Source organism: Ruegeria sp. G12, assembly GCF_056533565.1.
The window spans coordinates 111,008-168,225 of the sequence record NZ_JBQFOO010000010.1; the positions used below are offsets into that span (position 1 = coordinate 111,008).

Consider the following 57,218-nt stretch of genomic DNA (forward strand, 5'->3'; position numbering starts at 1 on the left):
CGTGCATGGCTCATTGGATGAGTGAGCCGAGAGCGGTGGTTCCAAAATCAGGGAACTGCTATTGCATCAAGAGCTTTGGATGCGGTTTTAACTGCATCGCTGTGACATCGGTGCAGTTCGGGTCAAGGCTATAGCCCAACATCTCAAAATCAGTGCGGAACACGCGCGCAACCAGATCAATCGTCTCGTCGTCATAATGCTTTAGGTAACTGCCACGCTTCGATTTGTTCAGGTGTGGCAACTCAGCGTTGATCCCCAGATGCCGCGTAATTTCCGCGAAGCTTTCCGAGACCGTTTCGACACGCCCGATTTTCTGAACAAGACTGCGCCCTTCATCGTCCACAAGATAACGCACCTGTCGGCTTTCGGGGCGATCGGGGTGATAGGTCTGCAGCACGTAATCCCGAAAACTCAGCCCCTGTACTTTTTGATGGTCTGGATGTTGCGGAGCCTGCTGCATGTAAAAGAAAAGCGAAACCATAAGGTCGTACGGGTTTCGCACGAAGCTGAAGCTTTTCATCGACCAGTAACGATCGCCGAAATGGGCAAGATACTCAGCCGCCGTAGCGTGGTTTGGCAACGGTTGGAACTGCGTGATCTCATATATTTTGCGACCCGACACGCGTTTCGAAATGCTGTTTATAAGGCGCTGTGCCCTGTTCTCGCGGTCAAAATCGTGCCGCAGGCAATACGTGACCGAACTACCGGCAGTCTTAGGAATGTGCACGAAGACAAAGTTCTTTTTGCTGCTGATCATCTTCTCTCCGAGAGCATTGCCTGTGGTGGTCGCGGGCCAGATAGCAATTTATCGGGCCACTCGCCAGAGATGAAGAGAAACGAATATTCAGATGTTGTCGAGAAACTTGCCAAACTGCCCGCGCTTGAAAATCAGGCCTTGCCCAGGTCGGTGCATGACCGTTTCGACCTGGCCGATCAGGATCAAATGATCTCCGGCCTCGTGGCGGGCATGCAGGCGGCAATCGAACCGCGCGAGACAATTGGCCAGACGCGGGCGGCCAGACGCGTCCGCGGCCCATTCGGCATGCGAGAAATCGGCTCCGTCGCGAGCAAACCGCAGCGCCTGATCCTGCTGTTCCTGCGCCATGATATGGATCGAGTAGTGCTGGCAGTCGCAGAACGCCCCGAAGCGGTTCGAGTCTTTGGCCAGACACCACAAGACCAGCGGCGGGTCCAGTGACACTGACGCGAAAGAGTTCACGGTGATCGCGCGCGGCCCTTGTTCCGTTTCCGTGGTGATGACGGTCACACCTGTGCCAAAAGCCCCCAAAGCCTCGCGAAAGGCGAGACTTTGATCCGGACTGGGGGTAAAGGTCTTTTCGGTCATCGCGCGTGTTCCTTGGCCGCGCATCAGGTGCCATGGCCTGCGGGGTTTGTCCATCGAAAGCTGACTTTGACCGGGATATTACGGCAGGTCAGTTCAGGTCTTCGAGCAGACGACCATGTTTACGCGTCTCGACAATGACAGCCCCGAAGGTGTTCATGCCGCGGGCCTGTAGCATCGGCAACATCTTAACCAGCGCCTCGGCTGTTGCTACTGCGTCCCCAAGGGCGGTGTGGCGCAGCGCCTCGGGGATTTCGATGTCCAGCCGGTCGCACAGCGCGTCCAGCGTGTGGGTGTCGCTGGCTCCGAACAGAACCGCCGACAGCAGGACCGTATCCAGAATCGGGTGATCCCATTCGACGTTCATGCGCTTGGCGTGGCGACGCAGAAAGGCCATGTCGAACGGTGCGTTATGGGCCACGATCACCGCATCGCGGGCAAACTGGTGAAAGAGCCGCCCGGCCTCGGCAATGTCCGGCGCGCCCCGAACCATCTGGTCGCTGACCTTGTGAACCCGGGTCGAGGCGGGCGGGATCGGAATGCCGGGATTGACCAGCGTGTCAATGCGCTCACCTTCGACAATCCGGCCATTAAGAACCCGAACCGCGCCGATCTGGACGATTTCGTCCTTGTGCGGCAGCAGGCCGGTGGTTTCGGTGTCGAAGACCACGAAGCACAGATCGGATAGCGAGAGGCTTTCAAATTCGCCTTCAGTGGCGGTTTTAAGCAGATCGAAATCATAGACCAGTGGGCGTTCGGCATCGGGCGAGATTTGCGCCGCGCTGTCGTCGAAAATCAGCATGTAGCCAGGCGCGTCGCCCAGCGGTTTCATCCGTGCCGAATAGGTCTGATTTCCGTCGACACTGCGCAACGTGCAGGTCACGTCCATGCCCGTCTTCGTCAGCTTCGCATAGGCTCCTTCCAAATGCGTCGGATCGAGGTATTCAAAAAGCGAGGCATTCAGTCGGGGATGGGCGATCTGGGCCAGAACCTCGGCCGCTTGCGCGTCATAGAGAACGATTTTATGCGTCGGCCCCGCCAGCAGCATGGCGACGGGGATTTCTGTCAGCAGCGCCGTCAGCCGCTGTTTTTCCGACGCGAGGTTTGCGGTTTCGGCGGCGATGGCCTCGGCAATGTTCATGGTTTTGTCGGACAATCGATCCGCAAGTCCGGCGGCGGCCGGGGCAAGATCGCCAAGGTACTTTGCAGCGTCCAGATCCATGTCCGTGCTGACGCCCGCATGTGCCCGCGCGCGCAATTCGGCAGACAGGCGCTCAATCGGTTTGGCGACATTGTCGTCGAACAGCAGCCAAATCCCGGCGATCATGGCGAGAAATCCGAAGGCAATCAGGATTTCGGCGAAGATGAACGAATCCAACAATTCCGGTTCGTTGGACCGTGCATAACTGACCCAAAGCGCAACCGCGCTGACAGCCAGCCCGCCCACAGCCAGGAGGCAGAAGAACAGAAAGACGCGCAGGCGCAGGCTCAGCTTGGTCAGCATGATCAGACTCCGCAGGTTGCCTCGATAATCGGGTCGTCGGAACCGGGGGTGACCCAGTCTGCGTTCAGCACACGGCCGTCATCTCCGAACTCGACCCCGTCGGCCAGGCTGGCGCGGCGGTTTTCGGCGCAGTTGACAGCGACCGGGAGTTTGGACACCGGGGCCCAGCGGCCAAAGAAATACAGATCGACAAGGCGCTGGTCCGGCACCTCGTTATTCTTGCGCACCGAGACTGTGTCGATGGCCGCGAAACGGTCGACAAAGGGCACCGCATAGGTCCAAGGGCGATAGAACGCGCGGCTTTCGACCACTTCGATAATCTCAAGACTGCCGGGCAGGGTATCGCGGGTGCGCTCATACCAGGAATACTCGCTGGCGATGGTCATGCCGATCATCCCCAGCCCGGCAGCAACAGGGGTCACCCAGCGAGGCAGACGCCCGCCTGTCAGCTTGTTCAGCACCATCACGACGCCCGCAAACGCAAAGCCCGCAAAAATCGTGCCGATCAATTCAAGAAACATATGTATCCTCCACCCTTCAGGCGTGAACCGCCTCTTCTTCTCGTTCCAAATACGGTCGCCGAAGGCGATCCCTGCGCTCTGTGTTGGCGCGCCCTTATCCTAACATCCCCTTACCGTGCCCCACTGCGGACTGCATTGTTTTTATCACCACAAACGCATCCCTAAGATGACTTCGCTCAAAGTCCGACAGATTTGAGGGGGGCAGGTAATTATCCGGTTTGTCGCCGGATTTCACCAGCCTGACCTGATGTTCGAGCCGGGTTTCGGCGATCAGGTCGTATGCGTCCAGCAAGTCCCGTGCGCCCGACGGGCTGAGCACGCCTGCGCCTTCGCCGGCTTTCAAGCGGGCGCGGGTGTTGGCCTCGGGCAGTTGGCCCTGCAGGCTGTAGATGCGCGCCAGATCGACCACCGGGACAACGCCGTTGTGTTTCAGATCCAGTGTGTTGCGATGCTCGCCTGACCGGATGGTCGCAAAGCCGCGCAGCAGGCCCAAGGGTGGGGTGTGTTTCAGCGAATTCGCGATCATGTGCGCGACAAAGATTGAATTGGCGCTGGCGGCTTTCAGGGTTTCCGCCTGTAGGTTGGCAAACAAGTCGAACGCGCCGCCAATCGGGCGCAGGTCGAACATGACCGAGGCCAGCATCTGCGCTTCGGGGTTCGGTTTTGCGATCCAGCCGCTGAAATACTCGCGCCAGACCTGCACCGGCTGACACCAGCGCGGATTGGTCGCCATCATATCGCCGGGGCAATAGAAATACCCGCAGACGTCCAGCCCGTCTGACACGAATTTCGCAAGCGCGGCGAAATAGGGCATGTCACCCTCGGTCACGCTGTCGTCCAGCATCAGGCAATTGTCCTGATCCGACACGCCTGTCTGTTCCTGCCGCCCCTGCGACCCGCAGGCCAGCCAAAGATAAGGCACCGGTGGCGGGCCAAGCTTTTCCTCGGCCAGCGCCAGAAGCCGCCGCGTGACCGTATCTGCAACGTCGGTAATCAGTCGGGTGACGATCTCATGCCGGTTGCCGCTGGCCACAAGCTGCACCAGAAGCTGCGGGATTTCTGCCGTGACCTGCGCCATATCCTCGGCCGAACTTGCGTTCGCAATCTGCCGCACCAGTTCGGCTGAGTTTACGGCCTGATAGTGGGTCAGGTCCGTTTGGGTGACGATACCGACCAGTTGCCCGCCTTCGCAGATCGGGATGTGGCCGATCCCACGCTCCATCATCACGTGCAGCACGTCCGATCCGATGTCGGAGGGTGACAGGGTGACAGGGTCAGGCGTCATGATCGCCGAGACCGGCGTATCCGGTGCCATCGCATCGGCTACGTATTTGCCCGAGATGTCCCGCAGGGTCGCAATGCCCAGAAGCTTGTTTTGATCACTGACACACAGCGACGAAATCCGCTTGTCGCGCATGATCTGCGCCGCGTCCCGAACCGATGTTGCCGGAGGGCAGGTGGCTGGATTGTGGGCCATCAGCACGTCGATAGCGCTGGTTGCCAGGCTTTGCGGACCGGAGCGTCCACCCCGTGTTCGGTTGAAGAATTTTGAAACGACGTCATGACCGTCGATCAGTTCGCGCACCAGATCGGGGGGCAGAACGATCAGGACCGAAGGCGAATTCGCTCGCGCCTTGGTCGTGGCTTTGCCGTCTTTGAGAAGCCCGCGTTCGCCAAATGAATTACGCAGACCCAGATGAGACACAACCTCGCCGTTCTCATCGGTGATTTCGACCTGTCCTTCATAGATCACGAAAACGCCGGGCAGGGTGTGGCCCAAATCGTAAACGCTGCCGTCCTCGTCAACTTCCCAAACCTCAATCTGCTTGGCGATGTCCTCAAGCACTGTTTCCGGCAGAGAGTCATAAGGGTGCACGGATTTCAGGAACCGGGTTATCTGGTCATGGGACAGGGGCATCATATGTCTCCGGTTGTCTGAAAGAAAAATCCCGCCCGGTGGTATGCCGGGCGGGACAAGTAAGTCGAAAGACGCGGCAGATGGAAGTTAACCATATGCCGCATCAGGCTCATTTATTCTGAGCTGCGCCCGCGCCACGGGGAATGCGAACGCTTTCGACCAGATCTTTGATCTCCTGCGGAGTCTCTTTGGTCATGCCTGCAACAATGTAGGCAGTCGCAAAGTTGATCATCGCACCGATTGCGCCGAACGAGGTCGACTTGATCGGACCCAGCAGCGGGTCAGCATCGGTGAACGAGTTGGTGCCCGGAATGAACAGCCAGCCCTTGTGCAGGAAGATGTAGACCAATGTGACGACCAGACCAGCCAGCATACCTGCAACCGCGCCGGTGTTGTTGATGCGGGTCGAGAAGATCCCCATCATCAGCGCCGGGAAGATCGAGGCAGCCGCCAGACCAAAGGCCAAGGCCACGGTTTGTGCCGCAAAGCCCGGTGGGTTCAGACCCAGATAGGTTGCAACCAGGATGGCTACGGCCATTGCGATACGCGCGGCCAGCAGTTCACCTTTTTCCGAGATCTGCGGATTGATCGCACCTTTGACAAGGTCGTGGGACACAGCCGACGAGATTGCCAACAACAGGCCCGCAGCGGTCGACAGAGCAGCCGCAAGACCACCGGCAGCGACCAGACCGATCACCCAACCCGGCAGGTTGGCAATCTCGGGGTTGGCCAGAACCAGGATGTCACGGTTGAACTTGGTCAGCTCGTTTCCAACCCAGCCTTTTTCTTCAGCGAGTGCCTGCATGTCTGCATTGGCATCGTTGTAGTACTGGATTTTGCCGTCGCCGTTCTTGTCTTCCCAATCCAACAGGCCGGTTTTCTGCCAAGTCTTCATCCAGTCATAGCGCGGATCGGAGTCGATTTCCTCAACAGAGACAGCGCCACCTTGGATGCCACCATTGGGCCACATCATGTCGGTGATGTTCAGGCGAGCCATTGCGCCAACCGCAGGGGCGGTCAGGTACAGCAGCGCGATGAAGACCAGCGTCCAGCCAGCCGACCAGCGGGCATCCGACACTCTCGGCACGGTGAAGAAGCGCATGATCACGTGCGGCAGACCGGCGGTACCGATCATCAGCGATAGCGTGAACAGAACCATGTTCAGCGTGTTCGAGTGGTGTGCTGTATAGTCGTTGAAGCCCAGCTCGGTCACGATCGCATCCAGCTTGGTCAGCAGGGGCTCACCGCTGGCGGTGTCACCGAACAGACCCAGTGCAGGGATCGGCGTGCCGGTCAGCTGCAGCGAGATGAAGATCGCCGGGATGGTGTAGGCGGTGATCAGCACGCAGTACTGAGCGACCTGAGTGTAGGTCACGCCCTTCATCCCACCAAACACCGCGTAGGCAAACACGACACAGGCACCGATCAGCAGACCGGATGTGTTCGACACCTCGAGGAAGCGACCAAAGGCCACGCCCACACCGGTCATCTGACCGATAACGTAGGTCACCGACGCGACGATCAGGCAGACAACTGCAACGATACGTGCGGTCTGGCTGTAGAAACGGTCGCCGATGAATTCCGAGACGGTGTATTTGCCGAACTTACGCAGGTAAGGCGCAAGCAGCAGAGCCAGCAGCACGTAGCCACCGGTCCAACCCATCAGGAAGGTCGAGTTGTCATAGCCGGTAAAGGCAATCAGGCCCGCCATCGAGATGAACGAGGCCGCAGACATCCAGTCCGCCGCTGTCGCCATACCGTTGGTGACCGGGTGAACGCCGCGACCGGCGGCGTAGAATTCCGATGTGGAACCCGCGCGGGCCCAGATCGCGATGCCGATGTATAGCGCGAAGGATGCGCCAACAAACAGCAGGTTGATGGTAAACTGATCCATTATCCCCGCTCTCCCTTACTCTTCGTCCACGCCGAACTCGGCGTCCAGCTTGTTCATGCGCCAGGCGTAGTTGAAGATCAGCACCAGAAAGACCAGAATTGATCCCTGCTGAGCGAACCAAAAGCCCAGATCGGTTCCGCCGACGGAGATGCCCGACAGCAGCGGACGCAGCAGAATGCCGAATCCAAATGACACCAGCGCCCAGATCGCGAGGCTGATGTAGATTAGACGCAGGTTGGCCTGCCAATAGCCCTTATCGGCCTCGGCAGTCTGCGCGGAGTTCGTAGATTGATCCGCCATGCGGGGTCCTCCTTCGCTTCCTCGTTGGGCGGCCCGTGCCCAACTCCTCCAGTGCCTCGGGCCGCTTCTCACATGTGCCGGACGACTCATGACGTCAGGCAAAACTTCTTGGTTCCGCCAGAGCGGGTCCTTGAAGTATTCTTTTTGGAATCAAAGCCTTGCGGCTTTCTATCCCCTCCTTAGTTCATCGTGTTGCCGACGATCGTCTCAAGATCGCTGGCAATGTTTTCGATCTTGCCCATGGCGTCCGTGCGCTGCAGGACACCATGAGTTTCGTAGTAGTTGATCAGCGGCGCGGTCTGCGCGTGATAGGCCTGCAGGCGCGAGGCCACGGTTTCAGCATTGTCATCCGCGCGGCGCTTGAACTCGGTATGGCCGCACTTGTCGCAGGTGCCTTCGACGGCGGGCTGCTTGAACGTGTCGTGGTAGCCCTCGCCGCAACCGGCGCAGGTGTAGCGACCCGAGATGCGGGTGACCATTTCCGCGTCCTCAACCTCAAGGCTGATTGCGGCGCTGATCTTCTGGCCGTTTTCCGACAACAGCCCGTCCAGCGCCTCGGCCTGAACCGTGGTGCGGGGAAAGCCGTCCAGAATTACACCCTTGGCGCAATCCGGCTCGGCCATGCGGTCGCGCAGGATGGCGATGACGATTTCATCGCTAACCAGATCGCCTGCATCCATGACGGCCTTTGCGGCTTTCCCTGCCTCGGTCCCGGCAGCAACCGCAGCACGCAACAAATCGCCGGTGCTGAGTTGCACGAGGCCAAACTTCTCTTCCAGCATACGGGCCTGAGTTCCCTTCCCGGCGCCCGGAGGGCCGAGAAGGATCAGAACAGCGGGGGGTGTGACCGTGTCAGCGTCCATCACACCCTCACTTGTTCGCGCGGTTCTGGATCAGATCATCGACAACCGACGGATCGGCCAGTGTCGAGGTATCGCCCAGCGAGCCGAAATCGTTCTCGGCAATCTTGCGCAGGATACGGCGCATGATCTTGCCCGAGCGGGTCTTGGGCAGGCCCGGCGACCACTGGATCACGTCCGGGCTGGCAATCGGCCCGATCTCGGTCCGAACCCAGGTGCGCAGCTCTTTCATAAGCTCGTCCGAGGGTTCACGATCATTCATCAGCGTGACGTAGCAATAGATGCCTTGCCCCTTGATTTCATGGGGATAGCCCACAACAGCGGCTTCAGCCACGGCCGCATGCGCCACCAGCGCGCTTTCCACTTCGGCGGTGCCCATGCGGTGGCCCGAGACGTTGATCACGTCATCGACGCGGCCGGTGATCCAGTAATCGCCATCCTCGTCGCGGCGGCAACCGTCACCGGTGAAATAGTAGCCTTTGTAGTCCGAGAAATAGGTTTTCTCGAACCGCTCATGGTCGCCCCAGACGGTGCGCATCTGGCCGGGCCAGCTGTCCTTGATGCACAGAACGCCCTCGACCCCGTTGCCGTTGATCTCGACCCCGGATTGCGGGTCCAGAACCACCGGTTGGATGCCGAAGAACGGTTTCATCGCCGAGCCGGGCTTCATCGAATGTGCGCCGGGCAGGGGGGTCATCAGGTGACCGCCGGTTTCGGTCTGCCACCAGGTGTCCACGATCGGGCATTTGCCCTTGCCGACAACGTCGTTGTACCAGTTCCAGGCCTCGGGGTTGATCGGTTCGCCCACGGTGCCGAGCGTCCGCAGATCGCTCAGGTCGTGCTTTTCGACCCACTCATTACCCTGGCCCATCAGCGCGCGGATCGCGGTGGGGGCGGTGTAGAACTGGTTCACCTTGTGTTTCGCGCAGACTTCCCAGAACCGACCCGCGTCGGGAAAGGTGGGTACGCCTTCGAACATCAGCGTGGTCGCGCCGTTGGCGAGCGGACCATAGACAATATAGCTGTGACCGGTGACCCAGCCTACGTCAGCGGTACACCAGTAGATGTCACCTTCGTGGTAATCAAAGGTGATCTCATGCGTCATCGAGGCATAGACCAGATAACCGCCGGTCGTGTGAACAACCCCTTTCGGTTGACCGGTCGAGCCTGAGGTATAGAGGATGAACAACGGGTCCTCGGCATTCATTTCAGCCGGGGCGCAGTAATCATCCGCTTCAAGCGCCATTTCGTTGTAATCAAAGTCGCGATCCGCGATCCATGTGGTCTGACCGCCGGTCCGCTTGACCACCAGACATTTGACCGTGTCCTTACAGTGCAGCAAGGCCGCATCCGCGTTCGATTTCAGCGGCGTTTTGCGACCACCACGCGGTGCCTCGTCCGCAGTGATCACAACTTTGGCGTCGCATCCGTTGACCCGGGCCGCGAGAGCATCGGGCGAGAAACCGGCGAATACGATCGAATGGATCGCGCCAATCCGTGCACAGGCCAGCATGGCATAGGCTGCTTCGGGGATCATCGGCAGGTAAATGACAACGCGTTCGCCTTTGCGAACGCCCAGCGATTCCAGGATGTTTGCCATCCGGCAGGTGCGGCGGTGCAGTTCCGCATAGGTGATGTGCTGGGCCGCGTCTTTTGGATCGTCAGGCTCCCAGATAATCGCCGTCTGATCGCCGCGGGTTTTCAGGTGGCGGTCCAGACAGTTTGCCGAAACGTTCAGCGTGCCATCGGCATACCAGTTGATTTTGACCGAACCGAAGTCGTAATTCGTGTCCTTGACCTGAGAAAAAGGCTTGATCCAGTCGACGCGCTTGCCCTGTTCACCCCAGAATGCGTCCGGATCATTGATCGAGGCTGCATACATCTCGGAGTATTTCGCGGCATCTACATGTGCACGCGCAACAGTTTCTGCGGATGGCGGATATGTCTTGGCATCTGCCTGGGCAGCGGTGGTCATATGAGGCTCCTCTCCTCTAAGACTGGAATGCGTAGGATCGTTTCTGCCAGTTGCCCTGGAAATGTCGACCCATTTCCTCCCCGCGCTGAATATTACCGATGCGTGAAAATAAATAAATAAATTGCCGAAATATCAGGATTAGTTTGTAAAGAAATTTTTGAACTTTCTGTGAGTTTGTAAATTTTGGGCGCAGAATTAGAAAAGTAACTTATTAAACAAATGGGTAAATGTAACATCCGTCAAGGCGGAAGCTGACCGAATAAAGCTTCCGGTTGGCCGAGCGTCCGGGTGCCGACAGGCTGGCTCTCCTGCATCCGACCGGCGGACTTGTCTTGTCTGTCTGCCGCATGGGGTTGGCACAACGTTATGTTGGCGCTAGCTTCTTTCCAAGCGCTCCGGCAAAGGGGCGCACCAACGGGAGAGATCATTATGAAAAGAATGCTGAGCGGCGCTGCCGTCGCCGCCTTGGGCGTTGCCTTCGTCACCGAAGCCGCAGCCACCGAATGGAATGCGTCCGTCTGGGGCAAGCGCCGCGCCTTTACTGAACATGTCGAAAAACTGGCCGAGCTTGTCAGCGAGAAAACCGGCGGAGACTTCACCATCAACGTCAGCTACGGCGGCCTGTCGAAACCGCGCGAGAATCTGGACGGGATTGAGATCGGCGCGTTCGAGATGGCCCAGTTCTGCGCCGGGTATCACCGGGACAAGAATCGCGCGATCACCGTTCTTGAACTGCCATTCCTCGGCGTGAACAATCTGGAAGAAGAGGTGGCTGTCAGCCACGCGGTCTATGACCATCCCGCCGTGAAGGATGAGATGGCGCAGTGGAACGCACGCATCATCATGACCTCGCCCATGCCGCAGTACAACATCGTGGGCACCGGCGAGCCGCGCGACGAACTGTCGGATTTTGACGGCATGCGGGTCCGCGCCACCGGTGGTCTTGGGCAGGCGTTTGAAGCCGTTGGCGGTGTGCCGACCTCGGTTCCCGCGACCGAAGCCTTCAACGCAATGGAATCCGGCGTGGTCGACACGGTCGCCTTTGCCCAGCACGCGCATCTGTCTTTCGGTACGATCAACGAGGCCGATTGGTGGACCGCAAACCTGAACCCCGGCACGGTAAACTGCCCGGTTGTGGTGAACATCGACGCCTACGAGGCGCTGTCACCCGAACATCGCGAGGCGCTGGACAGTTCCATCGACGAGGCCATCGACCACTACCTGGCCAACTATGGCGGGCTGCTCGAACAATGGGACAGCGTGCTTGAAGAGAAGGGCGTTAAGAAGGTCGAGATTGACGACGCGGTGATCGAAGAGTTCCGCACAACAGCGGCCGATCCGATCCGCGAGCAGTGGATCGCGGACATGTCCGCTCAGGGTCTGCCAGCGCAGGATCTGTACGATCTGGTGCAAGCGACACTGCAACAACAGCGCGGTGGTAACTGACCGCTATAGCCGGGTGCCTCTACGGGCACCCGGTTTCTTCTGGACATAGGGAATAAGCGGCATGGCAGGACAAGCCACCGTGCTGGAAGATGGCAGTCGCCTCAGCCAGTTGGACCAGCGTTTGCTGGGGTTGGAACGGTTTTTGGCGCTGATCAGCGGGCTGGCGGTGTTCAGCCTGATGGTGATGGCGGTGGTGTCCGTCAGCGGGCGCAACGCCTTTAATGCACCACTGCCGGGCTATGTCGACTGGATCGAACAGGCAATGCCGCTGATCGCGTTTCTGGGCATCTCTTACGTACAGCGCGATGGTGGGCATATCCGTATGGACATCGTGATTTCCCGGCTGCATGGCCGGGCGCTGTGGCTGTTCGAACTGACCTCGGTCATTCTAATCCTTGTGTTGATGCTGGCACTGGTTTGGGGCAGCTGGTCGCATTTCGACCGGTCTTTCGATTTTGGCGCGCCGCTGTGGAGCCGGGACAGTTCCATCGACATCGGCATCCCCCTTTGGCCCGCCAAATTGCTGGCGCCCGTCGCGTTTTCGGTCTTGTGCCTGCGGTTGCTGCTGCAGGTCTGGGGTTATGGGCGCGCGCTGTTTCTTGGGCTTGAGGCCCCAGTTGCCGTTCCGTTGATACAGGACGCAGCAGCACAGGCAGCGGCCGAGGCCGAGCAGTTCGAAGGGCAGGACTAGGCCATGGACACGATTGAAATCGGCCTGTGGGTGACCGGTGGTCTGCTGGTTCTGGTCGTCACCGGCATGCGCGTGGCATTTGCGGCGGGTCTTGCAGGCTTGTTCGGGCTGGTTTGGATCTTCTGGGCCAAGTTCGGATATGACCCCGACCGTTTCGGCAGAGCGGTGACCGTTGCCGTGAAAACAGCGGGGCAGGTGCCCCATTCCAAGGTTGCTGCCCACACGCTCAGCCTGATCCCCACCTTCATCCTGATCGGCTACCTTGCCTACTACGCTGGCCTGACCCGCGCCCTGTTCGAGGCCGCCAAGCGCTGGATCGCCTGGGTCCCCGGAGGGTTGGCGGTCTCCACCGTCTTCGCTACCGCCGGGTTCGCAGCGGTATCGGGCGCATCGGTGGCGACATCTGCGGTCTTCGCGCGCATCGCGATCCCCGAAATGCTGAGCGTCGGGTACAACAAGCGCTTCGCCGCTGGCGTTGTGGCTGCCGGGGGGACTTTGGCCTCGCTGATCCCTCCGTCGGCAATTCTCGTAATCTACGCCATCATCGTCGAGCAGGACGTGGGCAAACTGCTGCTGGCCGGGTTCATCCCCGGCGCATTCTCGGCGCTGGTCTATGGCCTGTTGATCGTCGGCATCGCGGTCGTGTTCAAATCCGTCGGCCCGCCGGTGACAGGGTTCAGCTGGAAGCAACGCTTCGCCGCACTGCCTGGGGCCATCCCTATCGTCGCGGTGATCCTGATCATCATCTGTTTTGTCTACAACCCGTTCGGGGACAAGGCCTGGGGCACACCGACCGAAGGCGGCGCAATTGGAGCCTTCATCGTGTTCTGCTTTGCCCTGTTCCACGGCATGCGGTGGGCCGAGTTCAAATCCGCACTGCTGGAAACCGCAAAACTGACCGCCATGATTTTCTCGATCATCTGGGGTGTCCTGATCTATGTGCGGTTCCTGGGCTTCGCGGACCTTCCGGGCGCGTTTTCGGACTGGATCACGTCGCTTGAAATGTCGCCGATGCTGATCCTGATCTGCATCCTTCTGGCCTATGCGGTGCTGGGCATGTTCATGGATGCCATCGGTATGCTGCTGCTGACATTGCCCGTCGTCTACCCGGCGGTGATGGCCCTGAACGGAGGAGAAACCGTTAGCGCCGCTGACAGCGCGTTCGGCATGTCCGGCCCCATGTGCGCGATCTGGTTCGGCATTCTGGTGGTGAAAATGGCCGAGTTCTGCCTGATCACGCCCCCCATCGGCCTGAACTGCTTTGTGGTCGCCGGTGTACGCCCGGACCTGAGCGTTCAGGACGTGTTCAAAGGCGTCACGCCGTTCTTTATTGCGGATGCGGTGACAATCGCGCTGCTGGTCGCTTTTCCGGGGATTGTGCTCTACCTGCCGTCATTGGCGGGGTAGCGAAGGGTTTTTGCGAGGCTCTGCCTCGCGCTCCGAAGTATTTTTAAACAGAAGAAGTGCGGATCCCCTGCTTCATCTGGCTAAAAATATCCCGGGGGAGGCGCCCGGCACGGGCGGCGGGGGCAGAGCCCCCATCGCCCAGCTTATCCGGCCCGCATCAACATCCCAAACAGGTCGCGCGGGTCGTCGGGGTCGGCCAGCATGTCGAGCGGTTCGAAGAAATCGGTGCCCTCAATGGCGCGCTTGACAAAGCGCAGGGCCGAGAAATCTTCGATGGCAAAGCCAACACTGTCGAACAGGGTGATCTGGCGATCATCCGTCCGGCCTTTGGCTTGGCCAGTCATGACCTGCCACATCTCCGTGACCGGGTGATCGGCGTCGAGCGCCTGAATTTCGCCCTCGATACGGGTCTGCTCGGGGTATTCGACGAAAATCTCGGAACGCAGCAGGATATCACGGTGCAGTTCGGTCTTGCCGGGGCAATCACCGCCGATCGCGTTGATATGGACACCGGGGCCGACCATGTTGTCGGTCAGGATCGTGGCGTATTTCTTGTCGGCCGTGCAAGTGGTGATGATCTGCGCGCCTTCGATGGCATCCTCGGGCGTCTTGCAGGGAATGACGGTCAGCCCTTTGCCCTGAAGGTTCGCCGCGCATTTGGCGGTGGCATTGGCATCGGTGTCGTAGAGGCGCACCGTATCGATCCCGCACATCGCCTTGAACGCAAGACACTGGAACTCGGACTGCGCGCCGTTGCCGATCATCGCCATTGTGGTTGCCGATTTCGGTGCCAAATAGCTGCCAACCAGCGCCGAGGTCGCCGCTGTTCGCAGAGCCGTCAGCATCGTCATCTCGGTCAGCAAAGTGGGGTAGCCTGTGTAAACATCCGCCAGCAAGCCAAAGGCCGTTACGGTCTGCAGCCCTTCGGATGTGTTCTTGGGGTGGCCATTCACGTATTTGAAGCCATAGGCTTCACCATCCGAAGTGGGCATCAGTTCGATCACGCCGTGGGGAGAGTGGGCCGGGATGCGTGGGGTTTTGTCGAAGCTTTCCCAACGCTTGAAATCGGCTTCGATCTGGGCGGCGATCTGTGTGATCATCTGCTCAAGACCAATATGGTGAACCAGCCGCATCATGTTGTCGACGGACACAAACGGCACGAGGGCTTTGTCAGAAGGTAGGGTCATCAGAAACTCCGGGTGGGGCGGTCAAAGATGCGGCGGCCCAGCAGTGAGGCGGCCAGATCGACCATGAGTTTTGCGGTGCGTCCGCGTTCATCCAGAAACGGGTTCAGTTCGACCAGATCGAGCGAACAAACCAGCTCGCTTTCGTGCAACAACTCCATCACCAGATGCGCCTCGCGTTCGGTCGCGCCACCGGGAACGGTGGTGCCGACAGCCGGTGCGATGGCGGGGTCCAGGAAATCCACATCCAGCGAGACGTGCAGGATGCCGTTTTCGGCCCGAACACGCTCTAGAAAGGCCAAAAGGGGCGCTTTGATGCCATGTTCGTCGATGCTGCGCATGTCGGCCAGCATCGCGCGGTCATCCTCAAGCCTGGCACGCTCAGCGAGATCGACGGACCGCAGTCCGATCATGCCAACCTGATCAGTCGGCACAGTAGCGGGCAGGGGCGGGAAGGCATCAAACCCGGGTTGGCCAGTGAAATAGGCGACCGGCGTTCCGTGCAGGTTGCCGCTGTCGGTGCTGTCCGGCGTGTGGAAATCGCTGTGGGCATCCAGCCAGAGCACGAACAGAGGGCGATTCAGCCGATCAGCATGCGCGGCCATCCCAGCGACAGTGCCCATCGACAGGGCGTGGTCCCCGCCCATGAAGATCGGCAGGCCTTGATCCGCGACGTCCTGCGCGGTCTGGCTCAGCGCTTCGGTCCAGCCCACGCATTCGGGTAGGGAAAACAGATGCGCGTGATCGGGCGTGTCGGTTGCCCGCGGGCGCACATCGCCGTAATCGGTGACTGTATGACCCAGATCGGTCAGCGCCTGCTGCAATCCGGCCACGCGATAGGCGTCAGGGCCCATGCGGCATCCCTGACGGCGCTTTCCGGCGTCCATGGGTGCGCCGACGAGTGTGATGTGTTTGGTTTCCATATGTCGATCTATCCTGTCATTGCGTCTTGCAGGAAGATGTCAAATTGTTCAAAAGGGAACCCAACAATCCAAAATGGAAATGAGTTATGGACGATTTGGACAACAGGCTGCTTAGCGCACTGTATCGGGATGCCCGTGCGTCCTTGTCTGAGCTGGCCGAAACACTGGGCGTCACCCGCACGACGGTACGCAGCCGGTTGCAGCGCCTGAAAGACTCGGGCGAGATTGTGGGCTTTACTGTCGTCACCCGCCGCGACGTGGCGCAAAGCCCGGTGCGCGGGCTTATGATGCTCGAGATCGAGGGGCGCGGAACCGGAAGAACCATGGCACGGATCGGGGCTATGCCGCAGGTGCAAGCGGTGCATTCGACCAACGGCGCTTGGGATCTGATCGCCGAGATCGGAACCGAAACACTGGCGGAGCTCGACGGGGTTCTGTTTCAGATCCGGCGCATGGACGGGATCACCCGGTCCGAGACAAACCTGCTGCTGTCCACGCGCAAGGGGCGACTTTAGATCTCCGCCACAACGCCGCCCCGTAGTGCTTTGACCTTTAACAAGATTGTGTCAATGTCTGCGGGCAGGCATCGCCGGTGCGTCCGGCGCAGAAAACAGGGACCTTCACAATGACCAGTCACGAGCAAGGCAAAGAACCCCGGGCCGTGCAATGGGCCGAGAAGGTCACGGCGACGCTTGAAAAGCCCTGGGTCCGGATCGCGATTCCCGTTCTGATCACGCTGATCGCGTTGATCGTTCTGCACGAACTGTCGGGCCATGTGAAATGGGCGGATGTGCAGACGGATATCCAGAACACCTCGTGGACGCTGATGTTTTTTGCGTTGTGCTGGACGGCATTCAGCTTTCTGTCTCTTTCGATGTACGACGTGTTTTCGGTGCGAAGCGTTGCGGATGGTGAGGTTCCTTTGCCGGTGGCGGGAATGGCCGGGGCGTGCGGATACGCAGTGTCGAATTGTTTGGGCTTCTCCTACATCACCGGCACGGCGATCCGATATCGGATCTACGCCTCGCTGGGCTTGGATCTTGCGCGTGTGGCCGGGGTGATCGCAACCTCGTGGATCGCGTTCTGGAGCGGGTTGGTACTGACGCTGGGAATGCTGCTGACCTTTCACCCCGATGGCGTGTCCAAGGTCGTCCCGATCAGTGAAACGACGGAAACCATCATCGGGCTGTGCCTTTTGGCTCTGCTAGTCTCGGTGTTTATCTGGCTGTCCAAGGGCGGGCGCAAGCTGTCCTTTGCAGGCGTTGGGTTCAACTTGCCCAGCGGTAAGTTGGCAGGGCTGCTGACGCTGGCGGCGCTTGGCGACTTGTTCGGCGCGTCCATGACGCTGTACATTCTGATGCCCGACGATCTGGGCGTCGGCTTTCCATTCTTCTTCACCGTTTACGTGGCTGCCATCGCGGTTGGTATCCTGAGCCACGCACCGGGTGGGATTGGCGCGTTCGAGGCCACTCTGATCGCGGGGCTTGGCGCATCCGGTCGCTCGGATGTCATTGCTGCATTGGTGCTGTACCGTGTTGTCTACACCTTCCTGCCGTTTGGGATTGCGAGCCTGTCCATTGCAGTGGCCTCGGCCCTGACGCAGCGGCATCGGATTGGTGGGGCGGCAACGTGGGTGTACCGGGTCGTCCGTCCGATCGTGCCGATGGTTGCAGCGGGTGTGGCTGCGGTGGCGGGCGTTATCCTTCTGGTTTCGGGCGCATTGCCGTCGGATAGCCAAAGCCTGGGCGTTTTGCGAGAGTTCCTGCCCCTGTCCTTTGTCGAGGCATCGCATCTGCTGGGCAGCGCCGTTGGGGTGCTGTTGTTGCTGGTCTCGCGCGGGTTGTTCCGCAAGCTCTATCGGGCGTGGGTGGTTGCAATGCTGTTGATGGTGGCGGGGTTTGTCGCCTCGCTCACCAAAGGGCTGGATACGCATGAGGCGATTGGCATTCTGGCAACGATTGCCCTGCTGGCAACGTTCCGCGGTGCGTTCTACCGGGTCAGCGGCGCGTCGATCTTCCGGCTCAACATTCCGTGGCTGGTCAGTGTTGTGGCGCTGCTGGCGGTGATCTTCTGGATCGGCCTGTTTGCCTATTCCCATGTGGAATACCAGAACGCCCTGTGGTGGGAGTTTGCGTGGAACGGCGACGCCTCACGTTTCCTGCGTTCCAGCCTCGTGGTGGCGGTGATCCTTGGGGTGGTTGCGGTGAACTCGCTGTTTGGGCGGGAAATTCCCACGCCGGTCCGCACGGAAATCCCCGAAGTTGTCGAGCGCCTTGTGATGGAATGCGAGGATACTGAGTCGCAGATCTCGCTGACCGGCGACAAACAATTCCTGATCTCGCCGGATGAGACCGCGTTCATCGCCTATGCCGATACAGGCAACGCCATCATCTCAAAAGGCGAGCCGGTCGGGGATGAGGCGGCGGGCAAGCAGTTGATCTGGCAAATGCGCGAAATGGCGGATCGCGAGGGCAAGCTATGCGCTTTCTACAGCGTCTCGACCAAGTATCTGCCGACCTTTCTGGACCTCGGCCTGTCGATCCTGAAGATTGGCGAGGTCGCGCGGGTCCCGCTAAAAGACTTCTCGCTGGACGGAAAATCGCGCAAGCGGTTCCGGCAGGCCAAGAACCGGGCCGAGCGCGAAGGCTATGTGTTCGAGATCATCCCGAAGGAAAACCTGGCCCCGGTGTTGCCGGAACTGCGCCAGATTTCAGATGACTGGCTGGCGCGGAAGGCGGGTGAAGAGAAAGGTTTTGCGCTGGGTGGGTTCGATGACGACTACCTGTCTTACTTCGACCATGCCGTCCTGCGGAATGAGGACGGCAAGATCATGGCCTTTGCCAACCTGTTTCAGGGCGGACACAAATCTGAACTATCGCTGGACCTGATGCGGTATGAGCCCGACAGCCCCAGCTTTGTGATGGACGCGCTGTTTGCGGAGATGATGGTGTGGGGGGCCGAGCAGGGCTTTCACTGGTTCTCACTCGGGGCCGCGCCGTTTTCGGGGATCGAGAACCGCCAGCTTGCCTCGCTTTGGAACCGGATCGGCGGGTTTGTCTATGAGCATGGCGAGCAGTTTTACCACTTCGAGGGCCTGCGCAGCTTCAAACAAAAGTTCGAACCCGAATGGAGCCCGAACTATCTGGCCAGCCCCGGTGGCTTCGCGGCCCCGCGCATTTTGTACGAGGTGAATATCCTGATCTCGGGCGGTCTGCGCGGGTTGACGAAGTAACCGTCAGTTCAGGCTGGCGCGCGTGGGGTCCTGTTGCAGCAGGTCGCCCCAATCGGTGCGATAGGCCATCTCGGCAAGCACGGTTTCGGGCAGGAATTCCTGATTTTGGCGAATTTGCCAGCCGCCGCCGAGGCCCTTGTAGACCGCGACCAGATTGCTCGACACCTCTTGCCGCGCCTGAATCAGATTGGCCTGGGACTGCAGCAGAGCTTCCTGCGTGTTCAGAATCCGCGAATAGCTGGCAATGCCGTCGGTGTACTGGCTGACGGCGATTTCCGCGGCCTTGCGCGAGGCTTCGACGCTTTGCTGATAGAACCCGACCTGCTTGCGCGCCTGCGCATAGGCGACCATGGCGCTTTCAACCTCGGAATAGGCGGTCAGGACGGTGTTCTGGTAGTTTGCGATCAACTCCTGATAGGCCGCATCCTGTGCGCGGACGTTGTTCTTGATGCGCCCATAGTTCAGCACGTTCCAGACAACGCCCGCACTGGCCAGCCCGGTGGTGCTGTTGGAACTGAACAGATCGCGCCCGCCCGAGGCCTGCAACCCGATCGAGCCCGACAGAATGAACTGCGGGTATAGATCGGCGATCGCAATCCCAACCTGCGCCGACTGGGTGGCTGCCGCGAGTTCCGCGGCACGCACATCCGGGCGGCGGCGCAACAATTCGGCCGGAACACCAACCGCGACGTTTGACCGGGCAGACGGAATTCGGCCCGAGCTACCAAGCAAGCTGGTCATGCGCGACGGCGTTGTGCCCAGCAGTACGGCCAACGCGTTTTTGGTCTGCTGCAGATCGCTTTCCAGTTCGGGTACCAGCGCCTTGGTGTTGTTCAGCAGTGCCTTGGATTCCTGCACGTCCAACTCGGTCGTGACGCCGTTGTTAAAGCGCAGTTGGGTCAGATCCGCCGATTGCTGCTGCAAAGCGATGTTTTCGCGCGCGACGATCAGCGATTCCTGCAGGGCGCGGATATTCACGTAAAGCGCCGCCACGTCCCCGGTCAACGTCACCAGTGCGTCGTCGTAATTGGCCACCTGCAACGCCAGATTTGACCGCGCCGCCTGAACCCCGCGCCGCTGTGCGCCCCAGACGTCCAGCTCCCACTGGGCATCGAACCCGACTTGCGAGGTTGAGAACTCGGTATCCAGCGGGATGATGCGGTTGACGTCCGCAATGGGGCCCAGATTTTCACTAATCTGGCGGCGCTCCAGCGACCCGCCGATGGCCTGCGATTGCGGGTACAACTCACCAAACGCGATGCCAAGCTGCGCGCGGGCTTGCAGCACGCGCGCGCCCGCAACCTGCAAGGTCAGGTTCTGAGCATAAGCCTCGGCGATCAGCCTGTTCAGGGTCGGGTCGTTGAACGTCTCCCACCATTTCACAACTGGTGCACTGCGCGAGGTCAGCCCGCTGCTCTGGCTGGCTTGGGGGCTGTTGGTCTCAATCCACTGCTTTACGACCGGAGAGTTCGGGCGCACGAAATCCGGCCCCACAGGGGTGCAGGCCGCCAGTACGGCGGCGCACAGGGCTGTTCCCATCAATCTGCGAAAGGATGTGGCCCGTGTCATGATATGCGTCCTCAAATATCCAGCGGTCGGATGAAGTTGGCGAAAGAGTAGAGACGGATGTTGATCCGCCGCAGGAACTCAAAGCTTTTGCCCTGACCGGTATAGATGGCCACGGCGGCGTGACCACCGGCGGGAAAGGTATGCCCCTCGGGCAGGTCAACGGTGATCTGAACCGCGATCCGGCCCGGCAGTTTGGGTGTTTCAAAACCGGGCAGGCGGCCCGAGGGCAGGTACTGGCCCTGACGGGTAGCCCACCAGATCGCCTCGACCTTGCCGGTCAGGATTTCGCCGGGATAGAGGTCCAACGCCACTTCAACCTCTTGACCCGGTTCGACAAATTTCAGGTTCTGCTGACGGAAGGTGGCCAGAATATAAGGGCTGTCCTCGGTGACGAAGCTGGCGATGGCGCCAAGGCGGATATCGCCGACGACAAGCCCGGGGCGGGCCTGTTGCGAGACGATCATGCCGTTTTCGGGCGCGTAGATCGTTGTATTGTCGAGAAAATATTGCGCCTCATCCAACTGCGCCTGCGCCTGGATGATACCGGTATTCACCCCGTCGATCTGCGACTCCAAAGCAAGTTCGGCTTTCTTCAGGTTCGCCTCAGCCTGCTTGATCGAAGCCTCATCCTCGGCCACTTGTTCGGTCCATCTGTCCAACTCGTCCTGCCGCGCGCCGCCAGCAGGGACAAGGTTTTCGTACCGTGCCTGTTCGGTCAGCGCATAGGCCAACTGCGCATTGGCGCGCTGGACCGCTTCGGTCTTGGCGATGACGTCCTGTTCCAGAATTTTGGCATTCTGCTCAGCTGCAACTAGCTGCGCCTTGGCGTTGTCGACCGCCAGCGAAAAAACCGTGTCATCAAAGCGGTACAGCGGATCGCCTTTGGTGACCTGCGTGTTGGGCTCGACCAAAACCTCGGTCAGGATGGTCGGCTGCGTCAGCTTCGGCACGATCTGAATGGTCGAACGCACCACGTGGCTGTCGACCGTGAAGGGCTGAAAAAACCGCAGGGCAACAAGGAAGATCAACAGCAGATGTGCGCCCACCCAGAAGGAGACAATCCCCCACATGATGTTGAATTTCAGCCATTGAGCCTTGAAGAAAATGAACCAGACGAAGATGAGATAGAAAAGCGTAATGCCAAGGGCGACGAACATAGTGAGTTGATTCCTTTGGCCTTAGCTCTTCTGCGTCTCGTCTGACGCCTGGTATTCTTCTTTGACCGTGCCGCCCAAACGCTCGATATCCTTGCGAATGGCGTCTTTTTCCTCGTCCGGGCCGCGTCGGATGTCGACGGTCACGCCGTCATGGAACGCCCACATAAAGGCATGGACCCACGGAACGACTGCCAAAAAGCCCATCCAGCCCATGATTTTGACCGCCTCGGCATGCGGATGGTTGCGTTTAATCGCGATCCGTCCGGGCAGGCCCATGAGGAACAGGAACAGTGCCATTACCGCTGCCAAAAGCAGGATCAAAGCAACAAATGTCAGATAGTCGTAGTAGCCGAGTGGCTGCCCCAGTAGTCCCATGCTCGCGCCTCCTTACGGGAAGGTTGCCCCATCCTCAGATGTTGGTCCGACCTCGTCAATCTATTTGTAGACGGTTGGGGATTTTGCGCAAATTGTGATCCGTATCGGTACGGGTCAAGGGCTGACCCGAACGGTGGTGTTCCAGTCCGCGCAGGCCCGGTTCAGACGGGCTGGCAGCGCTTGGTCCGTGAAAAACACGTCCACGTCGTTGAGCGAGGCGATCCGGGCGGGGGCAGAGCGCTGGAATTTGGAATGGTCGGCCACAAGGAAGGTCTGCCGCGCCTGAGCGATGATCGTCTGGCTGACCAGAACCTCCTGAAAATCGAAATCCAGAAGGTCGCCATCGGTGTCCAGCGCCGAACAACCGACCACCGCGTAGTCGAATTTGAACTGATTGATGGTCGAAACGGTCAGATTGCCGATCAGCCCGCCGTCTGAACGGCGCAGGATTCCTCCGGCGACGACGATCTCGCAGTCAGGGTTTTCGACCAGAATATTGGCGACGTTCATGTTGTTGGTCACGACCATCAGGTTTTTGTGGGCCAGCATCTGTCGCGCAACGGCCTCGGTCGAGGTGCCGATATTCATGAAAACCGACGCGCCATCGGGAATCGCGGCGGCGCAGGCGCTGGCAATCCCGGCTTTGGCGTCTTCGTTCAGGGCGCGGCGGTCCTCGTAGCCGATATTCGAGACACCGGATCGCAACACCGCTCCGCCATGAACCCGGTCCAGCTTGCCCATGTCCGACAGTTCGGACAGGTCGCGGCGGATGGTCTGAACCGTCACATCGAACCGCGCGGCCAGATCGTCGACGGCGACGCGGCCGTTCTGCTTTGCGATCTCCAGAATGTCGGACTGGCGGAAGGAGAGGGACATAGAGGCTCCGATTCTCGGGTGTGTATTCGTTTTTGTTCCTTTTTGGCGGGTTTGCAAGGATTTGATCTACCAAATGGGCAAAATCGGTCCTCATTGGGCCAGGTTCAGTTGTTAAAGCGAAAATAAACGAATAAAACAGTTGACGAACCGAGCGGTCGGCAGGCAAATGCGCCAAAGTTTCCAAGCATGGGGAATCATCCGGAAATGGATCAGCAGGACAATCAGATCACCGATCTGTTCATCATCGGCGGCGGGATCAACGGATGTGGCATCGCGCGCGATGCCGCCGGGCGCGGCTTGTCGGTGACGCTGGCCGAGATGAACGATCTGGCGTCGGCCACGTCCTCGGCTTCGACCAAGCTGTTTCACGGCGGGCTGCGGTATCTTGAGTTCTTCGAGGTCCGTCTGGTCCGCGAGGCGCTGATCGAGCGGGAAACCCTGTTGCGCGCGATGCCGCATATCAGCTGGCCGATGCGGTTCGTCCTGCCTTATCACCCGGACATGCGGTTTGACGCGGAAACGCCGACCTCGAAACTGCTAAGCACGGTCATGCCGTGGATGCGCGGGCGGCGTCCGGCGTGGCTGATCCGTCTGGGGTTGTTCCTGTACGATAACCTTGGTGGACGGAAGATTTTGCCGGGAACCTCGTCCTTGAACCTGCGTACCGCCCCCGAAGGCGCACCGCTGCAGGACAAGTTCGAAACGGCCTATGAATACTCCGACTGCTGGGTCGAGGATTCGCGGCTGGTCGTGCTGAACGCCCGAGATGCCGAGGCGCGTGGGGCGGAAATTCTGGTGCGGACCGAGGTGATCCGGGCTGAACGTGTCGATGACCTGTGGCAGATCACACTCACGGACCGAAACAGTGGCGAGACCCGCGAGGTTAAGGCACGGATGCTTGTAAATGCAGGCGGGCCGTGGGTTGGCGACATCATTCAAAGCAAAATCCACGTGAACTCGCGCGAGGGGGTTCGTCTGGTCCGGGGCAGCCACATCGTGACGCGCAGGCTCTATGACCACGACAAGTGCTATTTCTTTCAGGGCGAGGACGGGCGTATCATCTTTGCCATTCCCTATGAGCAGGATTTCACCCTGATCGGCACCACGGATCAGGATCATTCGGACACCTCGATCCCACCGATCTGCACCGAGGCCGAACAGGATTACCTGTGTGCCTTTGCGACGAAGTATTTCGCTAAACCCGTGACGCGAGACGAGATTGTCTGGACCTATTCGGGTGTGCGTCCGCTCTATGATGACGGGGCCAGCAGCGCGACGGCTGCGACGCGGGACTATACGCTGAAAGTGGACGCGCAGGGCGGGGCGCCGGTGCTGAACGTGTTCGGCGGCAAGATCACTACTTACCGGCGACTGGCCGAGAGTGCTTTGGAAAAAGTGGCCAAGCATTTCCCGAACCTGCCCGGGCCGTGGACCGCGGGCGTTGCCCTGCCGGGGGGAGACATTGCGGTGGACGGCGTGCCAGAGCTGATCGACGGCCTGATAGCGGACTACCCGTTCCTTGATAAACGATGGGCGGCGCGTTTGGTGCGCGCTTATGGAACCGAAGCGCGTTCGGTTCTGGGCGATGCAAAGGACGCCGCCGAATTGGGTGAGGATTTCGGGGCCACTCTGACCGGCCGCGAGGTGGCCTGGCTGATGGACAAGGAATTCGCCCGCGAGGCTGATGATGTGGTCTGGCGGCGCAACAAACTGGGGCTTCGTCTGGATACGGCCCAGGTCGACCGGCTGCAGGACTGGATGGAACAGCGCCAGCAACCGGAAAAGGTTGCCTAAAAAAGCCCCGCGTTTCGGCGGGGCTTTCTGATTCAGATATCGGCCTCAGGTGGTCCCTTCGGACGTATCGGGACCCTTCCTGTTGGTGCCCTTGATCCACTCGCGCAGGCCCTGCATCAGCGCGTAAAGCACCGGCACAAGGATTACACCCACCAGCGTTGCCGCCAGCATGCCGCCAAACACGGCAACCCCGATGGCCTTCTGGCTGGCCGCGCCCGCGCCGCTGGCGGCCAGCAGCGGTACAACACCCAGCAGGAAGGACAGGGCGGTCATCATCACCGCGCGGAAACGCTGATAGGCGGCCTCGGCAGCGGCGTCCTTGATCGACAGACCCTTGGCGCGCTGCTCCATCGCGAATTCGACGATCAGAATGCCGTTCTTTGAGGCCAACCCCACAAGCATGATCATCCCGATCTGCGTGTAGAGGTTGATGTCACTGCCCACGACGGCCACGGCCGCCACCGCCCCAAACAGGGCCACAATCACCGACAGCAGGATCGACACCGGCATCGACCAGCTTTCGTATTGCCCCACAAGGAACAGGTACCCGAACAGGATCGCCAGCCCGAGGATCACGATCACAAGCCCTCCGGTCGCCAACTGCTGCTGCGCGGTCCCGGTCCATTCGAACGCATAGCCGGGGGGCAGGGCGGTTGCGGATTCCTCGGTCATCACGGTGATCGCGTCGCCGCTGGACAGGCCCGGAGCGGGCACGGCGGTTACCGTCGCCGACCGGAACAGGTTGTGGCGTTTCAGCAGGACGGGGCCCAGCACGTTTTCGACGTCGATCAGCGTGCCCAGCGGCACCATCTCACCCTTGGTCGAACGGACATAAAGGTTCGAGATGTCCTCGACATTGTCGCGATACGAGCCATCGGCCTGAATCATCACGCGGTAGACGCGCCCGAACAGGTTGAAGTCGTTCACGTAATACGAGCCAAGCTGCGCCTGCATGGTCTGGAAAATCTCGGCCACTGACACCTGCAGCGTCTTGGCCTTTTCCCGATCCAGATCAACGAACAACTGGGGCACGTTGGCCCGGAAGGTCGTATAGGCCTGACCGATCTCGGGCCTCTGGTTCGCTGCATAGACGAACGAGCCGACCGCTGAGGCCAGATCCTGCGGTGATCCGCCGCCCGTTTGCTGGACCTCCATCTCCACACCGGCGGACATGCCCAGACCCTGAATGGGCGGCGGGTTGAAGGCCACGATTGAGGCCGCGGATTCTCCGTTGGCGATGGCCAGCACTTTGCCGAGGATGGCATTGGCGCTCAAATCATCCTCTTGCCGTTCGTCCCAGTTTTCGAGGTTCACAAAGATCGCGGCCCCGTTGGTCGTGGTTCCGTTCAGCAGAGAGAAACCGTTGACCAGAACGGTGCTTGCCACGCCAGGTATCTGTTGGATCTGCTCGTCAACGCGGGCAGACACCGTCTCTGTTCGTTCCAGAGTGGCGGCGTCGGGTAGCTGAATGTCCACAAACAGATAGCCATTATCTTCAAGCGGGATAAACCCGCTCGAGGTGTTGGACATGATCGTGCCCGTGCCCATCGCCAGCGCCACGATCACACCCAGTGCAATGACCGGCAGGATCAGCAGTTTGCGCACGACGGCCACATAGCCGTTGCGCACGGTTCCGATGAAGCCTTCGAACAGCGCCAGAACCCCTTTCGGCGGGCCACTGCGTGCGCGCAGAACCAAGCCACACAGGGCCGGGGACAGCGTCAGGGCGTTGATGGAGGAGATCACAACAGCGGTTGAAATCGTCACTGCGAACTGGGAATACAGCCGCCCCGAAATGCCGGGCATGAATGTCACCGGTACGAACACGGCCAGCAGAACCAGCGTTGTTGCAATCACTGGCCCGGTGATCTGGCCCATCGCTTTACGTGTCGCCTCGGGCGGCGAAAGCCCTTCATCCGCGATGATCCGTTCGACGTTTTCCACGACAACGATGGCGTCATCCACCACGATCCCGATGGCCAGAACCAGCGCAAACAGAGAGATCGTGTTGAGCGACATGCCAAAGGCCAGAAGGAAAGCAAACGTCCCGATCAGCGAGACCGGGATCGCCACTGCCGGAATGATCGTCGCCCGCCAACTGCCAAGGAAGACGAACACGACCGAGATCACCAGAATGAAGGTCAGGATCAGGGTCGAAACCACATCGTTCAGGGATTGCTCGACGAAATCGGTGGTGTTGAAGGGCACCTGATATTCGACATCCGTGGGGAAGGACCGCGACAGGCGCTCAAGCTCTGCCTCGACCCGGTCCGACACGGCCAGAGCGTTCGCGCCGGGGGCCTGATAGATGCCGATCACCGTCGCGGGGACGCTTTCGAAATAGCCCGAGGCCGAATAGAACTGCGCCCCAAGTTCCACTCGCGCGATGTCTTTCACCCGCACGATTGCGCCTGCATCGCCGGTGCGGATCACGATATCTCCGAACTCCTCGGCCGAGGTCAGGCGGCCCTTGGTTTTGATCGTGTATTGAAAGGTCTGCCCCTCGGGCACCGGGGGCGCGCCGATGGACCCGGCTGAAACCTCGATATTCTGCTCCCGAATGGCGTTGATCACGTCACCGGGCGTGATCGACAGCGCGGTCATCTTGTCCGGGTCCATCCAGATGCGCATCGCGTATTCCAGATTGGTCAGAACATCCGCTCGGCCAACCCCCTGAACCCGCGCCAGCGCGTCTTTGAGGTTGATCGACGCGTAGTTGGACAGGAAAACGCTGTCATACGTTCCGTTGGGCGAGGTCAGCGTCACCAGCAGCAACATGTTCGTCGATGCCTTTTGCGTGACCACGCCCGAGGATGTCACCTCGGTCGGTAGGGACGACATGGCCTGTGCCACGCGGTTCTGCACGTTGACCGAGGCGATGTCGGGGTCGGTGCCGACCTCGAACGTAATGTTTAGCGAATACGAGCCGTTATCCGAGGAGGTGGACGTCATGTAGATCATGTCGTCCACACCGTTCACCTGCGCCTCGATGGGGGCGGCGACGGTGTTTTCCACGGTCTCGGCGTTGGCGCCGGTATAGGTGGTAGTCACGCTGACCACGGGCGGTGTGATGTCCGGGAACTGGGCGACCGGTAGAACCAGATAGCCGATGCCGCCCATGATTGTCAGGACAAGCGAGATGACAAGCGCCAGCTTGGGCCGGCTGATGAACAGGGCAGAGAACATCCGTTATTCTCCCGGCTGCTCGGATGCGACGACCGCATCCACGGCAACGCCGGGGCGGACGCGCTGAAGGCCCTCGACAATCACGCTTTCACCTTCGCGCAACCCTTCCGTCACGATGATGGCCGAGTCGACCGTGTCGCCGGTGGTGATATAGCGCTGCTCAACCATTTGCTTGTCGTTCACGACCAGAACGAACTCACCACGCTGATCGCGCTGCAGCGCTGCCTGCGGGACCAGCACTTGCAACGTGGGTTCCAGCGCCTCGATCTGGACGTTCAGGAACGCTCCGTCGATGATCAGCCGGTCGGTATTGTCGAATTCCGCGCGGACCGTGATGGCCCCTGTCAGAGGGTCGATCCTGTTGTCCACGAACACGATTTCTCCGGTTTCGTCCAGCTTGGTTCCGTTAGGCAATGTCACGTGCACATTAGGGCTTTTGTCGCTTTCGGCCAGCGTGCTGGGGTTCTCTCCAACCTGTTGAAGAACGGATGTAAATTGCTTTTCGTTCAGCGAGAAATTCACATAGATCGGTGCTTCGCTGACCAGATTGACCAAAGGCGGGTTTGTTGGGCCGACAACGTCCCCGACACTGGTCGCCACGCGCCCGATGCGACCGGTGAAGGGGGCGCTGATCTTGGTGTAGCTCAGGTCCAACTGAGCCTGCTGGATCGCGGCATTGGCGGCTTTGACCTCGGCTTCGGCGACTAATTCGTTCGCGCGCGCAATGTCGCGTTCAGATTCCGGGGTGGCCTCGCGTTTGAACAGTTCTTCTTTCCGGGCCAGATCGACCTTTGCCAGCTCCAGATTGGCCTCAGCCCGGTCCAGATCAGCTTTGCGGGCTTCCAGCGTGGCTTCGTACAGGTCGGGTTCGATGGTGAACAGCAGATCGCCTTCGTTGACCAATGCGCCGTCTTCGACCTCTTGACTGTCAAGGAAACCGCTTACACGGGCGACGATATCGACCTTGTCGATGGCCTCGGCGCGGCCAATAAAGACGGCCTCGGCGGTGATTTCCTGAGTATAGGCTGCAGCAATCGACACTTTCGGAGGCGGCGCATCGCTTTGGTCCTGCGCCGAAGCGGGATGTGCCATGCCCAAACAGGCCACCACGGCAATTGCTTTGGCGGGTCCGGCTGTGCGGAAAAGTGTTTTCGTCAATGCAAGGGACATGGCGCAAGCCTCATTCGAACTAAGGATTTAAGCGCCGGGGCAGGCAGAGTGCGCCGGCGAGTCGATTGAATTCCTGGTCAGGATGGCGGTTTTGCGATCATATCTCAAGCTTCTTGAATACGATACGCGACGGGTCGGTTCGGGAATTTTCGTCCTATGTCGGCAGACTTAGGCAGAACAGCCGGTGCTGACGCCCGTCCGTTTGCGGGTTGAGCACGAAAAAAGCGGAGGCCCGGCGGCCTCCGCTTTCTATACCCGTCTTGGGGCGTGCTTAGCTGCGCGTGCCCGCGAAGCGTGTCTGCCAGTCTTCACGCTGCTCGTCGGTGATCTTGGCGAACAGAACATCCGGCACCGAAAACGCATGCCCGGTCGGCAAGGCGTTCAGCGCGGCCTCGACATCGTCGGGCCAGCTTGTGTCCAGCGTGTTCATCGCGCTCAGCATCCGGGCCGAGGTTTCGGGAATGAACGGCGCGCTAAGCACGGCATACAGCCGGATCAGGTTGAGACCCAGCCGCACCTGCGCGGCGGCCTGTTCGGGATTTTCCTTAAAGGTCGACCACGGCGCGGCAGACTGCAGGTATTCGTTGCCCGCAACCCAAATGGCCCGTAACTCCTGCGCGGATTTGCGAACTTCCATCGCCTCCATATGCCCTTCATAGGCGCGGACGCGCTGGGTGAGTTCTTCGATCAGCGCCTGTTCGCGTTCGCCATAGCTGCCGCCTTGGGGCACCGCCTCGCCGAATTTCGAGCGGCAGAATTTGGTGATCCGGCTGACGAAATTGCCGAGAACATCGGCGAGGTCCTTGTTCACCGATTGCTGGAAGTTCTCCCACGTGAATTCGCTGTCGCTGCTTTCCGGCGCATGGCTCAGCAGCCACCAGCGCCAGTAGTCGGCGGGCAGAATCTCTAGCGCCTGATCCATAAACACGCCACGGCCCTGGCTGGTCGAGAACTGGCCACCGTCATAGTTCAGGTAGTTGAAGGATTTCAGGTGGTCGACCATCTTCCACGGCTCGCCTGAACCCAGAATGGTGGCCGGGAAACTGAGCGTATGGAAGGGCACGTTGTCCTTGCCCATGAACTGCACGTAACGCACATCATCCGCGCCTTTATCGGTGCGCCACCAGCGTTCCCACTCGGCATCCGATTTGCCGGTGGAATCAGCCCATTCCTTGGCACAGGCGATGTATTCGATGGGGGCATCGAACCAGACATAGAAGACTTTTCCTTCCATCCCCGGCCAGTCCTGATCACCTTTCTTGACAGGCACACCCCAGTCCAGATCGCGGGTGATGCCCCGGTCTTGCAGGCCGTCGCCGTCATGCAGCCATTTCTTGGCGATGGATGTAGTCAGGATCGGCCAATCCGTCTTGCTGTCGATCCACGCGTCCAACTGATCCTTCATCGCCGACTGGCGCAGGTACAGGTGCTTGGTCTCGCGTACCTCAAGATCGGTCGAGCCGGAAATCGCGCTGCGCGGTTCGATCAGATCAGTCGGGTCCAACTGCTTGGTGCAGTTCTCGCACTGGTCGCCACGCGCGCGCTCATAACCGCAATTGGGGCAGGTGCCCTCGATATAGCGGTCCGGTAGAAAGCGACCGTCGGCGTTGGAATACACCTGCTTCTCGCTGACTTCGCGGATCAGACCCGCATCGTCCAGCTTTCCCGCAAAATGCTGGGTCAGGCGCTTGTTCTGCTCGCTGGACGAACGGCCAAAGTGATCGAAGCTCAGGCCAAAGCGCTGCGCGATATCGGCCTGCACCGCGTACATATCGGTGCAATATTCAGCCACCGGCTTGCCGGCCTTGGCCGCCGCCAGTTCCGCCGGGGTGCCGTGTTCATCCGTGGCGCACAGGAACATGACCTCATTCCCACGGCCACGCTGATAGCGCGCGTACAGATCGGCGGGCAATTGCGAGCCGATAAGATTGCCGAGGTGCTTGATCCCATTGATGTAAGGGATCGCCGAGGTGATGAGAATCCGAGCCATGTTCCGTATCCGCGTGTCTGTCTGCGCGCCCGTCTACATGAAGTCACTGCCCAGCAAAACCCCGCGTTTGGATTTCCTTGCCTAACGCCCTTCGCGCGACCGGTTCAGCAGCCGACCGATCAGGAACGAGGTGCGCGGCGCATACACATAATGCGTGCGTTCGTCCGGTGTCGGGCGCGAGCGCATTCGGGCCAGACCGAACAGGATCAGAAAGACGTGACCCATGGCGACAAAGGCAAACAGAGCGCCGGGGCCGAACTGTGTGATCAGCGTGGATGAGACGTAGGGCGAGGCGATCGCCCCCAGCGCATACCAGAACATCAGCGCTGCCGACAGTTCGACCCGCTGCTCGGTGGTGGCAAAGTCGTTGGCATGGGCCGATGAGACCGAAAAGATCGGAAAGGTGGTCAGCCCAAACACGCCCGCCGCCAGCATGACGCCAAGGGTTCCGGTGCCGCTGGCGGCCATGGTGATACCGCAACTCAGCACTGCCGCTGCCGACAGCCAGATCAGCACCCAACGCCGGTCATACTTGTCGGCCAGCCAGCCAAGCGGGTATTGCGCCAGCGCGCCGCCCAGGACGAATGACGCGAGGAAGAAGGCGATCTGATCAACGCCCAGACCGACCTCTTGCCCGTAGATGGGGCCGACCATCCGGAACGACGCGGAACTGAGCGCGGCGACGATCACACCGGCGACCGCCAGTGGTGAACTGGTCCAGGCCAGTTTGGGCCGCAGGCGAGGCGCATCAGGTGTGGCGGGCTGGCTGGCGCGGGTCAGAGTCAGCGGCAGCAGCGAGGCGCAGCACAGGATCGCCAGCAGGTTATACGACACGTAAGAGGCGGGCGGCAGCACCGCGATGATCAGCTGTGCGCATAGCGACGCGCCCATATCCGCGATACGATAAGTGCCCATGGCACGCCCGCGCGTCTCGTTTGTGACCTTGGCGTTCAGCCAGGCCTCGATCACCGTGTAACTCCCGGCGACACAAGTGCCCGAGGCGATGCGCAGGGCAGCCCATATATATGGGTTTTCGGTCAAGGTATGACCCAGCAGGCCCATCGCTCCCAACGCCGTGCAGACTGCGAAAGCACGCGAATGGCCCACGCTGCCCATCAGCCGGGGCGCCCACCAGCAGCCGATAAAAAACCCAAGGAAATGCGCCGATCCCAGCAGACCGATCTGCTCGGTCGAGAAGTTCAGCGTCAGGCCCGAGATCGCATCCAGCGGCCCCACACCTCCGGTCGAAAGCTGCAGCAGAATGACGGAAAGGAAAAGGGCGGCAAAGGAAATGATCGTTCGCATGGGGGTCAGGGTGACGATATCGGGGCGGGATGCACGCGCCTATTCGACTTTATCGCGTCGTTTTTTGTCAATCGCCGTCTATTCCGCCGAAAGGATTTTGGCGTGGATGTCCAGACCGACGGTTTCGCGCACCAGATCGTCATAGCCCGAAGCGCCAAAGTCATGCCGGTTCAGTGCGCCGGTCAGTCTTATGCTCAATTGGTCCAGATCATCTGCCGACGTGCCCGGTGGGCGGTAGAGGCTGGCGTCCAACGTGATCGGCCGGGTCACACCGCGAACCGTCAGATCGCCGCTGATCCGGGCCCCGTCCGAAATCCGCCCCCCGGGCCCCAGTTGCACATCGGTTGAGACAAAGCGGATTGTCGGATGGCTTTCCGCGTCCAGCACCGTTTGCCCCAGCATCGGCGACCGGGCAAAGGGCAGTTTGGTCTGGGCTTTGCTGACGTCCAAAACAACCTCGACCTGACTGTTCTGCAGGCGTCGGGTGTCAATCTTGATGTCCGCAGACTGGACCGGCATGTATCCTGTCTGAGGGATGCCCGACAGAACAAAGGTAAAGCCGACCTTCGTGCCATCGGTCGACAGCACATAAGGCGTCACCGCCGCCTGAGCGGGCCGGGACAGGGGAAGGGCGGTAAGCCCTGCGATGACGGCGCGCCTGTTCACTGTGCTCATGCGAGTACCTCATGTTCTTTGGGTCGAGACCGTTTCAACAGCGTCAAAACGATGGCGATGTTCAGGCCGTTCCAGAGGATGCCGTTCACGAAGGCCAGTTGGTAGCTGCCGGTGACGTCGTAAATCCAGCCCGACATCCAGCCGCCCAGAGCCATGCCGAGAATGGTCATCATCATGACAAAACCGACCCGCGCGCCAGCCTCTTGTGGTGGCATGTATTCACGCACGATCAGCGCATAGCTGGGGACGATGCCGCCCTGCGCCAGACCGAACAGCAGGCTGATGATGTAAAGCGGTACCATCCCGTCATAGGGCAGGAACAGAAACAGGGCGATGCACTGCAGGATCGATCCGATCAGAAGCGTCAGGACACCTCCAAGCCGATCCGCGACAAGGCCCGAGATAATGCGGCTGACCACGCCGCCCAACAGCATCAGCGACAGCATCTCGGCCCCAACCGCTGGGCCGTATCCCAGACCCACGCAGTACGACACGATATGAACCTGCGGCATCGACATTGCAACGCAGCAGCCGATCCCTGCTATCCCGAGGATGTATTGCAGCGCGCGAGGTGAAATCCCCACGCTGCGGGCATTGATTTGCGCGGTTGCGGCGGCGGTGCTGTGAGCCTCGACCGGGACCTGACGGCGCAGGAGCAGCGACAGAGGGATGACGACGATCAGTGTCAGTACAGCCAGCGTCAGATAGACCTGCTGCCAACCATCGCGCGCCAGGATGTCCGACAGCATCGTGGGCCAGATCGCCCCGGACAGGTAGTTGCCGCTGGCCACCAGCGCCACAGCGATCCCGCGTCGGCGTAGGAACCAGTGCGAGATATCGGCGATCAGGGGCCCAAAGCCTACGGCTGTTCCCAGCCCTAGCAGCAGATGCGCCGCAGAGAGCATCGCGATGTTCGGGGCCAGCGTCGCCAGCAGGTAGCTGATGGCGCTCAGGATTGCGGCACCGATCAGCGCCTTGGTCACGCCCAGCCGGTCCACAAGTTGCCCCAGCCACATATTCCCCAGCGCGAAACCGATCATGGCGAGGGTGTAGGGCATTGAGGCCTCGGCACGTCCGGCTCCGAACTCGGCCTCGACCGCAGGCATCACCACAATGACCGCCCACATGCCCACATTCGCCACCGTGGCGATGGCGAGCGTAATCAGAAGGCGTAGCCAGGAATAGCGGCTTTCATGGATCGGATGGCTCATGCCGTGACGCTAGGGGGCGGGCAGGGCGTTGGCCAGTCACTTCTTGCGTGATCGGGTGCAGGGATCACGCCAAAACATCCTCGGCTCCGGCCCGCGTCAGGTTCAGCCCGGCGCGCGGTCTGGTCTGGGTGGCGTGCCACGTGACCGGGGGCAGGGCGCGGGCGCGGCGGCGGGTCAGGGTCCAGCGTCGCGCCTCGGCCTGATGGGCGGCAGCCATGTGCCAGCGCGTCTCAACCCCTTGCGCGCCGCCATCGCCGGGGGTCAGCAACACCCCCAGCGGAGGCCGCCCCATCGCACCACCCTGTTCAGCGGCCAGATGCATCCGGCGCACCGGCGTCAGCCCCGGCGCACCGGGCAGGTCGCCGATGATCAGCGGGATGGCCCCGCTGCGCAGTGCCTCTTCCATGCACCACAGCAGGTCTTCGGCGCGGTTGGGGCGGACGAAGATAAACCGGGCGGGATCGGCAAAGGGCATCATCCCGTCGGGGTTCAACTGGCCGGGCTCCCACGCGGGGGAAATCCACAGAACCGGCCCCTGCGCCTGACCGGCCAGCCACATGGCAAAGCTGCGCCGAGCAGGGCCGCAGGCCTCGTGCACGCGGCCCAATTGCAGGGTGATCCCGGTATGAAGCGTCAACCCGGGCGCGGCGCGCGCAGGCTTTTGACCAAGAAGCTGAGCAGACATGGCCCAACGCTATCATGTTCTCACTTTGTTCTCAAGATGTGACCGCGCCTAGCGGGACAAAATCAACCGGCCATCAGCGAACTGAACATTGGAAAACCGATGCAGGTAATCCATGCCGAGCAGAGATTTGTCCAATTCACCTTCATTGATCCAAGCCGAAATACCGGTGTCCCGGATCGGACCCAGCGCAAGGCTGTCCAAGCGGACCGGGGCTGTGCGCACAATGCCATTTGCGGTCGAGGCGCGGCCGATATAGTTCAACTGGTCGGGGTCGATCCCAACGCGCTCGGCGTCCTGCGCGCTGAGCACGATCTGGCTGGCCCCGGTGTCGACCAGAAAGGTGATCGGCTCTCCGTTCACCAGCAGCGGCAAGTAATAATGCCCGTCAAAAGCGCGGGGCACCTCAATGGTGTTTCCCGTCACCGCCATCTGAGGCGTGGTGCCAACGGTCGAGCGGATATCGTCCCACAGGCCCACTACTGCAATAACGCCGATGAAGATAAACACCCAGGCCAGAACCTGCTGCAGGGTCTTGCCCAGCGACTGTCGGTTGTGGGTGAAGAACCACATCAGCAGGACCGCGCCCAGCACAACCAGATAGGTCAAACGCCCGATTTCATAACCATCCATACCGTCACCCGGAAAAAGCTCTTATGCCCTCGATATGGGAATTCAGGATGCAAAACCAAAGGCCTTGAGGCCATCCAGAATGAACTGAACCGACAGTGCGGCCAGCAGCATACCCAGCAGACGGGTCAACACGTTCAGCCCGGTCTTGCCCAACAGCCGCGCCACCGCGCCCGAGGTCAGATAAGTCACAAAGACCATCGCCACCACGATCAGCATCATGCCGATGACAATGGCCAGCCCCTCGATCCCCGGCGTCTGACCGGCCAACAGGATCATGGTGGCAATCGCGCCGGGGCCTGCGATCAAGGGGATGCCAAGGGGAAAGACCGAGGGATCAGGGTGTTCTTCTTCTTCGGCGCTGTTTTCGCGCCGTTTGGTGCGGCGCTCGAACAGCATGTCGAGCGCGGTCAGGAACAGCAGCACGCCGCCTGCCACGCGGAACGCTTCCATCGAGATGCCGATGAAGCCCAGCACCGCCTCGCCAAAGGCGGCGAACATGGCGAGAATCCCGGCGGCGGTCAGACAGGCGCGGATGGCGATCACGCGGCGCATTTGCCGGTCCATGCCCTGGGTCAGCGCCACAAAGATCGGTGTTTGCGCCGGGGGGTCGATCACCACCAACAGCGTGGTGAACGAGGTTATCAGGAAGGCGGTGTCGTTCATGCTGCATTCTCTGCTTGTTCAAGCCGCTCGGCTGCTGCGACCCACAGGGCCTCGGCCTTTTGCATCGCCTCGGTGACTTCGGCGAACTTTCGGTTCCAGGTTTCCAGATCGTTGATCTTGTCGTCTTCGTACAGCGTCGGGTCCGCCAGCTTGGCCGAGAGTTTCTCGTGCATATCCATCAGCCTTTCGATCCGGTCCTCGCATTTGCGCAGGTCGGCGCGCAGGGCCAGCATCGCGTCGCGCGACGGGCGCTTGGGCTTGGCCGCTGGCTTTTCCTTTACCGGCTTGTCGCGGGCCAGCAGCATGGCGCGATAGGCCTCGAGGTCTCCGTCGAACGGCTTGACCGTCCCGTCCGAGACCAGCCACAGCCGGTCCGCCACCAGCGACAGCAGGTGCATGTCGTGGCTGACCAGAATGACCGCGCCGGAATAGGCGGTCAGCGCCTCGACCAGCGCCTCGCGGCTTTCGATGTCCAGGTGGTTGGTCGGTTCATCGAGGATCAGCATATGCGGCGCGTCGATGGTGGCGATCAGCAGCGACAGCCGCGCCTTTTGTCCGCCCGACAGACGCCCGACTTCGGTCTCGGCCTGATCCGCGTTCAAACCGAACCCGGCCAGACGCGAGCGCCACTTGCCGGGGGCTTCATCGGGGCGCAGGCGGCGCAGGTGGTCCAGCGGGGTTTCGTCTACATACAGCTCATCCACCTGATGCTGCGCGAAATAGCCGATGCGCAGCTTGTTGCTGCGGGTCATCTTGCCCGCCATCAGCGGCAGGCGGTTCGACAGCAGTTTGGAGAGGGTCGATTTGCCCTGACCGTTCTTGCCCAACAGCGCGACGCGGTCGTCCTGATCGATGCGCAGGTTCAAACGGCGCAGCACCTCGGTTTCGCCATAGCCGGTCACACCGCCCTCAAGCTGGATGATCGGCGGCGACAGGTCCTCGGGCGTGGGGAAGGTGAAGGCACGCAGGGCGGCCTCTTGCGGGGTCGAGACCAGCTGAATGCGTTCGATCATCTTCAGACGCGACTGGGCCTGAACCGCCTTGGACGCCTTATAGCGGAAGCGGTCCACATAGCTTTGCAGATGTGCGATGCGGGCCTTGGCCTTGGCGTTCTCGGATTCCACCTGCGCCAGACGTTCGGCGCGGCGCTCGGCGAACTTGTCGTAAGGCACCGCGTAGTAGGTGAGCTTGCGATCTTCCAGATGCAGGATCGAGCCCACGGCGCGGTTCAGCAGCCCTCGGTCGTGACTGATGATGATGACCGTATGCGGGTACTTCGCCAGATAGCTTTCCAGCCACAGCGCGCCTTCGAGGTCCAGATAGTTGGTCGGTTCGTCCAGCAGCAGCAGGTCGGGCTGCGCAAACAGCACCGCCGCCAGCGCCACGCGCATCCGCCAGCCGCCCGAGAAATCCGAACAGGGTTTCAGCTGATCTTCGTCGTCAAAGCCCAACCCTTTGAGGATCGATGCCGCGCGCGCCTCGGCAGACCAGGCGTCGATATCGGCCAAACGGGTCTGGATCTCGGCGATGCGCGCGGGGTCTTCGGCAACATCCGCCTCGGCCATCAGGGCGGCACGTTCGGTGTCGGCGGCCAGAACGGTGTTGATCAGCGAGACATCGGACGAGGGCACCTCTTGCGCGACCCCGCCGATGCGCGCGCGTTTCGGGACCGAGATATTGCCCGATTCCAGCGCCAGTTCGCCCCGGATCAGGCGGAACAGCGTGGTCTTGCCGGTACCGTTGCGCCCCACCAGACCCACCTTGTGGCCATCGGGAATCGTGGCGCTGGCCCCGTCAAACAGAGGGCGGCCTTCGACGGTGTATGTGATATCCTCGATCCGTAACATGGGGCGCTCTTAACAGAGCATGCGGCGGCCCGCCAGCGGCTGGGCATGTTCAGGGCGCAGAGGTGGCATGTTCAATACGCGGACGATGTGATAGCGCTGATCCGGTTCGGATTTTCGTTGGTTCCTGTCATGCGCGCGGCTCAATCGCCCCCTTCGCTGGTTACGCTCATTTTCGCCACGGCGCTGTCGGTGCTGTCGCTGAATATGTTCTTGCCATCGCTGGCTCGGATGAGCGCGGATTTTCAGGTTGATTACGCGCTGGTGAACCTGTCCATCGCTGCTTATCTGGGCGTGTCCGCAGTTTTGCAATTGATCCTCGGACCGTTGTCGGACCGGTTCGGACGCAGGCCCATCCTGCTGATCGGGATGGGTCTCTTCGCCTTCGCTTCGCTAGGGTGCGTGCTGGCTGAATCGATTTGGGTTTTCCTCGGGTTCCGTCTGCTGCAGGCGGCGGTGGTGGCGGGGCCGGTTCTGTCCAGCGCGTCGATCCGCGACCGGTACCCGCCGAATGAGGCAGCTAGCAAGCTGGGCTACGTCGCAATGGCCATGGCGCTGGCCCCGATGCTGGGGCCGATGCTGGGCGGGGCGCTCGACACGCTGTTTGGCTGGCGCGCGGGGTTCGTGCTGTATCTGGTCTTCGGGACCGGCATGTTCGCGCTGCTTTGGATCGACATGGGCGAGACGAATACCAACCGATCCTCAACCTTTGCCGCCCAGCTTCGCGAATACCCTCATCTGTTCCGCGCCCGCCGGTTTTGGGGCTATGCGCTATGCGCCGCCTTTTCGATCGGGGCCTTCTTCAGCTTCATCACCGGTGCGCCACTGGTGGCCGCCGCGTGGTTCGACCTGAGCCCGGCAATGCTCGGCCTTGGCATCGGGATCATCACCGGCGGCTTTATGGTCGGCAACTTCATCACCGGGCGTATCGCGGCGCGTACACAGTTGACAACGATGATCCTGATCGGGCGGATCGTGGCCTCGACCGGGCCGTTCTGCGGGCTGTTGTTGTTTCTGGCCGACATGGGCTCAGTCTGGGTGTTCTTTGGGTCGGCCATTTGCGTGGGTTTCGGGAACGGACTGACCAACGCCAATGCCTCGGCAGGCGTCATGTCGGTGCGCCCGAAACTTGCGGGCAGCGCGGCGGGGTTGTCGGGCGCGATGATCGTGGCGCTGGGGGCGGTTCTGACCTCGATGACCGGTGCGTTCGTCAGCCCTCAGAACGGGCCGTATCTTGTTCTGGGCATGATGTGCATCAGCAGTTTCATTGGCCTTCTGGCGATCCTCTACGTGCGCTGGGTCGATCTGCGCGATCCGTTGCCCGATACGATCTGAGCCATCACACATCATAGTGCTTTTCATACGCCGCAGACCATGTTAGGCGGCGCGCGATGGATTTCGGCGCGCTCCCGCGCCACATTGTAAGGAGAGGCCGACATGGCACTGGAACGCACATTCTCGATCATCAAACCCGATGCAACCCGCCGCAACCTGACTGGCAAGATCAACGCCAAGTTCGAAGAAGCCGGCCTGCGCATCGTCGCGCAAAAGCGCATCCACATGACCAAAGCGCAAGCGGGCAAGTTCTATGACGTGCACGCCGAGCGTCCGTTCTATGACGAACTGTGCGAATTCATGTCGTCGGCTCCGGTCGTTGTTCAGGTTCTGGAAGGCGAAGGTGCCATTGCCAAGAACCGCGAAGTCATGGGCGCAACCAACCCCGCAGATGCAGCCCCCGGCACCATCCGCGCCGAGTTCGCTGAATCGGTTGGTGAAAACTCGGTTCACGGTTCGGACGCGCCGGAAACGGCTGCGGTTGAGATCGCGTACTTCTTCTCGGGCATCGAACTGGTCGGCTAAGCCTTCCTTCGTCGGAACAGATGGGGCCGCTCCTGCCGGGGGCGGCCTTTTTCGTGCCTAGACCGGCTTGAGATCGCCCGGAGACACGCGCACGCCAACAGCGTCCAGATCCGAGATCATCTTGCTTTGCGGGGCAGGGCGGGTGTTGGCCTTGATGGCGTCAAACCTTTGGCGCAACGCCTTTTTCTCATCGCCCTTACAGTCGTTCCACGGGCGTCCCTGCAGGCCCATTACCAGAACGTAGTAGCCAATGAAATGCGGCCTGGTCCCAGCTTGCAGCAACCGGGCATAGGCTGCATCCGCACCCAACTCGCGCAAGTCTTCGGCAGAGTGGATACCGGCGCGGGCGCAGGCCTGTTCAAAGGCCGGGCCAAGATTTCGGATGGATGAGACAGGATTGGACATACGCTTGTCTTAGCGGGCCGTCGGTCGAGTGTCATCCGCGCATACGGTTCGCGCTCGTTTAAATCATCTTGCCGATGTGTGGGAATTGCGATTTCATGACTTCACGCAGTCAACCGAGGTCCGGATGTCGAAGACAAGATGCTCAGGTTGGATGATAATACCCCATCGCGCCCATTCTGCGGGCGATTGAAACGGGAACGAGCGTTCGTAAGATCGGTCAAGACTATCTTGAGGCTTCGGGGAAGGGCACGTCGTAATGCGAAAAACAGACGGGTTCTTTGTCATCCCGGGCGTGTTTGATGAAGCAGCTTTTGCTGGCTCGCTGACGAATATGTCTATTCGGACGGAAGCGCCGACAGCGCCCAAACCGTGCCGGTTTCTGGACTGTCACGATCAGTCTCTGCGCAAAACCGGCAGGGTTCTTATCGAGGCTGCCGGGACCCTGAAATTGCTGCAGGCCAATGGCCAGACGTGGGTTCAAAGGGCGAAGGGTGCTGGTCGCTTCGTGCAGGACTTGCCCTCTGGCCCAGTATGCGATGCGTTGAAAGGGTTTCCAACCTTGCGCGCCCTGATGGTGATTGGGGCGGGTGAGATCGAGGAAAATGCCCTGTCCATTCTGGACGACCTGCAAAAAACGCAAGTGCGCGGTCAGTTGCTAACAATCAGATCGGACACCGGGCAGGTCACGATCATTCGAATTCAGAAGCTGAGGGGGTATGACCGGGCTTTTGCCGAAGTTCACGGCGTGCTCGAAGGATTGTCTGCGGACAATGGCGTGATCGAGGGGGTGTTTCGGGGGCTTTTCCCGGGTACGGAGCCTTATCAGGCCAAACCCGAAATCCCCTTGGGCAAGGATGAGCCTTCGATACAAGTGGCGACGGACATTATCCATACATATCTGTCTGTTGCGCGCCAAAACGAAAGCGGCGTGATTGCCGACATTGATACTGAATTCCTGCACGATTATCGCGTGTCCCTGCGGCGCATTCGCTCGGTTCTGAGCCTGTTCAAAGGGGTCTTCTCAGACCACCAAACGGCTGAATTGAAACGGGTCTTTTCCGACCTGATGGCGGCGACCGGCCGGTTGCGCGACCTGGATGTGTATCTGCTGGAAAAGGACATGTATTTCAGCCTTATACCGCCGAACCTTTATGCTGGTGTGCAGGTGATGTTCAACCGGTTCGAGAAAGAAAGGGCGCAAGAGTTATCCCGCCTGTCCCGCCGGTTACGCAGTGAGGCTTACAATGCCGCCATGGAAGACCTCGCCCACCTGTTCAAAGACGCCGACACGGTAGAGTCGGGGCCAAACGCAAACCGCGCTGCGTATGACTATGCCTGCGCCCTGATACGGAAACGATACCGCAAGGTCTGCAAACTGGCCCGCAGCATCTCTGAGGAGACGCCGGATCAAGTCGTGCACGACCTGCGGATTGACTGCAAGAAGCTGCGCTATCTGATGGAGTTCTTTGCCCCGTTGTTCGATGTCAAAGGTTTCAAGTCGATCATCAAGCCACTGAAAAAACTGCAGGATAACCTTGGTCTTTTCAACGACTATTCCGTCCAACAAGAGGCGCTGCTGGATTTCATATCACAGCAAAGCGACGCCCAGGGCCGGGTCGAGGCCCAGCTTGGCCTGGCTGCAGGCGGGCTGATTGCGGTGCTGGATCAGCGCCAAAAGGCAGAACGTGGGCGCGTGATTGCGAATTTCCAGCAGTTCGACAGCCCGAACATCCGGCAGCTTTTCCGCAGCCTGTTTCACGATGAAAAGGAGTGATGGATGAAGATCATTGCCTGTTACAGCAACAAGGGCGGTGTTGGCAAAACCGCGACCTCGGTGAATTTGGCGTATGCCTATGCGCAGGCGGGTCAACAGGTTCTGCTGTGCGATCTTGATCCGCAGGGCGCGTCTGGGTTTTACTTTCGGGTCAAGCCTTCGAAAAAGCTGACGGATGCCCGATTTTTTGAAGACGTCAAACGGTTTACAAATGCGATCCGGGCGAGCGATTTCGAAGGGCTGGATGTGCTTCCCGCGAATCTGACATTCCGAGATTTCGATGTCTTCTTGTCCCGGATGCGGAACAAGCGATCGCGTCTGAAAAAGGCTCTGATCGCGGCTGGGAGCGATTATGACGTGATCATTCTGGACTGCCCGCCCAACTTCTCGACCCTGTCCGAGAACATCTTCAAAGCCGCCGATGAAATCGTTGTGCCCGTCATTCCGACAACCCTGTCCGAGCGGACTTTCGATCAATTGGTCAGCTTCTTCGCCGAGCACAATTTGCGCAAGAAAAAGCTGCGCGCCTTTTTCTCGATGGTGCAGGTGCGCAAGGTTTTGCATCAGGAAACGATGAAAAAGATGCGAAAGCTATACCGCAAGCGCTTTCTGCAGACGGCAATCCCATTTGCGGCGGATATCGAAAAGATGGGTCAACACCGCGCGCCGGTAAGCACCTATGCCCGGCGCAGCGCCGCCAGCGCGGCCTATCAGGCGCTGTTTGACGAACTTGAAAACGGAGTGACTTCGTCCAAATGAGCACGGAAATTGAGCGTAAGTTTCTGGTAGCACGCCTTCCGGATCTGGAAGGCGCGGATAAGGCGGTGGTGCGTCAGGGTTATCTAACGGCGCCAGACGACTCGACTGAACTGCGCCTGCGCGAGAAGGGTGAGCGTTATTTCCTGACCCTCAAAGGTGCAGGGGGGCTGGTTCGGGTCGAGCGTGAGGCCGAAATGTCCCACGAGCAGTTCCAGACGTTCTGGCCGGAAACCGAGGGCCGCCGGGTTGAGAAGGAACGGTTTACCAGCCAATTGCCGGATGGTCGAACGTTTGAGTTGGATGTGTTTCAGGGAGATCTCGCGCCGCTATGTCTGGTCGAGGTGGAATTCACCTCCGAACCCGAGGCGCTGGGTTTCCAGCCGCCTGACTGGTTCGGCGCGGATGTGACATCGGATAAACGCTATAAAAACAAGACGATGGCGATCAAAGGTGTTCCGACCTAGGGCTGGTTTGCCAGCTTGATCGTCGTCTCAAGCCCCGGATCGCAGTTGCGCGCCGAAAACGCCCCGCCATGCATGCGCGAAATGGCGGCCACCAGCGCCAGCCCAAGACCGGCGTTGCGCTCGGTTCGGGCCGGATCGAGGGTGACGAAAGGCATTTGCAGGTGTTGCAGGTCTTTCTCGGGCACGCCGGGGCCCCGATCACGGACACTCAGGCGGGTGAATTCATTGTCACGGGCGATTGAGATCGTGATCGCCGTATCCTGCGGTGCATAGCGCATCGCATTTTCCAACAGGTTGGACAGTGCCTGCGACAGCAGGGGGCGGTGGCCCTGGATCGGTTCGGCCTGCCCCGAGACCTCAAGCGTGATGCCCTTGTCCGCCGCCACGGGATCGTAGAGTTCGACGACATCGCCGACCAGTTGTTGTAAATCGACCTCTTCAAACTGCTCACGCCCCAGACCGGCCTCGGCCCGTGAGATATCGGTGAGCTGCCCCAGAACCCGCAGAACATGGTCGATTTCCCCGGTCGCGCGGGCGATGTCGACCTCGCGGTCCAGATCGCTTTTGCCCGGATCGGACAGGGCCTCGACCCGTTGCCGCAGGCGGGACAGGGGCGACCGCAGGTCATGCGCGATTGAGTTCGACGTGGTGCGCAGGTTGCTGATCAGTTCCTCGATCCGGTCGAGCATGTTGTTCAGCGTTCCCGCGACCTGATCGAACTCATCCCCGGTTCCCCGCAGGGGCATGCGCCGGGACAGATCGCCCGAGACGATGTTCTCGGCGGTGCTGGCAATGTCGGACAGCCGCGAAAAGACAAGCCGCGTGAACAGCCAGCCAGTCAGAACGCTCAGAACCAATGCGATTCCCAAAGCCAAAGCCACCGAGCGCAAGAGAACTCGGTCGAACTGCTGGCGGGCAACCGCGTCGCGGCCCACCAGCAGGCGCTCTCCGCCAGCTAGCCGGATGGAGGCGGCCGAGACCGGCACCAGTTGATCATTGTCCGCGCGCCGCACGTCCAGTTCAACCCAGCCGCTGCCCGCCGCGATGTTCGCGGGCCAGCTTTTCAGGTTGCCGACCAGTGACGTGCCGTTTCGGTCCGTCAAAAGGTACATCGCGTCCCGTTCCGACGCGCTTGGCAGGCGGCGCTCAATGGCCGTGATCAGGCCAATCAATCCGCGCCGTTCGTATTCATCCGCCAGCCCGGTCAGTTCCGCCGACACGACCGAGCGGGTCTCGGATTCAATGCTGCGATTGGCGGTCACATAGACCAAAGCCAAAACTGTCGCCGTCAGAAAGGTACTAAGCACCATACTGGCGACGACGAGCCTTGTTCGTGAATTATTCAGGGAAAGCCGCAGGTTATCCATCAGACATCATGTAACCCGCACCCCTTACGGTTTCAATCAAAGGCATCTCTCCGCCCTCATCCAACTGACGGCGCAGCTTTGAGATATGTACGTCCACGACATTGGTGTTGGGGTCGAAATGGTAGTCCCAGACGCCCTCCAGCAACATCGTGCGCGACACGACGCGGTTCTTGCGGCGCAGGAAGAATTCGAGGATCTGAAACTCGCGCGGGGTCAGCGTGATCTCGCGCCCGTCGCGGGTGACCTTGCGGGTGAGCAGGTCCATCTCAAGGTCTTTGCAGGTGAGCGTCGGTGTTTCCTCGGATTCCTGCGGGCGGCGTAGCAACGCCTCGATCCGGGCGTGCAATTCCTGAAACGAAAACGGCTTTACCAGATAGTCGTCGGCGCCGGACCGCAGGCCCTTGACCCGCTCATCCACCGCGCTCATCGCGGTCAGCATCAGAACTGGGGTTTTTAGCCCCGCAGCCCGCATGGATTTGATCAGCGAAAGCCCGTCCAGGCCCGGCAGCATCCGGTCCAGCACGACCGCGTCGAACCCGCCATCGGTCGCGTGATACAGACCCTCGCGGCCATCTGCGGCGACCTCGACCACATAGCCTTCTTCGCTAAAACCCTTGGCGATGAAGTCCCGAGTATCTTCGTCATCTTCAACGATAAGCAGACGTCGGCTCATGATGCGGGTTCCTTTCTACCGGGATTTAAACACAAAATTCAGTCAAAGCACATGATTTACCAAAGCTCTTGCCGGGTGCGGAGAACGCACCCGGCAACCCGGCGGATCGCGGACAAGTCAAACCGCCGGGGAGGCGCGCGCCAGATTTCCCCATCAAGTGGCACGCGCGGGTCTTCGTTTAGGCGACTTCCACCGCAACAAAGATCTGGTTGCCGCCGCGATTAATCAGCACCAGGGCCGGATCAGTCTTTTCGCTGTCCAGCGCCGCCTTCAGCGCATCCGGCGTAAAGGTGTCCTGGTTGCCCAGTTTCACGATCACGTCGCCGCGTTGCAGGCCTGCTTTGGCGGCAGGGCTGTCGGGCTTCAGCTCGGTCACGACCACGCCGTCGATGTTTTCACCAACACCCATCTCGGCGCGGGACGCGTCGGTCAGGGGGGCGACGGTGACGCCCAGGGATGTGCCCGAGACGTTGGCGTCGACAGCGGTATCCGTGTCGGCCGAGGCCGTCTGATACTGACCGATCGTCAGCTCAAGCTGTTGTTGCTTGCCGTCGCGCAGGACGGTTACCGTGCTGTCGGTGCCCACCTTGGTGGTGCCGACCAGCAAGGGCAGGTCGCTGCTTGAATCGACATCCTCGTCGTTGAACGTCAGGATCACATCGCCCTGCTGCAGCACGCCATCTGCCGGGCTGCCCGAGACGACTTCGGCCACCAACGCCCCTGCGGACGTGTCGATCCCCAGTGCTGCGGCAAGTTCCGGGCTGACATTCTGGATCGAGACACCCAGCCAGCCGCGGCTGACTTGACCATCATCGCGCAGGTCGGCTGCGATATGTTCGACGATGTTCGATGTCACCGCAAAACCCAGCCCGACCGAACCGCCGCTGGGCGAGTAAATGGCCGAGTTCACGCCGATCACTTCGCCTTCCATGTTGAACAGCGGACCGCCCGAGTTGCCTTTGTTGATGGCCGCATCGGTCTGGATAAACTCGGCGTAGGGCCCCTGCGAGATGTTGCGACCCTTGGCTGAAACGATGCCGGTGGTCACGGTCGAGTTCAAGCCGAACGGGTTGCCGATGGCCACCACATCTTCGCCAACGCGGATGACTTCGCTGTCACCCATTTCAACGGCCTGCAGGGTTTCACCGGCGTCGATTTTCAGCACGGCGATATCGGTCAGCGGGTCGGTGCCGATCACCTCGGCCTCGAATGTGCGGTCATCGTTCAGCCGAACCGTGATGACCGAGGCGTTGTCGACCACGTGGTGGTTGGTGATGATGTAACCGGCCTCATCCAGAACGAAGCCTGAACCCAGACCCTGCGCGGGGCCGCGCTGGGGCGTATTGAACCCTTCCGGGCCGCCAAAGCGTTTGAAGAACTCTCCGAACGGGTGTCCTTCGAAATCGAAATTCTGCCCCTGCGCGGGTGCAGGCGCGGCGTTCTGTTCGGCGATAATGGTCACGACCGAAGGCGAGACGCTTTCGACCAGATCGGCCAGCGCCTCATCCGCCATCGAGGGCAGGGCGGTCGTGGCCAGCATGGCTGCCCCTAATGCACCGGCGCCGACCCAGTTGGACGTGCGCGGCAAAAGAAGCGGGGATTTACGGATGCTCATGTGTGTCTCCTGTATGTACCGCGCGATTGCAGCCGCGCGTTGATACGGAGATGCCCGTCAAAGCTGAGTCTTTCCTGACTGCTCCATTAAGAAATCTTAATTTCGCCACAAAGGCCCTGTCCTGTGGCGACGGTGACGATCGTGGATTCGTTCGTTTCGCCGTAATTTTGGCATCCGAATCGGAGAATTGTTGCCGAAATCGGTGTCAAATTTTCAAAAACGTTGAATTAAATCAGTTTAGTTGACAAACGAGGCGGTGCCCTTGGGTGGTTTGGGCAGTTCATCTTTGGATTGTATGCAGTTGCGCGTATCTTTAGAGGGTCACCGTTAAACCTCTCCTTTTGTTTTCAATGCAGAGCAAAAGTTTGCGCATATTGGCTGTTATTGTTGCGCGCTCAAAAATGAAACTCTCCTTAAAGTAGTGTTTCATCTGGCAAGATGTTGCGCAAATGCCAAACACCTTTCGTCAAACTTACCCGTTTCCTCCAATTTTACGTTGTTTCGAAACCTCGGATCGGTGAGGATGATTTTGCCCAAGTAAGGGGGAGTCGAAGGCGCTAGGGGGTGCCGACGGCTAGCTCAGTCTAAAAAGCGCTAGCGGCATGTTAACGAGGGGGTCTTGTTTCGGTTCAGCAGCGGATTGACCAGTACACCTGCGTGGTGATCTGGTTGTGCTTTTGGGATTGGTGAAAAGTGGTAGTCCTGTGTTGGGCAACCGGCCCGGTCGGAAACGACCGGGCCGTGTTCATTTAAGGGGCGCGACCCGCGCGCCAAGCCGCCCAGTCTTCGGGCGTGTCGAGGTCCAGCAGCGCGTTGCGTCCGGGCAGGTGGTGGAGATGGACCTGGTCCTTATGGGCCCACACCACGGCTTGCGCGCCGTCATCGCCCTGTAATCGGGACAACTCGCCAATCAGGCTTTGATCAAACAGGACAGGATGACCGGGTTTGCCGTCTTCGGTTGCGCCGCGCCAGATCAGGCGGTCTGGGTGCGTTATGCGGGATCGCAGGACGGCGGTCAGATCCCCGGGGGTTAGGTCCGGCAGATCCGCCAGCAGCACCATCATTGCCGGGGCGTCTTGTGGAACATGCGCTAGCGCCCCGCGCAGGCTGGCGTTCATCCCTTCGGCAGCGTCGGGGATTGGTACCCTTAGGACCCCAAGATCACAAAGGGCGTCGTGCCTCGGGTGAGGGGCCGGGGGCAAGGCGACGATCACCGGGCCAATGGCACTGGCTGCAATTGCGGAACGCCGGATCAGTGGCATACCGCTGACTTCTTGCATCAGCTTGTCCGTCCCGCCCATGCGGTGCGATTGACCGGCGGCCAGAAGGATAACGGGTATCTCGCTCATCCCGCCAAGATGCCCTTGTCGATTTGGGAAGTCATCCCCTCATACGCGCGCCATCGGCGTCAAACAGAGGGGTCGAAATCACGCGGGCCTTGCGCATCTGGCCGAGGATTTCGATCTCCACCTCCAGCCCATCGACGGCGCGTTCGGTTGGCAGGAACCCCATCGCGATGGATTTCCCGGCGAAATGAGAATACCCGCCTGACGTGCAGAACCCGACAACCGCGCCGTCCAGCCAGATCGGCTCGTAGGCGTTCACGTCCGCGTCGTCTGCATCAACGTCAAAGGCGACCAGTTTGCGGGTGGTTCCGGCTGCACGTTCGGCCTCTGCCGCCGCGCGCCCGATGAAATCGGCGTTTTTGGAGAATGAGATGAACCGGTCCAACCCCGTTTCCGCCGCCGTGTAGTCGGGCGAAAACTCCCGCATCCACGAGCCAAAGAACTTATCCAATCGCAAGGACATCATGGCTCGCATGCCAAACGGCATCATGCCATGAGGTTCACCGGCCTGCCACAAAGTCCACCACAATTGCCGCTGGGCCATCGGATCGCAGTAAATCTCGTACCCCAGATCGCCGGTGTAGCTGACCCGCTGCACGATGCAGTCGGTCATGCCGACGGTCATGGGGCGCACGTCGAGAAACCGCAGCATTGAAACATCCTCGCGGGTGCAGGCGCTCAGAACCTCCGCGGCTTTTGGGCCTGCGATCTGGAAACCGTTCAGCCGGTCCGAGATATTTTCGACCGACATACCCGGTTGCTCGTTCTGCTGGAACCAGCGCATGTGGAACGCCTGACTGCCGTAAGAAGCGGTGAGTTGGAAGCAAGTCTCGCTCAGGCAGGAAACGGTGAAATCGCCGATTAGCTTGCCCTTGGGGGACAGCATCGGGGTCAGAGATACTCGACCCGGCTGAGGGATGCGTCCGGCCATGATCTGGTCCAGCCAGTCGCGCGCGCCCGGTCCGGTTATGCGGTATTTGCCGAAATTGTGGACCTCATTGATCCCGACGCCCTCGCGGACCGCCCGGACTTCGCGACCCGTCGCCTCAAACGCGTCCGAGCGGCGGAAGGACGGGGTTTCATAACCCGGTTCACTGTCCTGCGCGAAGTAGTTTGGCACCTCGAGCCCATATTGTTGGCCCCAGACCGCGCCCATGTCGCTGAAGATGTCGTACATCGGGGTGGTGCGGTTTGGGCGTGCGGCGGGCAGTTCCTCGTTCGGGTAGGCGACGCTGAACCGTTTTTGGTAGTTTTCGATCACTTTGAGGCGGGTGTAGCCAGGGCTGATCCAATCGCCGAACCGCGCGACATCCATGGCAAAGACGTCGCGTTCCGGTTCGCCCTCGATCATCCATTGCGCCAGCGTCAGCCCGACCCCGCCGCCCTGACTGAACCCGGCCATGACACCACAGGCGGACCAGTAGTTCCGCACCCCCGGCACCGGCCCGACCAGAGGGTTGCCGTCGGGCGCAAAGGTAAACGGCCCGTGGATGACCGATTTCACACCGGCCTCGGCCAGAACCGGGAAACGGCGATAGGCGAATTCGATACTGTCGGTGATCTTGTCGTAGTCGTCGGGCAGCAGTTCGTGCCCGAACTCCCACGGTGTGCCATCGACCGCCCACGGTTTGCAGGGCTGTTCGTAAAAGCCGATGCACAACCCGCGCCCTTCCTGCCGCAGATAGCTTTCCCCGGCAGGGTCCATCACATGCGGATGCTCTCCGCCCGCGTCGATGATCGCCTCGATCTGGGGGATCGAGTCCGTAACCAGGTATTGGTGCTCCATCGGGTGCAGAGGGAAATAGATGCCCGCCATCGCACCAACCTCGCGCGCCCAAAGGCCGCCTGCGTTGACGATATGTTCAGCGTGGATTGTGCCCTTGTCGGTGACTACATCCCAGGTGCCATCCGCGCGCTGATTGGTTTCGCGCACCATGCAATGCGTTTCGATGGTCGCGCCGCCCATCCGCGCGGCCTTGGCATAGGCATGCGTGGTGCCGGACGGGTCAAGGTGGCCATCCAGCGGATCGTAGAGCGCGCCGATGATGCCGTCGGTATTGGTGATCGGGGCAATCTTTCTGATCTCGTCCGGGCCGACGATTTCTGTTTCCAACCCCATGAACCGGTGCTTGGCACGCTCGGCCAGCAGCATGTCGAACCGGTCCTGATTGTCAGCGAGCGTCACCCCGCCCACATGGTGCAGACCGCAGGACATGCCGGTGATCTCTTCCAGTTCCTTATACAGACGGATCGTATAGCCCTGCAGCGCCGCCATATTGGTGTCGCCGTTCAGCGTATGAAACCCGCCCGCCGCGTGCCACGTCGAGCCGCTGGTCAACTCGGACCGTTCCAGCAGCATCACGTCCGACCAGCCGAGTTTCGTCAGGTGATACAGGACAGAGCAGCCAACAACACCGCCGCCAATGACCGCCACGCGGGTTTCCAGTTTCATAGCTGCCTCCGTCAGATTTTTGGCCAGTCTGATCGGCAGGGCCATTGATGCAAGACGAAAACCGACAAAACATGTCGCAGGAGGGCGGCGACCGCGCCGCCACTCGTCACAGAGGCCGAATCTTCAGGCCCGTTATCCGGTTGCCTTCGCGCGCGGTTACTTCGAAGCGGAAGCCGTGGAAGGAAAACACCTGTCCGACCACCGGGATCATCTGCGCCTCGTGGATGACCAGACCGGCCAGCGTGTTGGCCTCATCATCCGGCAAGGACCATTCCATCGCGCGGTTCACGTCACGGATCGTCATGGCACCTTCGACCAGATACTGACCGTCGTCGGTGCGCGTGACCGGAACTTCTTCGTCGATGTCGAATTCGTCGGCAATTTCGCCCACGATTTCTTCCAGAATATCTTCCAGCGTAATCAACCCGCGCAGCGAGCCGTATTCGTCGACGACCAGCGCAAAATGGCTGTGCATACGCAGGAATTCCCGCATTTGATCGTCCAGAGTGGTGGTCTCGGGCACGAAATACGGATCATTCGCCACCTTCGAAATGTCAAAGGATTTCAGCTTGTCCGTATCCCCGTCAGCACCGCCCACCTGCGCATACATGGCGCGGAACAGGTCCTTGGCATGTACAACTCCCACAATGTTTTCGGGTTCATCCCGGAACACGGGCAGGCGGGTATGAGGGCTTTCCAGACATTGTTCCAGAATATCCTCGGGCGGTGCGCTAGCGTCGATCATTTCGATATTCGAACGGTGCAACATGATTTCCTCGACCGCTCTGTCGCCCAGATCAAGCGCGCCAAGGATGCGGTCGCGGTCTTCCTTTTCGACCACGCCTTCGGAATGGCCAAGCTGCAGCGCCCCGGCGATTTCCTCTCGCACCGCAAGAATGTTGCTGTCGGGGTCGATCTTGACGCCAAACAGGCTGAGAACGCCGCGCACCAATAGACGCACTGCAGCAACAATGGGCGAGAAAACGGTGACCACAACGCCGATGATCGGCGCAACGGCGGCGGCGGCTTTTTCCGAGTTGGTGATGGCATAGGTTTTGGGCAGAACCTCGGCAAAGATCAGCACCAGCAGGGTCATGACCAGCGTGGCCAGCGCCACGCCGCTTTCGCCGAATAGCCGGGTGAACAGCGCCGTCGCCAGCGAGGCCGCGAGGATGTTCACAAGGTTGTTGCCCAGCAGGACCGAGCCGATCAGCCGCTCGTTGTCATCGGTAATCTCAAGCGCTTTCTTGGCCCCGCGAGAGCCCTTGTCGGCTTGCGCGCGCAGCTTCCCGCGCGACGATGCGGTCAAAGCCGTTTCTGATCCCGAGAAAAAGCCCGACAGGACAAGCAAAAGCAGAATGGCGCCTGTGGTAAGCCAGAACGCGCCGTCGATCAGAGAGGATGTGGGTTCCATCGGTCCTTGTTTGTTCGAGTTCGTGCATCCGTTATGGGGATGCGGCCCCGCCGGATCAAGGGGTTAGCCCCTGGTGTCGGGGTCTTTCGCCAGCGGGTGATGCTCTAGCACAAGTTCGGCCAGCCGCTCATCCAGAACATGGGTGTAGATTTCGGTGGTGGCGACATCGGCATGACCCAGCAGGGTCTGGATCGACCGCAGGTCCGCACCGTTGGCCAGCAGATGCGTTGCGAAGGCGTGGCGCAGGGTGTGGGGGGTGACTTTTTCAGGGGAAACGCCGCCCTGAACAGCCAGTTCCTTGATCAGGTGAAAGAACATGTGTCGCGTCAGGTGCCCGGATTTTCCTCGCGATGGAAACAGGAACCGGGACCGTTGCCCGCCTTTTTCGACCGCCTGATCCTCGGCCTTGTCGCGGGTTTCCAGCCAATCCGCCAGCGCATCGCGGGCGGGCGGGGACAGGGGAACCATTCGTTCCTTGCCGCCTTTGCCCAGAACCAGCAGCATCCTCGGGTCGCCCCGCGCAGATGAGACCGGCAGCGACACAAGCTCGGTCACGCGCATGCCGGTGGCATATAGCAGTTCCATTAGGCAGGTGTTGCGCACTCGATCCGACTGGCTGCGCCCGGTTTCGCGGGCGGCGGCCAGAAGCCGGTCTACTTCGGGCACATCCAGCGTTTTGGGCAGCCGTTTCTGCCGGCCCGGCCCCTTGATTTGAATGGCGGGGTTGGTTTCGCGCCAGCCTTCTTCGAACGCAAATCGGTACAACTGTTTAATCGCCGACAATCGCCTCGCGCGGGTGGATCGGGACAGACCCTGAGCGTCGCAGTCGATCAGGTAGGCCTCAATCCGGTCCCGGTCGGCCTGATCAAAACCGGTCTTGCGGCGCTTCAACCAAGCGGCAAAGTCTTTCAGGTCCCGCCCATAGGCCAGCAACGTGTTGGTGGCCGCGCCCAACTCGGCGGCTTGCGCCTGAAGAAAAGTGGATATCCACAAGTCTGGTGTGGCTGGGGCGGTCACAACCGGCGGTCCTGCAGGATCAGCAGGTTCAACGCCGCGCGCCGGGCGGTGTCTTCCAGCCCCACACGCCGCAAGGTGGCGATGGCTGCGGTCAAATCGACCAGATTGCCGCGCGCGCCGTGGGCGAACAGGTGCATGGTTTCCAGAATGGCCTCGCCCAGTTGCCCATTGGCCAGCAGGGCCTCAATGTCGGATGGTATCGGCGCGGCCCAGGCAAACCCCTCGGCAACCGCGTCCGCCGTTGGCGAAGGTGAGGGCGCGCGGGCGGGATCGCCCTGTGCCAGCGCGGCCAGAAACTGCGTTTCGACCGACGCGTCGGGCGGCTCTAAAGCGGCCTGTTCATAGAGGTCGGACAGCATCAGAACCTGCCAGCGGAGATTTTCGGCGTCCGGCATTGGAAGGGTCAGGTCAAACAGCGGCTCGGCAAACAGCTCAGCAAAGGCGACCTCAAGCCCGACGCTGCGCATCTGTTGCCAAACGCCGGGAAGGGCTTTGCCAATGGCCTCGGGGTTGCGGGTGTTCAGCGCGTTTTCAAATCGCTGGACCGCTGCAACCCGATCCCAAACCGCGCCGGACGCCGCCGGGTCACGTTCGGTGTAAAGCCCAAGCAACTGGTTCGGCGTCAGCGCGCCGATCCGGGTCAAACGCTCGGCTGCTTCGATCTGGGCTTTCCACCCGGCTACATCGCGCAAGTCCGCGTTGGCGAACGCGCGCGGCAGCGGGGCAGAGGGCAGGCGTTCCCCGATCGCTTCGAACAGGCGAAAGCTGAGCGGGTCGGGGTTGTCCGGTTGCGGCAGGTACGCGGCATCTTCGAACAGTTCGGGGCTGAGGAACCGGTCCAGCAGGTCCAGTTCCTCGGGCGGCAGAATGTCCAGCGCATGGGCCGCTTCAAGCGTCAGCGCGGCCGAGGCCCAATCCCCCCGTCGGGCCTTGCAGAAGATATGCGCGGCATAGTCATCCGACAGATGCGGCTGAGCGGTCAGGGCGGTACAACTGCGGTCCTCGTCTCCGGTCAGAAGCGTGGCGTCAAACCAGCGCCGGAACCGTTCTTGCGAATTTGTAGGGCCCGCAAGTTGCACCAGCGACTGAACAGGGTCCGCAGCGCCAAGCTGAATCAGACGGTCGAGGCGGGCCAGAAGCAGGATTTCTTCAGCACCCGGCCCACCGGGAGACCGTGCCTCGGTCAGCAACAGCGTGAACAGCAGGCGCTGCATGGCCGGGTTGTACTTGACAGGAACGCGCGCAATCAGCTCGGCCAGACGCTCGGGGTCGCTGCCTTGCCACAAATTCACGGGCAGGCCCGTCACCGACGAAGACACCAGTCCCAAGGGTTGCGACAACGCCTCAAGCGGCGTGACCTCAACATCCGGCTGACCGCCGTTCTGGGCCACGGGCGGTTCAAGCAGCACCGTACCGGGCAGGTTTTCCGGTGGATTCGTCAGCCAGTCGATGGCCGACAGCGGCTCTTGCGCAAATGCCGGCCCGGCCAGAAAGAGCGCCAGCAAGGCGTGCTTAGTCGACATCCAGCGTGACCGGTTCGCGGATTTCGCCCTGCGGAGCCGAAAAATCCGCGCCGAAAAACGGGCCGAGATAGGCATAGCCCACCAGCCCGATGAACCCCAGGCAAATGATATATATCAGGAACTTGATCAGACGGCCCATGGCGCCACGCTGCCTCAATTTTTGATTTTGACCAAGTTATAACTGGCATTTTTTCCAAGATCACGTCATTCACGGTTAAATGAGCGAAATAAAGCATAACACTCACTCAGCGGACACACGGTCCGGTTTTGATCTGCACAAAACCGTGGTTCTGGTGGGCATGATGGGCGCCGGAAAAACGGCAGTGGGCCGGGCACTGGCCGCGCGGCTGGGTGTGCCCTTCCTCGACAGCGATGCCGAGATCGAATCGGCGGCCAACATGACCATCCCCGAGATTTTCGAGCGCGATGGCGAGCCCTTTTTCCGCAGCAAGGAATCTCAGATCATCGGTCGGCTGCTGGATGAGGAAAAAGGCATCCTGTCAACGGGAGGCGGGGCGTTTCTGTCTGAAGAAAACCGACGCATGATCACCCAGCGCGGGGCATCGGTCTGGTTGCGGGCGGACCTGAACGTCCTGTGGAACCGGGTCCGCCATAAGGACACACGTCCTTTGCTACGGACACCTGATCCTTACGCGACGCTCAAAGGCTTATACGATGCGCGCGTCCCGATCTATGCCGAGGCCGATCTGACGGTTCTCTCGGACGGGGAAGTCTCGATTGACAATATGGTAGAGCGGGTGCTTCAGGCCCTGACCGCGCGCCCTGACGTTTTGGAACGGAAGTAAAATGCATCAGACTGTGCATGTTGAGCTGGGTGAACGCTCGTATGACGTTGAAATCGGGCCTAATTTGCTGGCAGACGCGGGCGCGCGGATTGCGCCTTTGTTGCATCGGCCAAAAGTGGCGGTCGTGACCGACGACAACGTGGCCGGGCTGCATCTGGATGCGCTGCGCGAAGGACTGGCGACGGCTGGGATTGAGATGACGGCGCTGACCCTTCCCGCCGGAGAAGCCACCAAAAGCTGGCCGCATTTCGAACGCGCCGTCGAGTGGCTGCTGGCGGAAAAGATCGAGCGTCGCGACGTTGTTGTTGCTCTTGGCGGCGGTGTCATCGGCGATCTCGTGGGGTTTGCGGCGGCGGTGATGCGGCGCGGGGTGCGGTTTGTGCAGGTGCCTACGTCTCTGTTGGCGCAGGTCGACAGTTCCGTGGGCGGCAAGACCGGCATCAACGCGCCGCAGGGCAAGAACCTGATCGGGGCGTTTCACCAACCCTCTCTGGTTTTGGCAGATACATCCGTTTTGGGTACCCTGACCGCGCGGGATTTTCTTGCGGGCTATGGCGAGGTCGTCAAATACGGGCTGCTGGGCGATGCCGAGTTCTTCGAATGGCTTGAAGCCAATGGCCCGGTCCTGTCGTCTGGTGACATGGCCGCGCGTGTTCAGGCTGTAACCCGCTCTGTCCAGATGAAGGCCGACATCGTGGCGCGGGATGAGACCGAGCAGGGCGACCGGGCGTTGCTGAACCTGGGCCATACATTTTGCCACGCGCTCGAAGCCGCGACAGGGTATTCCGACCGGCTGCTGCACGGTGAAGGAGTGGCCATCGGTTGCGCTTTGGCGTTCGAGTTGTCCTCGCGCCTGGGTCTATGTTCGCAGGAAGACCCCAGCCGTGTTCGGGCGCATTTGCGGGCGATGGGGATGAAAACCGATCTGGCCGATATCCCCGGCGACTTGCCGGGGGCCGAGGCGTTGGTTGACCTGATGGCACAGGACAAGAAGGTCGTGGACGGCCAGTTGCGGTTCATTCTGGCGCGGGGTATCGGGCAAGCCTTTGTGACCTCGGATGTGCCGCGCGACGCGGTTCTGTCGGTGCTGCAGGATGCTTTGGCAACGTCTTGATTGCTAAGCGTTTTAACGTCCCCGGATCACCATCAATTCGCCGATATTCTCGCGCGTGATGTACCCGACCATATGCCCCGTCCGGCTGAGAACTGCGATGGCCGGGGCGCCTTTGTGCAATCCTTTGAGAACAGTCTCTAACCCTGCGGTCAGGGCAACCCGCGGAATGTCGGTGACCATGATTGACGTCGCCGGGTCCGAGCGCGGGTGATCCCCTGCCAGCGCTGCAAACAAGCGGTCACGGGTCACGAATCCGAGCAGCAGCCCTTCGGCATCCAGAACCGGAAACTCGTGCTGGGTCG

The 57,218-nt window shown here is 60.5% G+C and carries 50 protein-coding genes (2 of these 50 running past the window's edge); 14 read left to right on the forward strand and 36 right to left on the reverse strand.

Going from position 1 to position 57,218, the window contains the following annotated elements:
* Positions 1-25: the end of a DUF6505 family protein gene (locus tag ACR0JN_RS19660; protein ID WP_480888198.1), read on the forward strand. It extends 455 nt beyond the left edge of the window; only the last 25 of its 480 coding nucleotides appear in the window; its start codon lies off the left edge, out of view; its stop codon occupies positions 23-25.
* Between the two features lie 33 nt (positions 26-58).
* Here the strand turns inward: ACR0JN_RS19660 and ACR0JN_RS19665 are convergent, their stop codons facing one another.
* From ACR0JN_RS19665 to acs, 9 genes are all read right to left on the reverse strand, one after another.
* Entirely contained in the window at positions 59-757 is a 699-nt protein-coding gene (locus tag ACR0JN_RS19665) for a sulfotransferase family 2 domain-containing protein (protein ID WP_480888199.1), read from the reverse strand.
* An 87-nt stretch (positions 758-844) separates the two neighbouring features.
* Entirely contained in the window at positions 845-1,345 is a 501-nt protein-coding gene (locus ACR0JN_RS19670; protein ID WP_480817951.1) for a flavin reductase family protein, read from the reverse strand.
* An 88-nt stretch (positions 1,346-1,433) separates the two neighbouring features.
* On the reverse strand, positions 1,434-2,846 hold the full coding sequence (locus ACR0JN_RS19675) for a 3'-5' exonuclease (RefSeq protein WP_480888200.1): 1,413 nt from the start codon (positions 2,844-2,846) through the stop codon (positions 1,434-1,436).
* 2 nt (positions 2,847-2,848) lie between these two features.
* Positions 2,849-3,367: a hypothetical protein gene (locus ACR0JN_RS19680; RefSeq protein ID WP_480888201.1), complete on the reverse strand. Its 519-nt coding sequence runs from the start codon at positions 3,365-3,367 to the stop codon at positions 2,849-2,851.
* Between the two features lie 94 nt (positions 3,368-3,461).
* Complete coding sequence (locus ACR0JN_RS19685) at positions 3,462-5,285, reverse strand: DUF294 nucleotidyltransferase-like domain-containing protein (protein ID WP_480888202.1); 1,824 nt, start codon at positions 5,283-5,285, stop codon at positions 3,462-3,464.
* 109 nt (positions 5,286-5,394) lie between these two features.
* Complete coding sequence (locus ACR0JN_RS19690) at positions 5,395-7,179, reverse strand: sodium:solute symporter family protein (RefSeq protein ID WP_480888203.1); 1,785 nt, start codon at positions 7,177-7,179, stop codon at positions 5,395-5,397.
* 15 nt (positions 7,180-7,194) lie between these two features.
* On the reverse strand, positions 7,195-7,479 hold the full coding sequence (locus tag ACR0JN_RS19695) for a DUF4212 domain-containing protein (protein WP_480610301.1): 285 nt from the start codon (positions 7,477-7,479) through the stop codon (positions 7,195-7,197).
* Between the two features lie 179 nt (positions 7,480-7,658).
* Positions 7,659-8,342, reverse strand: coding sequence for an adenylate kinase (locus tag ACR0JN_RS19700; RefSeq protein WP_480888204.1), 684 nt, complete (start codon positions 8,340-8,342; stop codon positions 7,659-7,661).
* Positions 8,343-8,349: 7 nt separating this feature from the next.
* The gene (gene acs, locus ACR0JN_RS19705) at positions 8,350-10,314 is read right to left on the reverse strand and encodes an acetate--CoA ligase (protein WP_480888205.1); all 1,965 of its coding nucleotides are present in this window, start codon (positions 10,312-10,314) and stop codon (positions 8,350-8,352) included.
* Positions 10,315-10,743: 429 nt separating this feature from the next.
* On the opposite strand from acs, the gene ACR0JN_RS19710 reads away from it, so the two are divergent.
* From ACR0JN_RS19710 to ACR0JN_RS19720, 3 genes are all read left to right on the forward strand, one after another.
* Positions 10,744-11,760, forward strand: a complete 1,017-nt coding sequence (locus tag ACR0JN_RS19710) for a C4-dicarboxylate TRAP transporter substrate-binding protein (protein WP_480817959.1) — start codon at positions 10,744-10,746, stop codon at positions 11,758-11,760.
* 61 nt (positions 11,761-11,821) lie between these two features.
* Complete coding sequence (locus ACR0JN_RS19715; protein WP_480888206.1) at positions 11,822-12,451, forward strand: TRAP transporter small permease subunit; 630 nt, start codon at positions 11,822-11,824, stop codon at positions 12,449-12,451.
* 3 nt (positions 12,452-12,454) lie between these two features.
* Positions 12,455-13,858, forward strand: coding sequence for a TRAP transporter large permease (locus tag ACR0JN_RS19720; RefSeq protein WP_480817961.1), 1,404 nt, complete (start codon positions 12,455-12,457; stop codon positions 13,856-13,858).
* Positions 13,859-14,001: 143 nt separating this feature from the next.
* Here the strand turns inward: ACR0JN_RS19720 and ACR0JN_RS19725 are convergent, their stop codons facing one another.
* Together ACR0JN_RS19725 and rocF are read right to left on the reverse strand one after the other, a co-directional pair.
* Positions 14,002-15,045: an ornithine cyclodeaminase gene (locus ACR0JN_RS19725; protein WP_480888207.1), complete on the reverse strand. Its 1,044-nt coding sequence runs from the start codon at positions 15,043-15,045 to the stop codon at positions 14,002-14,004.
* Entirely contained in the window at positions 15,045-15,965 is a 921-nt protein-coding gene (rocF, locus tag ACR0JN_RS19730; RefSeq protein WP_480888208.1) for an arginase, read from the reverse strand. The genes ACR0JN_RS19725 and rocF overlap by 1 nt, the downstream gene beginning before the upstream one ends.
* 86 nt (positions 15,966-16,051) lie before the next feature.
* Here rocF and ACR0JN_RS19735 point away from each other — a divergent pair, with 86 nt between their 5' ends.
* Complete coding sequence (locus ACR0JN_RS19735; RefSeq protein ID WP_480817964.1) at positions 16,052-16,480, forward strand: Lrp/AsnC family transcriptional regulator; 429 nt, start codon at positions 16,052-16,054, stop codon at positions 16,478-16,480.
* Positions 16,481-16,590: 110 nt separating this feature from the next.
* A complete protein-coding gene (gene mprF, locus ACR0JN_RS19740) occupies positions 16,591-19,197 on the forward strand; it encodes a bifunctional lysylphosphatidylglycerol flippase/synthetase MprF (RefSeq protein ID WP_480888209.1) in 2,607 nt (868 codons plus the stop codon).
* Positions 19,198-19,200: 3 nt separating this feature from the next.
* Here mprF and ACR0JN_RS19745 read toward each other — a convergent pair whose 3' ends face one another.
* The 4 genes from ACR0JN_RS19745 to ACR0JN_RS19760 all read right to left on the reverse strand — a co-directional run bounded on the left by ACR0JN_RS19745 (position 19,201) and on the right by ACR0JN_RS19760 (position 23,174).
* Positions 19,201-20,766 (reverse strand): efflux transporter outer membrane subunit, encoded by a 1,566-nt coding sequence (locus tag ACR0JN_RS19745; RefSeq protein ID WP_480888210.1) that lies wholly within the window; start codon positions 20,764-20,766, stop codon positions 19,201-19,203.
* Positions 20,767-20,777: 11 nt separating this feature from the next.
* Complete coding sequence (locus ACR0JN_RS19750; protein WP_480817967.1) at positions 20,778-21,923, reverse strand: HlyD family secretion protein; 1,146 nt, start codon at positions 21,921-21,923, stop codon at positions 20,778-20,780.
* 21 nt (positions 21,924-21,944) lie between these two features.
* Positions 21,945-22,298 (reverse strand): DUF3302 domain-containing protein, encoded by a 354-nt coding sequence (locus tag ACR0JN_RS19755; RefSeq protein ID WP_480610323.1) that lies wholly within the window; start codon positions 22,296-22,298, stop codon positions 21,945-21,947.
* Between the two features lie 114 nt (positions 22,299-22,412).
* On the reverse strand, positions 22,413-23,174 hold the full coding sequence (locus tag ACR0JN_RS19760) for a DeoR/GlpR family DNA-binding transcription regulator (protein WP_480888211.1): 762 nt from the start codon (positions 23,172-23,174) through the stop codon (positions 22,413-22,415).
* Positions 23,175-23,360: 186 nt separating this feature from the next.
* On the opposite strand from ACR0JN_RS19760, the gene glpD reads away from it, so the two are divergent.
* Positions 23,361-24,968: a glycerol-3-phosphate dehydrogenase gene (glpD, locus tag ACR0JN_RS19765; RefSeq protein ID WP_480888212.1), complete on the forward strand. Its 1,608-nt coding sequence runs from the start codon at positions 23,361-23,363 to the stop codon at positions 24,966-24,968.
* A gap of 45 nt (positions 24,969-25,013) precedes the next feature.
* Here glpD and ACR0JN_RS19770 read toward each other — a convergent pair whose 3' ends face one another.
* The 10 genes from ACR0JN_RS19770 to ACR0JN_RS19815 all read right to left on the reverse strand — a co-directional run bounded on the left by ACR0JN_RS19770 (position 25,014) and on the right by ACR0JN_RS19815 (position 38,330).
* Entirely contained in the window at positions 25,014-28,154 is a 3,141-nt protein-coding gene (locus ACR0JN_RS19770) for an efflux RND transporter permease subunit (protein WP_480888214.1), read from the reverse strand.
* Between the two features lie 3 nt (positions 28,155-28,157).
* Positions 28,158-29,324 (reverse strand): efflux RND transporter periplasmic adaptor subunit, encoded by a 1,167-nt coding sequence (locus tag ACR0JN_RS19775; protein WP_480888216.1) that lies wholly within the window; start codon positions 29,322-29,324, stop codon positions 28,158-28,160.
* Positions 29,325-29,595: 271 nt separating this feature from the next.
* Complete coding sequence (gene metG / locus ACR0JN_RS19780) at positions 29,596-31,314, reverse strand: methionine--tRNA ligase (RefSeq protein ID WP_480888218.1); 1,719 nt, start codon at positions 31,312-31,314, stop codon at positions 29,596-29,598.
* Between the two features lie 81 nt (positions 31,315-31,395).
* Entirely contained in the window at positions 31,396-32,619 is a 1,224-nt protein-coding gene (locus ACR0JN_RS19785) for an MFS transporter (protein WP_480888219.1), read from the reverse strand.
* Between the two features lie 78 nt (positions 32,620-32,697).
* The gene (locus ACR0JN_RS19790; RefSeq protein ID WP_480888220.1) at positions 32,698-33,294 is read right to left on the reverse strand and encodes a YceI family protein; all 597 of its coding nucleotides are present in this window, start codon (positions 33,292-33,294) and stop codon (positions 32,698-32,700) included.
* Entirely contained in the window at positions 33,291-34,505 is a 1,215-nt protein-coding gene (locus tag ACR0JN_RS19795; protein WP_480888221.1) for an MFS transporter, read from the reverse strand. Before ACR0JN_RS19795 ends, ACR0JN_RS19790 begins: the two co-directional genes overlap by 4 nt.
* Before the next feature lie 64 nt (positions 34,506-34,569).
* Positions 34,570-35,190 (reverse strand): ImuA family protein, encoded by a 621-nt coding sequence (locus tag ACR0JN_RS19800; RefSeq protein ID WP_480888222.1) that lies wholly within the window; start codon positions 35,188-35,190, stop codon positions 34,570-34,572.
* Positions 35,191-35,238: 48 nt separating this feature from the next.
* The gene (locus tag ACR0JN_RS19805) at positions 35,239-35,820 is read right to left on the reverse strand and encodes a retropepsin-like aspartic protease family protein (protein WP_480817977.1); all 582 of its coding nucleotides are present in this window, start codon (positions 35,818-35,820) and stop codon (positions 35,239-35,241) included.
* A 42-nt stretch (positions 35,821-35,862) separates the two neighbouring features.
* The gene (locus tag ACR0JN_RS19810; protein ID WP_480817978.1) at positions 35,863-36,483 is read right to left on the reverse strand and encodes a MarC family protein; all 621 of its coding nucleotides are present in this window, start codon (positions 36,481-36,483) and stop codon (positions 35,863-35,865) included.
* Positions 36,480-38,330, reverse strand: coding sequence for an ABC-F family ATP-binding cassette domain-containing protein (locus tag ACR0JN_RS19815; protein WP_480888224.1), 1,851 nt, complete (start codon positions 38,328-38,330; stop codon positions 36,480-36,482). The genes ACR0JN_RS19810 and ACR0JN_RS19815 overlap by 4 nt, the downstream gene beginning before the upstream one ends.
* Before the next feature lie 129 nt (positions 38,331-38,459).
* Between ACR0JN_RS19815 and ACR0JN_RS19820 the strand changes: the two genes are divergently transcribed.
* Complete coding sequence (locus tag ACR0JN_RS19820; protein ID WP_480888225.1) at positions 38,460-39,662, forward strand: multidrug effflux MFS transporter; 1,203 nt, start codon at positions 38,460-38,462, stop codon at positions 39,660-39,662.
* A 102-nt stretch (positions 39,663-39,764) separates the two neighbouring features.
* Complete coding sequence (gene ndk / locus ACR0JN_RS19825; protein ID WP_008757405.1) at positions 39,765-40,187, forward strand: nucleoside-diphosphate kinase; 423 nt, start codon at positions 39,765-39,767, stop codon at positions 40,185-40,187.
* Positions 40,188-40,244: 57 nt separating this feature from the next.
* Here ndk and ACR0JN_RS19830 read toward each other — a convergent pair whose 3' ends face one another.
* Entirely contained in the window at positions 40,245-40,592 is a 348-nt protein-coding gene (locus ACR0JN_RS19830; RefSeq protein ID WP_480817981.1) for a TfoX/Sxy family protein, read from the reverse strand.
* A gap of 256 nt (positions 40,593-40,848) precedes the next feature.
* On the opposite strand from ACR0JN_RS19830, the gene ACR0JN_RS19835 reads away from it, so the two are divergent.
* The 3 genes from ACR0JN_RS19835 to ACR0JN_RS19845 are packed head-to-tail and all read left to right on the forward strand — an operon-like array spanning position 40,849 to position 43,589.
* A complete protein-coding gene (locus tag ACR0JN_RS19835; protein ID WP_480888226.1) occupies positions 40,849-42,366 on the forward strand; it encodes a CHAD domain-containing protein in 1,518 nt (505 codons plus the stop codon).
* 3 nt (positions 42,367-42,369) lie between these two features.
* Complete coding sequence (locus ACR0JN_RS19840; RefSeq protein WP_480817983.1) at positions 42,370-43,125, forward strand: ParA family protein; 756 nt, start codon at positions 42,370-42,372, stop codon at positions 43,123-43,125.
* On the forward strand, positions 43,122-43,589 hold the full coding sequence (locus ACR0JN_RS19845; protein ID WP_480888227.1) for a CYTH domain-containing protein: 468 nt from the start codon (positions 43,122-43,124) through the stop codon (positions 43,587-43,589). The genes ACR0JN_RS19840 and ACR0JN_RS19845 overlap by 4 nt, the downstream gene beginning before the upstream one ends.
* On the opposite strand, the gene ACR0JN_RS19850 is transcribed toward ACR0JN_RS19845, so the two are convergent.
* From ACR0JN_RS19850 to ACR0JN_RS19890, 9 genes are all read right to left on the reverse strand, one after another.
* Entirely contained in the window at positions 43,586-44,866 is a 1,281-nt protein-coding gene (locus ACR0JN_RS19850) for a sensor histidine kinase (RefSeq protein ID WP_480888228.1), read from the reverse strand. The genes ACR0JN_RS19845 and ACR0JN_RS19850 overlap by 4 nt on opposite strands.
* Positions 44,867-44,948: 82 nt before the next feature.
* Positions 44,949-45,629, reverse strand: a complete 681-nt coding sequence (locus ACR0JN_RS19855; RefSeq protein WP_480888229.1) for a response regulator transcription factor — start codon at positions 45,627-45,629, stop codon at positions 44,949-44,951.
* A 178-nt stretch (positions 45,630-45,807) separates the two neighbouring features.
* On the reverse strand, positions 45,808-47,244 hold the full coding sequence (locus tag ACR0JN_RS19860; protein ID WP_480888230.1) for a DegQ family serine endoprotease: 1,437 nt from the start codon (positions 47,242-47,244) through the stop codon (positions 45,808-45,810).
* A 749-nt stretch (positions 47,245-47,993) separates the two neighbouring features.
* Positions 47,994-48,593, reverse strand: coding sequence for a nucleotidyltransferase family protein (locus ACR0JN_RS19865; RefSeq protein ID WP_480888231.1), 600 nt, complete (start codon positions 48,591-48,593; stop codon positions 47,994-47,996).
* A gap of 31 nt (positions 48,594-48,624) precedes the next feature.
* Positions 48,625-51,042: a GcvT family protein gene (locus tag ACR0JN_RS19870; RefSeq protein WP_480888232.1), complete on the reverse strand. Its 2,418-nt coding sequence runs from the start codon at positions 51,040-51,042 to the stop codon at positions 48,625-48,627.
* 106 nt (positions 51,043-51,148) lie between these two features.
* On the reverse strand, positions 51,149-52,456 hold the full coding sequence (locus ACR0JN_RS19875) for an HlyC/CorC family transporter (protein WP_480888233.1): 1,308 nt from the start codon (positions 52,454-52,456) through the stop codon (positions 51,149-51,151).
* Between the two features lie 63 nt (positions 52,457-52,519).
* Positions 52,520-53,473 carry a tyrosine recombinase gene (locus ACR0JN_RS19880; RefSeq protein ID WP_480888234.1) on the reverse strand — a complete coding sequence of 318 codons (954 nt, stop codon included), beginning with the start codon at positions 53,471-53,473 and terminating at the stop codon, positions 52,520-52,522.
* The gene (locus ACR0JN_RS19885) at positions 53,470-54,996 is read right to left on the reverse strand and encodes a hypothetical protein (protein WP_480888236.1); all 1,527 of its coding nucleotides are present in this window, start codon (positions 54,994-54,996) and stop codon (positions 53,470-53,472) included. Before ACR0JN_RS19885 ends, ACR0JN_RS19880 begins: the two co-directional genes overlap by 4 nt.
* Positions 54,986-55,135 (reverse strand): hypothetical protein, encoded by a 150-nt coding sequence (locus ACR0JN_RS19890; protein ID WP_480610367.1) that lies wholly within the window; start codon positions 55,133-55,135, stop codon positions 54,986-54,988. The genes ACR0JN_RS19885 and ACR0JN_RS19890 overlap by 11 nt, the downstream gene beginning before the upstream one ends.
* Before the next feature lie 79 nt (positions 55,136-55,214).
* On the opposite strand from ACR0JN_RS19890, the gene ACR0JN_RS19895 reads away from it, so the two are divergent.
* A complete protein-coding gene (locus ACR0JN_RS19895) occupies positions 55,215-55,802 on the forward strand; it encodes a shikimate kinase (RefSeq protein WP_480888237.1) in 588 nt (195 codons plus the stop codon).
* Between the two features lies 1 nt (position 55,803).
* Positions 55,804-56,916, forward strand: a complete 1,113-nt coding sequence (gene aroB, locus ACR0JN_RS19900; protein ID WP_480888238.1) for a 3-dehydroquinate synthase — start codon at positions 55,804-55,806, stop codon at positions 56,914-56,916.
* 12 nt (positions 56,917-56,928) lie between these two features.
* On the opposite strand, the gene ACR0JN_RS19905 is transcribed toward aroB, so the two are convergent.
* Positions 56,929-57,218, reverse strand: partial view of a site-2 protease family protein gene (locus ACR0JN_RS19905; RefSeq protein WP_480888239.1) — the 3' portion only. It continues 781 nt past the right edge of the window; only the last 290 of its 1,071 coding nucleotides appear in the window; the start codon falls outside the window, past its right edge; its stop codon occupies positions 56,929-56,931.

What these genes read in the sequence shown, in the direction of transcription:
- ACR0JN_RS19665 (WP_480888199.1), bottom strand. Translation starts at nt 757, where the DNA reads ATGATCAGCAGCAAAAAGAACTTTGTCTTCGTGCACATTCCTAAGACT.
- ACR0JN_RS19670 (WP_480817951.1), bottom strand. Translation starts at nt 1,345, where the DNA reads ATGACCGAAAAGACCTTTACCCCCAGTCCGGATCAAAGTCTCGCCTTT.
- ACR0JN_RS19675 (WP_480888200.1), bottom strand. Translation starts at nt 2,846, where the DNA reads ATGCTGACCAAGCTGAGCCTGCGCCTGCGCGTCTTTCTGTTCTTCTGC.
- ACR0JN_RS19680 (WP_480888201.1), bottom strand. Translation starts at nt 3,367, where the DNA reads ATGTTTCTTGAATTGATCGGCACGATTTTTGCGGGCTTTGCGTTTGCG.
- ACR0JN_RS19685 (WP_480888202.1), bottom strand. Translation starts at nt 5,285, where the DNA reads ATGCCCCTGTCCCATGACCAGATAACCCGGTTCCTGAAATCCGTGCAC.
- ACR0JN_RS19690 (WP_480888203.1), bottom strand. Translation starts at nt 7,179, where the DNA reads ATGGATCAGTTTACCATCAACCTGCTGTTTGTTGGCGCATCCTTCGCG.
- ACR0JN_RS19695 (WP_480610301.1), bottom strand. Translation starts at nt 7,479, where the DNA reads ATGGCGGATCAATCTACGAACTCCGCGCAGACTGCCGAGGCCGATAAG.
- ACR0JN_RS19700 (WP_480888204.1), bottom strand. Translation starts at nt 8,342, where the DNA reads ATGGACGCTGACACGGTCACACCCCCCGCTGTTCTGATCCTTCTCGGC.
- acs (WP_480888205.1), bottom strand. Translation starts at nt 10,314, where the DNA reads ATGACCACCGCTGCCCAGGCAGATGCCAAGACATATCCGCCATCCGCA.
- ACR0JN_RS19710 (WP_480817959.1), top strand. Translation starts at nt 10,744, where the DNA reads ATGAAAAGAATGCTGAGCGGCGCTGCCGTCGCCGCCTTGGGCGTTGCC.
- ACR0JN_RS19715 (WP_480888206.1), top strand. Translation starts at nt 11,822, where the DNA reads ATGGCAGGACAAGCCACCGTGCTGGAAGATGGCAGTCGCCTCAGCCAG.
- ACR0JN_RS19720 (WP_480817961.1), top strand. Translation starts at nt 12,455, where the DNA reads ATGGACACGATTGAAATCGGCCTGTGGGTGACCGGTGGTCTGCTGGTT.
- ACR0JN_RS19725 (WP_480888207.1), bottom strand. Translation starts at nt 15,045, where the DNA reads ATGACCCTACCTTCTGACAAAGCCCTCGTGCCGTTTGTGTCCGTCGAC.
- rocF (WP_480888208.1), bottom strand. Translation starts at nt 15,965, where the DNA reads ATGGAAACCAAACACATCACACTCGTCGGCGCACCCATGGACGCCGGA.
- ACR0JN_RS19735 (WP_480817964.1), top strand. Translation starts at nt 16,052, where the DNA reads ATGGACGATTTGGACAACAGGCTGCTTAGCGCACTGTATCGGGATGCC.
- mprF (WP_480888209.1), top strand. Translation starts at nt 16,591, where the DNA reads ATGACCAGTCACGAGCAAGGCAAAGAACCCCGGGCCGTGCAATGGGCC.
- ACR0JN_RS19745 (WP_480888210.1), bottom strand. Translation starts at nt 20,766, where the DNA reads ATGACACGGGCCACATCCTTTCGCAGATTGATGGGAACAGCCCTGTGC.
- ACR0JN_RS19750 (WP_480817967.1), bottom strand. Translation starts at nt 21,923, where the DNA reads ATGTTCGTCGCCCTTGGCATTACGCTTTTCTATCTCATCTTCGTCTGG.
- ACR0JN_RS19755 (WP_480610323.1), bottom strand. Translation starts at nt 22,298, where the DNA reads ATGGGACTACTGGGGCAGCCACTCGGCTACTACGACTATCTGACATTT.
- ACR0JN_RS19760 (WP_480888211.1), bottom strand. Translation starts at nt 23,174, where the DNA reads ATGTCCCTCTCCTTCCGCCAGTCCGACATTCTGGAGATCGCAAAGCAG.
- glpD (WP_480888212.1), top strand. Translation starts at nt 23,361, where the DNA reads ATGGGGAATCATCCGGAAATGGATCAGCAGGACAATCAGATCACCGAT.
- ACR0JN_RS19770 (WP_480888214.1), bottom strand. Translation starts at nt 28,154, where the DNA reads ATGTTCTCTGCCCTGTTCATCAGCCGGCCCAAGCTGGCGCTTGTCATC.
- ACR0JN_RS19775 (WP_480888216.1), bottom strand. Translation starts at nt 29,324, where the DNA reads ATGTCCCTTGCATTGACGAAAACACTTTTCCGCACAGCCGGACCCGCC.
- metG (WP_480888218.1), bottom strand. Translation starts at nt 31,314, where the DNA reads ATGGCTCGGATTCTCATCACCTCGGCGATCCCTTACATCAATGGGATC.
- ACR0JN_RS19785 (WP_480888219.1), bottom strand. Translation starts at nt 32,619, where the DNA reads ATGCGAACGATCATTTCCTTTGCCGCCCTTTTCCTTTCCGTCATTCTG.
- ACR0JN_RS19790 (WP_480888220.1), bottom strand. Translation starts at nt 33,294, where the DNA reads ATGAGCACAGTGAACAGGCGCGCCGTCATCGCAGGGCTTACCGCCCTT.
- ACR0JN_RS19795 (WP_480888221.1), bottom strand. Translation starts at nt 34,505, where the DNA reads ATGAGCCATCCGATCCATGAAAGCCGCTATTCCTGGCTACGCCTTCTG.
- ACR0JN_RS19800 (WP_480888222.1), bottom strand. Translation starts at nt 35,190, where the DNA reads ATGTCTGCTCAGCTTCTTGGTCAAAAGCCTGCGCGCGCCGCGCCCGGG.
- ACR0JN_RS19805 (WP_480817977.1), bottom strand. Translation starts at nt 35,820, where the DNA reads ATGGATGGTTATGAAATCGGGCGTTTGACCTATCTGGTTGTGCTGGGC.
- ACR0JN_RS19810 (WP_480817978.1), bottom strand. Translation starts at nt 36,483, where the DNA reads ATGAACGACACCGCCTTCCTGATAACCTCGTTCACCACGCTGTTGGTG.
- ACR0JN_RS19815 (WP_480888224.1), bottom strand. Translation starts at nt 38,330, where the DNA reads ATGTTACGGATCGAGGATATCACATACACCGTCGAAGGCCGCCCTCTG.
- ACR0JN_RS19820 (WP_480888225.1), top strand. Translation starts at nt 38,460, where the DNA reads ATGCGCGCGGCTCAATCGCCCCCTTCGCTGGTTACGCTCATTTTCGCC.
- ndk (WP_008757405.1), top strand. Translation starts at nt 39,765, where the DNA reads ATGGCACTGGAACGCACATTCTCGATCATCAAACCCGATGCAACCCGC.
- ACR0JN_RS19830 (WP_480817981.1), bottom strand. Translation starts at nt 40,592, where the DNA reads ATGTCCAATCCTGTCTCATCCATCCGAAATCTTGGCCCGGCCTTTGAA.
- ACR0JN_RS19835 (WP_480888226.1), top strand. Translation starts at nt 40,849, where the DNA reads ATGCGAAAAACAGACGGGTTCTTTGTCATCCCGGGCGTGTTTGATGAA.
- ACR0JN_RS19840 (WP_480817983.1), top strand. Translation starts at nt 42,370, where the DNA reads ATGAAGATCATTGCCTGTTACAGCAACAAGGGCGGTGTTGGCAAAACC.
- ACR0JN_RS19845 (WP_480888227.1), top strand. Translation starts at nt 43,122, where the DNA reads ATGAGCACGGAAATTGAGCGTAAGTTTCTGGTAGCACGCCTTCCGGAT.
- ACR0JN_RS19855 (WP_480888229.1), bottom strand. Translation starts at nt 45,629, where the DNA reads ATGAGCCGACGTCTGCTTATCGTTGAAGATGACGAAGATACTCGGGAC.
- ACR0JN_RS19860 (WP_480888230.1), bottom strand. Translation starts at nt 47,244, where the DNA reads ATGAGCATCCGTAAATCCCCGCTTCTTTTGCCGCGCACGTCCAACTGG.
- ACR0JN_RS19865 (WP_480888231.1), bottom strand. Translation starts at nt 48,593, where the DNA reads ATGAGCGAGATACCCGTTATCCTTCTGGCCGCCGGTCAATCGCACCGC.
- ACR0JN_RS19870 (WP_480888232.1), bottom strand. Translation starts at nt 51,042, where the DNA reads ATGAAACTGGAAACCCGCGTGGCGGTCATTGGCGGCGGTGTTGTTGGC.
- ACR0JN_RS19875 (WP_480888233.1), bottom strand. Translation starts at nt 52,456, where the DNA reads ATGGAACCCACATCCTCTCTGATCGACGGCGCGTTCTGGCTTACCACA.
- ACR0JN_RS19885 (WP_480888236.1), bottom strand. Translation starts at nt 54,996, where the DNA reads ATGTCGACTAAGCACGCCTTGCTGGCGCTCTTTCTGGCCGGGCCGGCA.
- ACR0JN_RS19890 (WP_480610367.1), bottom strand. Translation starts at nt 55,135, where the DNA reads ATGGGCCGTCTGATCAAGTTCCTGATATATATCATTTGCCTGGGGTTC.
- ACR0JN_RS19895 (WP_480888237.1), top strand. Translation starts at nt 55,215, where the DNA reads ATGAGCGAAATAAAGCATAACACTCACTCAGCGGACACACGGTCCGGT.
- aroB (WP_480888238.1), top strand. Translation starts at nt 55,804, where the DNA reads ATGCATCAGACTGTGCATGTTGAGCTGGGTGAACGCTCGTATGACGTT.